Raw genomic sequence first — 51,273 nt, forward strand, 5'->3', positions numbered from 1 at the left:
TGTGTCTTCCGAGCCGATCTGGTCTGGCGCCCTCGCCGCCCGTGCGCCTTTGCCTGCAGCTCTACCGCAACGGTGCACGGGGCGGAGCGGGTCGCACCGCCCCTTACGACGGATCCCCTACTGGCCGTAGCAGATCACGTGGGGGCAGCCAACCGGCATCTCACTGCCGTTTGCCACGTAGTAGGGAAAGAGCGCCGCGACGACGATCGCCTCGAAAAGCGCCACCTTAACCCCGTCGCTGGATCCGGTGGGGGCTGCGACGGATTCGGCCGGCAGGAGAGATCCGGCGGGGGCGGCGGCCGCGACACCGGACCCGGCCGCGACGCCACCGGCCAGCACGGCCGAGGCCACAACAATGGAAGCGAAACGACCCGCCCTGGGACTGCGCATATCTTGATGCTCCGATCGGTTGGTGGTGAACACGGAAGCTTCGGCAGCATCGGATCTCACCGATCACCATGCGCCGCGAGTGACCATACCAACGAAGACCAGACCGAGTGCGGGAACGCAGACTGTTGCCACACAAGACAATTCGTTGAACGCAACGCCCAATGACAAGGCCGCGTCCGGCGAGCACCCCCGGCCCGCGGATTGCGATCGGCCACGCTGAAATCGAGACCCTTCGACGCCAGCCAGTTCTCCCCGACAAAGAGACCTTCCGACTTCCATTTCTGTGTCGGTCCCGGGATCTTCGTCCGGTTCATTTCGATCGCTCCTCCACGTGTTCCAACAACTGCCGCGGCGCGATCGCCGCATTCGACCTTCACCCCCTGGGGGCACAAGCGCCGATCGGCCCAGGGTTGCACTAGGTACCCCCTGGGGGTATGTTCATTCCTCACAAGCCCTACCCCCCATCGGTATGGGATACTTGACTCGAGGAGATTGACATGGAGATCACCAACTACACCGTCACCGGGATGACCTGCGGACACTGCGCCGGATCCGTGCGCCAGGAGGTCGGCAAACTCGACGGGGTCACCGACATCGCCGTCGACGTCCCGAGAGGCCGCCTCACCGTCACCAGTTCCGTGCCCCTCGCGCCAGCCGCCGTAGTCGGCGCGGTCGAAGAGGCCGGATACGCCGCCGGCCCCGCCTAGGAGCGGTCATGAAAACCTCCACCACACTCGTCGCCTACACCGGGGGCCTCGCCGTGATCTTCGCGGCGGCCTTCGGGGTGGGCGCCGTCACCGGGAGCCCGATCGACATGTCGAACGACCACACCGGCCACACCACGACCACCACCGTCGACACGGGCCACACCGACCACCCCGCCGCCGGCCCGGCCACCCCCGCCGGCCTGCAGGCCTCGGAGCAGGGCTACACCCTCTCGGAGATCACCGCCCCGGCCGAGGCGAACCGCCCCGGCACCCTCGACTTCCGGATCCTCGGTCCGACCGGGGATCCCGTCACCGCGTTCGACGACCAGCACGAGAAGAAGCTGCACCTGATCGTGGTCCGCACCGACACCAGCGGATTCCGGCACGTGCACCCGGCGCTCGCCGCCGACGGCACCTGGTCTCTCGACTGGACCTGGGACCGCGCCGGCAGCTACCGGGTGTTCGCCGATTTCCAGCCGACCGACGGACCGGGCCTCACCCTCGGCCGGGGCGTCGACGTCGCGGGCGAGTTCGCTCCCGAGTCCCTGCCCGCCGAGTCACGGGTAGCCGAGGTCGACGGCTACCGGGTCACCCTCGACGGCGACGTCAGCACCGCCGGCGGTCCGCTGACGCTGAGCGTCACGCGCGCCGGCGCACCGGTGACCGACCTGCAGCCCTACCTCGGCGCCTACGGGCACCTGGTCGCGCTGCGTACCGGCGACCTCGCCTACCTGCACGTGCACCCGCACGGCGAGCCGGGCGACGGCGTCACCCCCGCGGGCCCGGACGTCACCTTCCACGCCCAGGCGCCGAGCGCCGGCACCTACCGGCTGTTCCTCGACTTCCAGCACGAGAACGTGGTCCGCACAGCGGAATTCACGGTCACCACCCACGAAGGCCACTGACATGAGCGCCGAGTACCTCGCCCCCACCGCACCCGCGTCCACCGACAGCATCGAACTCGCCATCGGCGGCATGACCTGCGCGTCCTGCGCCGCCCGCATCGAGAAGCGGCTCAACAAGCTCGACGGCGTCACCGCCACGGTGAACTACGCCACCGAGAAGGCCAAGGTCGTGCTCGACGACGCTGCCGGCGCACTGTCCCCCGCCGACCTCGTCGCCGAGGTCGAGAAGGCCGGGTACTCGGCCACCGTGCCCACCCCACCCGCGCAGCAGCAGGACACCTCGGCAGGCGAACCCGAGGACGAGTCGTCCCGGGCGCTGGCCGCGCTGCGAACCCGCCTGATCGTCGCGACCGTGCTCTCGGTCCCGGTGATCGCGATGGCGATGGTGCCGGCGCTGCAGTTCACCAACTGGCAGTGGCTCTCGCTGACGCTGGCCGCGCCGGTCATCGTGTGGGCGGGCCTGCCGTTCCACCGCGCCACCTGGACCAATCTCAAGCACGGCGCCGCCACCATGGACACCCTGATCACGGTCGGCACGTCCGCCGCGTTCCTGTGGTCGCTGTACGCACTGTTCTTCGGCACCGCCGGCACCCCCGGCATGACCCACGCCTTCGAGCTGACCATCGGCCGCTCCGACGGCGCGGCCAACATCTACCTCGAGGTCGCCGCCGGCGTCATCACCTTCGTGCTGGCCGGACGCTACTTCGAGCAGCGATCCAAGCGGCAGGCCGGGGCCGCGCTGCGGGCGCTGCTGGAACTGGGCGCCAAGGAGGTCTCGGTCCTGCGCGACGGCCGTGAGACCCGCATCCCCGCAAGCGAACTCGCGGTCGGCGAGGAGTTCGTCGTCCGCCCGGGCGAGAAGATCGCCACCGACGGCGTCGTCACCTCGGGCCGCTCCGCGGTGGACCTGAGCATGCTCACCGGCGAGTCGGTGCCGGTCGAGGTCGAGGCCGGCGACGCCGTCGTCGGCGCCACCGTCAACGCTGGTGGCCGGCTGGTGGTCCGGGCGACCCGGGTCGGCGCCGACACCCAGCTCGCCCAGATGGCGGCGCTGGTGGAGGACGCGCAGAACGGCAAGGCCGACGTGCAGCGCCTGGCGGACAAGATCGCCGGCGTGTTCGTGCCGATCGCCATCGCGATCGCCGTGGCCGCGCTGGGCTACTGGATCGGCACCGGCAACCCCCTGGAGATGGCGTTCACCGCGGCCGTCGCCGTGCTGATCATCGCCTGCCCCTGCGCCCTCGGGCTGGCGACGCCGACCGCGCTGCTGGTCGGCACCGGGCGCGGCGCGCAGCTGGGCATCCTGATCAAGGGACCCGAGGTGCTCGAGTCGACCCGCCGGGTGGACACCGTGGTGCTGGACAAGACCGGCACCGTCACCACCGGCGCGATGGCGCTGGTCGACGTGGTCACCGCCGCGGGCACCGACCGTGCGGAGGCCCTGCGACTGGCCGGCGCACTCGAGCACGCCTCCGAGCACCCGATCGCCCGGGCCATCGCCCACGCCGCGGCCGAGGCCGGGGAGCTGCCCGCCGTCGAGAGCTTCGAGAACGTCGAGGGCCGCGGCGTCCAGGGCGTCGTCGACGGGCATGCCGTCGTCGCCGGCCGGGAGTCGCTGCTCGAGGACTGGTCGCTGCACCTGCCCGCCGAGCTGCGGGCGGCCAAGTCCGAGGCCGAGAACGCCGGGCAGACCGTGATCGCGGTCGGCTGGGACGGCAGCGCGCGGGCCGTGCTAGTGGTCGCCGACGCCGTCAAACCCACCAGCGCCCAGGCGATCTCGGAACTCAAGGCGCTGGGACTGACGCCGATCCTGCTGACCGGCGACAACGAGGCGGTGGCCCGGACCGTGGCCGCGCAGGTGGGCATCGACGAGGTGGTCGCCGAGGTGATGCCCGCCGACAAGGTGGACGTGATCGCCCGCCTGCAGGCCGAGGGGAAGGTCGTCGCGATGGTCGGCGACGGCGTCAACGACGCTGCCGCCCTGGCGAAGGCCGACCTGGGCCTGGCGATGGGCACCGGCACCGACGTGGCCATCGAGGCCAGCGACATCACGCTGGTCCGCGGCGACCTGCGCTCGGCCGCCGACGCGATCCGGCTCTCCCGCCGGACGCTCGGAACCATCAAGGGCAACCTGTTCTGGGCCTTCGCCTACAACGCGGCGGCGATCCCGCTGGCCGCGGCGGGCCTGCTCAACCCGATGCTCGCCGGCGCCGCGATGGCGTTCTCGAGCGTCTTCGTGGTGAGCAACAGCCTGCGGCTGCGCCGGTTCCGGTAGCGGCGACTGCCCTCGGCAGCCTCGAAGACGACTACGACAACACCCTCACCTAGTCGACGATCGGGCTGTTCAAGACACCGAGGTGGTCTCGTTTCGTGGCCCGGTCGGGATCTCTTCCCTTGCGGCGTAAGAACTTTGCAATGTTCCGAACACCGACGAGTCGAAGCAGGCCGATCGCAAGGTTCCGCACACAGGCCAACCGGACAACCCGGATGGCCTGCGGACCGAAGGTGAAGATGGTGCGGCAGGCACGGCGGGATCCGAAAGGTCATCTGGCGGCAGAACCTTCATGATCACGGTCCTGCCGTACCTACCCCGTTTCCCTTACCTCGACGGTGTATCGTCTCCGCTTTCCTGCAGGTCAGCGGCGCAGCCGAGGATTTACCCCCAATTCCCCCCCATGCCCCTATCGGGGTCTCCAAGCCCCAAAGCCACCATGACGTAGTACCCGATCAAGCCTTCAACAGAACCCATGACGAAGCCCCCTTCAACAGTGGTACCCGACGACGCCTCCCACGCACCTGCCGGGCGCGCCGACCCGGCGCTACGCGGCAGCCTACACAGACGGCGCCGAGCCGAGCCCTGATTCGAATTACTTGCAGCATTCGACTATTCGTCGAACACGAACGAACCGGCAGGAGTGGGCCAGACGTTCGCCAAACGCACAACGCGGCGGCGCTTCTCACGTACCCGTCAGCAACGTCGTCCGACGCTGCGCTGGATCATGGCGACGCCGAGTCGATCCGAATACTGTTGCTTCGCAGAGCTGATCGTCAGACAGGACGGGCGCCCGGGAGATCCCCGGACACCCGTCGTCGTGCGACTGCCGTCAGCCACCGAGGCCGGGTTCAGAGGAATGGACTCACCCCAAACAGTTGGCGCCTGTCCGTACGGGCATGCCCACTTTGCCGAACGACTGATACTGCTGACCCCCACCGGCAAGGGCCAATCACTGGCACCAGCGCCATACGCGATAGATATTCGAATACTGTTGCCGCACTTAAGAATTAGTTGAACGCTACCGGCCCCGGGCGGAACCCCAGCAGGATCACAGCGACGTCGAGAGTCTCGCCGAGACTGGGCTCGGCACCCACCCTCACCCCTGCCCCGGGCAGGGACCCTGGCACCCGGGGGGCATCATCCCGGAGGATTCCACGATGATCCGCAACGAAGACATCGCGATTATGATCCCGTCGGCGATGATCGCTTGGGCGAAATGGATCGGATCCGGGGCGTCCACGACGAGCGAACCCGTTTCGGGGGACGACTCGGTGGATGCGGCGGCGGCAGAGCCAGATCCAGCGGCGAGACCACCGGCCAGCATCCCGGACGCGACAACGAGGGATGCGATACGACGCTTGTTGGGACCGAACATTCAAAGGCTCCAATCATCTGAAGAGCTCGCACATGCAGCGATACCCCTATGGACGCACCGACACCATGCGGCTCACCCGGCGCCGCGCAAACATACATCGCAGGATTGAGACCAGTGCGGGATTTCGAATATGATTGCCACACTCGATAATTGGTTGCACACTACTCTTTGCGAGCGAGTGCCGGAGACAGCTCCCGTGGCGTCGACCGACTCGTGACTTCTAGGCCGTGCCGGCGAGCGTTCGAAGGCCGCGGCACCGAGGACTTCGCCGGTGCGGCAGCATGGTTGACACCGTCGCCGACCATCGCGACGACCTTTCCCTCGGCCTCGACCTGGTCCCGGCGATGGGCACCGGCCCTCGCCGGCGCCGCGATGGCGTTCTCGAGCCTCTTCGCGGTGAGCAACAGCCTGCGGTTGCAGCGGTTCAAGTAGAGGCGACTGCGCTGTCCAGCACCCACACATCCGAATTCTGATGCCCACCTAAGCCTGGCCGGCACCATCCCAAGGCTCATGACTTGCGGTTCCCAGCAAAATGATCGGAACGGCGATCAAGTAACCGAGGAATCGGAGGGGGTTCGCCATGATCTGATCCATTGATCCGGTCGGAACGGCCGCGACGGATTCGGCCGGCAGGAGGGATCCGGCGGGTGCCGCGGACGCGGCGCCCGACCCGGCGGCGAGGCCACCGACCAGCACGGCCGAGGCAACAACCATGGAAGCGAGACGACCTGCCCTGGGACTACGCATATCTCGATCTCCGATCAATTGGTGGTGGACATGAACTCGTCGGCAGCTGGATCTCACCGATCCCGCATTCGACGAGGCCACCGTACCAACGGCGGCCTGGCCGAGCGCAGGAATACGTATACTGTTGCCATACAGGATAATTCGTTGAACACAACGCCATGCGAACAGTCGCACCCAGGGAACGCCCCTCGGCCCACGCATTGCGCTTGACCACGCTGAAGTCGGGATACCCCGGCACCAGCCAGTTCTCACCGTGGCGACGGGTTGACACAGTTCAATGCCGTGACGACCAGACAACCCGGATGGCCTGCGGACCGCAGGGTGAAGATGGTGCGGCAGGCACGGCGGGACCCAAAAGGTCGTCTGGCGTCAGAATCTTCATGATCAACGGTCCCGCCGTACCTACCCCATTCTCTTACCTCAACGGCGTGCCGTCTCCGCTTTGCTGCAGGTCAGCGGCGCAGACAACGAATTTTCCTCAGCCCTGATCTCCCCCATGCCGTCGAGGCCGGCGACATCACCCTGGTCCGCGGCGACCTGCGCTCGGCCGCTGAGCCTCCCGGCGGGCGCTCGGCACCATCAAGGGCAACCCGTTCTGGGCGTTCTCCTACCCCAACCTGTCTCGGCCCCAGGATCCGGGAACCTGAGGTCGTCGTGGACAACCTCCCAACGGAAACCTTGTCCGCGTTGGACTCTCACGCCACGGTGCGCATCCTCGCCTGACCGGGTCTACGTCCGCCGCGGCTGGGCACGGCTGACACCCTCACCAGACCGGACGTCACCCCTGCCCCTCGCAGGTGCCCTGGCAGCCGTCATATATCCCGGTGGATCCCAGGATGACCCACAGAGGAATGTTGATCCCGAAGAAGATGATCTTTTCGGCGACACGGATCGGATTCGGGTCGCTGAAGATGACCTCCACGGAGGACATCGAGTCCTCGGTGGATGCGGCAGCGGCGCCGGAACCGGCGGCAAGGCCCCCGGCCAGCACACCGGAAGCGACGACAAGAGATGCGATACGACGCGTGTTGAGACCAAGCATTCAGAGGCTCCAATCATCTGAAGAGCTCGCACATGCAGCGATACTCCTGCGGACGCGCCGACACCATGGTGTTCGTCCAGCGCCGCGCAAACATACATCCCGGGGTTCCCGCCGGTGCTGGAACTCGCATACTGTTGCCGCCCTTGATGATTCGTTGAACACAACTACCCATCACGGGCGACTACACTTTCGCCAGGCGGACGAATGCCGCGGCGTCGTGGTCTCGCCGCGGACCGACAGGCCGATGCCAGCCGCGACCAGTACCTCGCCAAAGCTGCAGGCCTTGACGTTGGGAATCTCGCAGATCTTGGTGCCCGGGGCTGCGGCGAGACGGCCCGCGACCTCGGCCCGCCCCGGCACCCGGGGACTGCTGTCCCGGTGGATCCCAGGATGATCCACAAGGGATGTTGAACCCGAAGTAGATGATCGCTCGGGCGGCATGGATCGGATCCGGGTCGATGAATACGGAGTCCACGCCGGCCGAACCCGCTCGGGGAACGGCTCGGTGGATGGCGGCGGCCGCCGCCATCCGGCTCTCCCGCCGGACGCTCGGCACCCGGACGCTCGGCACCATCAAGTGAAACCTGTTCTGGGCCTTCGCCTACAACGCGGCGGCGATCCCGCTGGCCGCGGCCGGCCTGCTCAACCCGATGCTGGCCGGCGCCGCGATGGCATGCTCGAGCGTCTTCGCGGTGAGCAACAGCCTGCGGCTGAGCCGGTTCAAGTACAGCGGCTGCGCCGGTCACGGCAGCGGGTCGCAACGACCCGCTCCGGGTCCTATCCGATGCCGTAGCAGACGACGTTGGGGCAGCCTCGAGCGCTCCCGGTCGGGAGTTCCGCCAGGACGCCGAAGATTGCAGCGCCAATGTCGGAGGGAAGAGTGGCGACCGACCCGGTCGGCGGGAGGGATTCGACGGGGGCGGCGGAGGCGGTGCCCGCTCCGGCGGCCAGGCCGCCGGTCAGCGCTGCCGAGACGAGAACCGTGGCCGCGAGACGACGCATCGTGGGACGGGGCATGTACGAACTCCATTCAGAGGCGACAATTGGGTCGCGCATCGGCGGCGTCGTATCGACCGGCGGTGAGCACGCTGCGCGTCACCGTACAGACGAAGGGCCGATCCGGCACAGGAATCCGCATACTGTTGCCACACTTGGCAATTCGTTATATTCAATAGATTCTGAACGGAGCCTGCTTCTCCGATGCCGGTGCCGCGTCATCCGATCGGGTCGAGCGGCTCGACCGCGGCCAGGCGGACGAAGGCCGCGGCGTCGAGGGTCTCGCCGCGGGCGGACGGTGCGATGCCCGCCGCGACCAGTCGGCGCTCGGCCTCCACCGGCGAGCCGGCCCAGCCGGCGAGCGCGGCGCGGAGGGTCTTGCGGCGCTGCGCGAAGGCCGCGTCGACGACGGCGAATACCTTGCGGCGGTTCTCCTCGTCGATCGGCCACGGTGCGGTGGCGTAGCGGTCCACCCGGACCAGTCCGGAGTCCACCTTCGGGACCGGCCAGAACACATGCGGTCCGACGGATCCGGTGCGGCGCACCTCACCGAAGAAGCAGGCCTTGACGCTGGGGATGCCGTAGATCTTGCTGCCCGGGGCGGCGGCGAGGCGGTCCGCGACCTCGGCCTGCACCATCACCAGCGCCGTGCGCAGGCTCGGGAACTCGCAGAAAAGGTGCAGCAGCACCGGCACCGCCACGTTGTACGGCAGGTTCGCGACCAGTGCCGTCGGCGCGGCGGGCAGGTCCGCGGGCATCACCTTCATGGCGTCCGCGCCCACCACGGTGAGCCGGTCCGCGAGTTCCGGGGCCCGCTCGGCCGCCGTCTTCGGGAGCCGGGCGGCGAGCACCGGGTCGATCTCCACCGCGATCACCGAGTCGACCACGTCCATCAGCGCGAGGGTCAGCGAGCCCAGACCGGGGCCCACCTCGAGCACCACGTCGTCGCGGCCGACCCCGGCCGTGTTCACGATGCGGCGCACGGTGTTGGCGTCGTGCACGAAGTTCTGGCCGAGCTGTTTGGTGGGGCGTACCCCGAGTTCGGCGGCGAGCGCGCGCACCTCGACGGGTCCCAGCAGGCCGGCCTGACCACGCGGCGCGTTCACGTCGGGGGTTGTCACAGGGGGTTCACCTCGGCGTTTGTCACAGCAGTGAACCTATCGCCTCGCGTGAGCTGGCGGGAAATCCGGCGGTTCAGCGCACACCGAGTCGGGACGAGCAGGACGGCCAGGCGCCCCAGCCCTGGGTCCGCTGGGTCTTGGTGGCGATGGCGATCTGCTCCTCGCGGGTGGCCAGGTCGGCGCGGGGCGCGTACTTCAGTCCGCCCTGACGCTCCCAGGTGTTCTGGTCGAACTGCACGCCGCCGTAGTAGCCGTTGCCGGTGTTGATGGCCCAGTTGCCCGTCGCCTCGCACTTCGCCAGCGCATCCCAGGTGGACCCGTTGGTGACCTCGGGCACCTCGGTGCCCGGCTTGGCGCCGACCCGGACGACCTTGGCCTGGCCGGGGGTGGTGACAACCTTGCCGACCTCGGTGCGGGAGGTCTCGACGCCGTTGACCAGGGTCACCGCGAAGGTCACGTCGTGCACGCCCGGGGCCCCGGGGTGCTCGACCACGGTGCGGCTCATGTTCATCGTCGGGTCCTCGATCCGCTGCGGCTCCGGCTCGAACGGCAGCGTCTCGGTGCGGTTCTCGGTGCGGGTACGGGTGACCGTCACCTGCATGCCCTCGGTGACCGGGGCGTCGGCGGCGGGTTCGACGGTGTCGGCCGCCCCGAGCGGCGCGCCCTGCGCGTCGAGCAACTCGCCGACGGTGGGGGCCGCCAGCCTCACCTCGGCCGGGGCCGCGCCGCCGTCGACCAGGCGCACCAGCTTCGGGCTGACCACGTCGAGGTTCGCGCCGTCGAGCGGCAGGCGCTGCGACCGCGACGCCGAGACGTGGACGTCGCCGCCCAGCCGCTCCTGCGAGAGCGCCTCGTCGACGGTCAACGCCGTGGTCCACACCGTCCGCGGCTGCCCGTCGACGTTCAGGGTCAGCTCCCGGGCCCGGCGCAGCACCACCGTCTGTCCGTCGGTCACCTTGGCGCCGATGGACGGTGCCACCACGTCCTTGTCGCCGACCGAGTACCCGGCGTCCGCGAGCACCCCGGTCACGTCGCGGGACATGGTGCTCAGCGCGATCGTCTCGCCGTCCACGTCCAGGGTGACCGTCTTGTGCGAGAGCACCGCGAGCCCACCACCCGCCAGCAGCGTCAGCAGCAGTGCGCCGACGACGAGCCGGAGGGCGGGCGAGTTGGACTTGTTGATCCGATCGAGACGCGACACACGAATTCCTGAGGCTGTTCGGTAACTGGATGACAACATCCAGCCTTATTCGGTCACAGTACGGTAACGAGAGAACGACGGTCCGGCAACCAGTTGGCATCCTCGGGCCGCCCGATTACGGACACACGCGCCGTCGTGACCTGTACAAACCGGCCGTCAGGGTTAATCTCGAATCCCTTGTCACACCCCCGCGAACGGCACCTCGGAAAGCTGGTTCGGATGCACACACGTTCACGCCGGAGCCTCACGCGCCTGCCCGCCCTGCTGGGGGTCCTCGCGCTCCTGGCCCTGATGTTCGGCACCGGCGCCGCGGCCGCACAGACCGAGTCCGACAAGACCTACGTCATCGCCACCGACGTCACGTTCGCACCGTTCGAGTTCCAGAACGAGCAGGGCGACTTCGTCGGCATCGACATGGACCTGCTGAAGGCCATCGCCGCGGACCAGGGCTTCAAGTACACGGTCAAGCCGCTCGGGTTCAACGCCGCCGTGCAGGCCCTGCAGTCACGCCAGGTCGACGGTGTCATCGCCGGCATGTCGATCACCGACGAACGCAAGCTCGTCTTCGACTTCTCCGACCCCTACTTCGACTCCGGCGTGCAGATGGCGGTGGCGAAGTCGAACGACGACATCGAGTCCTACGAGGACCTGCGCGGCAAACGGGTCGCGGTCAAGACCGGCACCGAGGGCGCGATGTTCGCCGACTCCATCAAGGGCAAGTACGGCTTCACCACCGTCACCTTCGACGACTCCGCCAGCATGTACGACGACGTCAAGACCGGTAACTCCGTCGCCGTCTTCGACGACTACCCGGTGCTGCTGTACGGCATCGCACAGGGCAACGGGCTCAAGGCGGTGGGTGAGAAGGAGGCCGGCAACTCCTACGGGTTCGCGGTCTCGAAGGGCCAGAACGCCGAGCTGCTGACCAAGTTCAACGCCGGGCTGGCGAACACGCGGGCCAGCGGGCAGTACGACGAGATCCTGGACACCTACCTCGGTGAGGGGGCGCAGCAGGCCCAGGGCGGCAACACCTTCTTCTCCCTGCTCAAGGACAGCTTCCCGCTGCTGATGAAGGGCCTGTGGCTGACGATCGTCCTCACGGTCGTGTCGTTGGCGATCGCGCTGGTGCTCGGCCTTGTCTTCGGCTTCTTCCGGGTCTCGACCAGCCGGATCCTGCGTGGCATCGGCGTCACCTACGTCGACATCTTCCGCGGTACCCCGCTGCTGGTGCAGGCCTTCTTCATCTACTTCGGCATCCCCGCCGCGCTGGACTTCCAGATGCCGGCGATGACCGCAGGCATCATCACGCTGAGCCTCAACGCCGGCGCCTACATCACCGAGATCATCCGCGGCGGCATCCAGTCCGTCGACAAGGGACAGATGGAGGCCGCGCGCAGCCTCGGCATGGGCTACCTGCCCGCGATGCGCAAGGTGGTGCTGCCGCAGGCGGTGCGCACGATGATGCCGTCGTTCGTCAACCAGGCGGTGATCACGCTCAAGGACACCTCGATCCTGTCGGTGATCGGCATCGCCGAGCTCACCCAGACCGGCAAGATCATCATCGCGAGGAACTTCGAGTCCTTCAACATGTGGCTGATCGTGGGCATCTTCTACTTCGTCATCATCATGGCCCTGACCAAGCTGTCCGACCGGCTCGAGAAGAGGATCAACGCGTGAGCGATTCCGTCACCACCGACATCAAGATCCGGGTCACCGGCCTGCGCAAGTCCTTCGGCGACAACGAGGTGCTCAAGGGCATCGACGTCGACATCGAGAGCGGCGAGGTGGTCTGTGTGATCGGGCCGTCCGGCTCCGGCAAGAGCACCTTCCTGCGCTGCCTCAACAAGCTCGAGGACATCACCGGCGGCACGGTGGTGGTGGACGGGTTCGACCTGACCGACCAGAAGGTCGACATCGACAAGGTCCGCCAGCACATCGGCATGGTGTTCCAGCACTTCAACCTGTTCCCGCACATGACCGCGCTGGAGAACGTGATGCTGGCGCCGGTGCAGACCAAGCGGGCCACCAAGGCGGAGGCCCGCGAGACCGGGCAGCGGCTGCTGGCGCAGGTGGGGCTGGCGGAGAAGGCGGACGCCAAGCCGGCCAGCCTGTCCGGCGGCCAGAAGCAGCGGGTCGCGATCGCCCGGGCGCTGGCCATGAGCCCGGACATCATGCTCTTCGACGAGGCCACCAGCGCTCTGGACCCGGAGATGGTCGGCGAGGTGCTGCAGGTGCTGCGCGACCTCGCCGCGCAGGGCATGACCATGGTGGTGGTGACCCACGAGATGGGCTTCGCCCGCGAGGTCGCCGACCGGGTGATCTTCATGGCCGACGGCGTCATCGTCGAGCAGGGCCCGCCGGCCGACCTGTTCGGCAGCCCCCAGCACCCGCGCACCCAGGACTTCCTCGCGAAGGTGCTGTAGGCCGAGCGCGCGCCGCGTCAGCCCCGGACCGCCAGCTCCACCACCACGCCGGTCTGCTTGCGGCAGTCCATGCCGGACACGAAGGTCCCACTGCCGCCGAACCAGCTGGGGCTCTTCGATACCGAGGACCGCACCGCGGTCCCCGGGAGAGGGCACCAAGCGCCGATCTCGTTCTCGCGATAGAGCTCGTCCAGCAGGTACACGCCCAGGACCGAGCCGGTGGTGCTGTCGAATCCATCCGGGACATCCGCGCCGTGCACCGTCCCCCACAGCCGCCCGCGTAGCCCGGTGGGGTCGTCGGACAGGTCGTCAGGCGCGTCTCGCCAGTAGGCGCTTGCGCCACCGGCGCTGAGCTTGCGGCTGATCCGATCCCAGCGAACGGGTCGGTGGAAGACCTCCGGCTCGGTGTCGTCGGCGGTGAAGGCGAGCACCCACGTCGCCTCGCGGCCCACCTCGGGCGGTGGGGCACAGCACTCGATCTCCCACGCCGCGATGTACACGTCGATGGCGTCGACGCCGCGGTCGACGGGAGTCGAATTCGTGAACCCGTGCATTCGTCGCTTACCTTTGCGGCCCAATTTACTCGCCAAGCGTGCAGTTGCCGTCGCTCGCTCTCGGGCGATGCGACCGCAACTGCACGCTCGGCGCCGGGCTAGATGCGGTAGACCCGCCGGGCCGTCGCGGTCGACGCGGCCGCCAGGTCGAACGGGTCCTGGCCGCGGGTCTCCGCGAGCGAACGGACCGTGTACGGCAGGCAGTACGGCTCGTTCGGCGCGCCGCGGAACGGGTGCGGGGTGAGGTACGGCGCGTCGGTCTCGACCAGCAACTGGTCGTCCGGCACCAGCTTCGCGGCCTCGTGCAGCTCGCGGGCGTTGCGGAAGCTGACCGTGCCGGAGAAGCTCAGCACGTACCCGGCCTCCACGCAGGCCAACGCCATCGTCGCGTCGGACGAGAAACAGTGGAAGATCACGGTGTCCGGCGCGCCCTCGTCGAGCAGGACGGCCAGCAGGTCGTGGTCGGCCTCCCGGTTGTGGATCATCAGCGGCTTGCGCAGCCGCTTGGCCAGGTCGATGTGCCAGCGGAACCCCTCGACCTGTTCCTCCACCGTGGCGCAGCCGTCGAGCTTGCCGGGCCAGTAGTAGTCCAGACCGGTCTCCCCCACCGCGACGGTCCGCGGGTCCGCCGCGAGCCGTTCGATCTCCGCCTTCGTCGCGTCGTCGAGCACGTTGGCCCGGGTGGGATGGATCGAGACCGCGGCGTACACGCGCGGGTCCCAGTGCGCGGCGTCCACCGCGAACCGGGCCGCCGCCAGGTCGTCGGCGACGGTGACGACCTGGCCGACGCCGACCTTCTCGGCCCGGTCCACGATCGCCGCGACGGAGGCCGCGTCGACGGCGCCGCAGGCGTCGAGGTGGGTATGCGAGTCGATCAACGGCGCGAGCGGGGTGGGCAGATCCGGCGCCGGACGGTCTTTGCTCATGCGGCCATTGTCGTACGGCGGTGCGGTTGCCACGACACCCAGGCAGATCGCTGCGCCCGGTGGCCGCGAAGACCTCCCTGACCGGGACCGTGATCTGTCACGATGCAGAGGTCACTTCGTGACGACGGACAGCCGCACCGCGACGGGACCCGAGAGCGAGACCCACGTGAAGAAGAGAACACTCGTCGGAAGAGTCATCGCAGTGACCGGCGGCGCCCGCGGCATCGGGCGCGAGATCGCCGCCCAACTCGCCGAGTCCGGCGCGAAGGTGGCCATCGGCGACAAGGACGGCGACGCCGCCCGCGCCACCGCCGGCGAGCTGACCGGCACCACACTCGGCCTCGACCTCGATGTCGCGGACCGGGGCTCGTTCGCCGCCTTCCTCACCGAGGTCGAGGAACAGTGGGGTCCGCTCGACGTACTCGTCAACAACGCCGGGGTGATGTGGGTCGGCCCGTTCGACGAGGAGCCCGAGACGGCCCGGCGCCGCCAGTTCGACGTCAACGTGCACGGCGTCGTCAACGGCGTCACGCTCGCCGCGCCCGGTATGCGCGCCCGCGGCGCCGGCCACATCGTCACCGTCGCGTCGGCGGCCTCGAAGCTGGCGCCGCCCGGCGAGTCCAGCTACGCGGCGACCAAGCACGCGGTGTTCGGGTACCTGAGCGGCGTACGCGCGGAACTGTCCGGCAGCCGGGTCGAACTCTCGGTGGTGATGCCCACCGTGGTGAACACCGAACTCGCCGTCGGCACGGCCACCGGCGCCGCCGCGATGCTCGAGCCCGCCGACGTGGCCCGGGCGGTGGTCAAGGTGATCGAACGCCCGCGCTTCGAGGTGACGGTGCCCGGCTACCTCGGCCCCCTGGTCCGCGCGGTGAACGTGCTGCCTCGACCGGTCCGCGACCTGATCACCCGTTCGATGGTGCCGGACCAGGTAAGGGCCGTGCGGGGCTCGTCCGCCCGGACCGGCTACGAACGGCGCGTCCTCGGCTCCGACCCGACGCCCCGCAGCTGAGTGCGGACAGGTCTGCTCGTCACGTTTGCGCGCGGCGCAGTTAGAGTAGGCCCACCATGACTTCGCCCGCCTCCGCTTCCCGGCCCCCGTTCTACGTCACGACCGCCATCGCGTACCCGAACGGTGTCCCGCACGTCGGTCACGCCTACGAGTACATCTCCTCCGATGCGATCGCGCGGTTCAAGCGACTCGACGGGTTCGACGTGTTCTTCATGACCGGCACCGACGAGCACGGCCTGAAGATGCAGCAGACGGCGGCGAAGGAAGGCATCGACGTCCGCGACCTTGCCGCCCGGAACTCCGACCAGTTCGAGGCGCTGGACAAGGTCCTCGAGGTCTCGTTCGACCGCTTCATCCGGACCACCGACGCCGATCACGAGGCTGCCTGCCAGGTGCTCTGGCAGAAGATGGTCGAGTCCGGCGACATCTACCTCGACACCTACTCGGGCTGGTACTCGGTGCGCGACGAGGCGTTCCACTCCGAGGAGGAGACCACGCTGCTCGACGACGGCAGCCGCATCGCCACCGAGACCGGAACGCCGGTCGAGTGGACCGAGGAGTCGAACTACACGTTCCGGCTCTCGAAGTACCAGGACCGGCTCGTGGCGCTCTACGAGGAGAACCCGGACTTCATCGCGCCGTCCACCCGGCGCAACGAGATCGTCAGCTTCGTCAAGGGCGGCCTCAAGGACCTGTCGATCTCGCGGACCACCTTCGACTGGGGCATCCCGGTCCCCGGCGACCCGGGCCACGTCATGTACGTCTGGGTGGACGCGCTGGCGAACTACCTGACCGGCGCCGGCTACCCGGACGTCGACTCGGAGTCCTTCCGCAAGTTCTGGCCCGCCGACCTGCACATCATCGGCAAGGACATCTCCCGCTTCCACACCGTCTACTGGCCGGCCTTCCTGATGTCGGCCGGGCTGGAGCTGCCCAAGCGCGTCTTCGTGCACGGGTTCCTCTACAACAAGGGCGAGAAGATGTCGAAGTCGGTCGGCAACGTCGTCGACCCGCTCGAGATGGTCGAGCAGTACGGCCTCGACGCACTGCGGTTCTTCCTGCTGCGGGAGATCTCCTACGGCCAGGACGGCAGCTACAGCCACGAGGCGATCGTCACCCGGATGAACGCCGACCTGTCCAACGAGCTCGGCAACCTGGCGCAGCGCTCGCTGACCATGGTCGCCAAGAACTGCGACGCCCAGGTGCCCACCCCCGGCGAGCTGTCCGAGGACGACCGGGCGCTGCTCGCGAAGGCCGACGCGTTGCTCGAGACGGTGCGCGCCGACTTCGACAAGCAGGCGCTGCACCAGGCGCTCGAGGCGATCTGGCACGTGCTGGGCGAGACCAACCGGTACTTCTCGCAGCAGGAGCCGTGGGTGCTGCGCAAGACGGACCCGGCGCGGATGGCCACCGTCCTGTACACGACCCTCGAGGTGGTGCGCATCGTCGGCATCCTGGTGCAGCCGGTGATGCCGGGTTCCGCCGCGAAGATCCTGGACCTGCTGGGACAGGCGTCCGAGGCCCGCGACTTCGCGGCCATCGGCACCCGGATCGTGGCCGGGCACCCGCTGCCCGCGCCGTCGCCGGTGTTCCCGCGGTACGTGGAGCCCGACGCCGGCTGACGCTCGGCGTGACGTTGCGGGTGACGACGCTGTGAACGACGACGACGCACCGGGCGCCGAGGCACTGGCCCTCGTCGCGGCGGTGGCGGCGGCCTACGAACGCGGTTGGCAGCCCGCCGACCTGCTGCACGTGACCCGCCGCGGCGACGAGTCGCCGCCGGAACTCGCGGCGGCCGCCATGCTGTCCGAGGCGCGGCGCTCCCGCGCCGCGGAGCGGGCCCCGTCGGACTGGACCGGTCAGCTCGACGCCGTCGCCGAGCAGTACCCGGCGCAGGCCCGGCTCGTCGGGCAAGTGCCCGCCGGCGACCCGACCGGCCGGCACCTCGCCGCAGCCCTCACCGCAGGCCGGTCCGGCTTCTTCGGCTACCAGTTCGCCGAACTCGCCGCCGAGTGGAACCGGCTGCCGCCGTGGACGTTCCTCACCGACCCGCCGTCGCAGTGGCCGGCCGAAGGCACGACCCCGACTGCACAGTCACCGGGCGAAGACGCGGACGCGCCGGCCGCCGCGGCCGACCCCAAGATGCTGAACCGGATCCGGGGTCTGCTCACCAAGGCCGAGCGCACCGAGTTCACGCAGGAGGCCGAGACCTTCACGGCCAAGGCGCAGGAGCTGATGACGCGGTACGCGATCGACGCCGCCCTACTGCGCACTCGCGCCCACACCGGCCCGGCGAACGTCCGCAGTCGCCGCGTGCACCTCGACAATCCGTACGTCACGGAGAAGGTGCACCTGCTGACCGCGATCGGCGAGGCCAACCGGGTCCGCACCGTGTGGTTCGGCGACCTCTCCATCGCCGTCGCCGTCGGCACCCCGGCCGACCTGCAGCAGGTGAACCTGCTGTTCACCTCCCTGCTGGTGCAGGCCAACCGCACCCTGCAGTCGACCGCCGCGCAGGGTCGCAGCGGCGCGCGCACCACGGCGTTCCGCAAGGCGTTCCTGGCCGGGTTCGCCAGTCGGGTCGGGCAACGACTGCGTGAGGCCGATGCCCGGGCCACCGAGGCCGCGGCCGCCGACGAGTCCATGCCGGTGAGCGACCTGCTGCCGATCCTCGCGACCACGTCGGCGGCGGTGGAGGCGGAGTTCAACCGGCTGTTCCCCGGCACCCGGCGGTCCCGGGCCCGTTCGGTGGACGCGGGCGGATGGCACGCCGGCCGGGCCGCCGCGGACGACGCGTCCCTGACGCCGGGCGCCGGCCGGATCAATCGGAAGTAGCCCTGCCGACCTGCGACGACCGGACTTGTCGGTGCTCTGGTGCACACTGCCGACATGACGAATCATCGAACGGACATTCGAGACCCTTGGGGTAGCGCGTACCCGGCCGACGTCGAGGACGACTGGGGTCCGGACGACTGGAACGACGACGACCGGCCGGCCCGGGACGGCCACGCCACCCGTCGCGAGGGCCCGCCGACCGCTCTCGACGCCCCGGCCGCGCTGGTCGCGGCATACGAGCGTGGCTGGCAGCCCGCGGACGTCCTGCACGTCACGAAGCGGTCGCTCGAGCCCGCCTTCGCCGACCCGGCCGCCGCACTGATCCTGCGCGAGTCGCACTGCAGCGACGCGTGGTCTCGCGCACCACGGCAGTGGCTCGACCAGCTGCGTGCGATCGCGGATGCGCACCCCGGCGCGGACACCGATCCCACCGCCGACCGGGACCCCGGGATCGACCCGTCACACGGATGGCCGCTGGCCCGGTTCTGGCAGACGCTGGGCCCCTGGACCGCCCTGTGCCCGCCGCCCTCGGCCTGGCCCCGGCAGCGCACGGACCCCGCCCCGGAACGGGACACCGACCCGGCGGTCGCGGACACGAAGGTACTGAACAAGATTCGCGGGCTTCTCGCGAAGGCGGAGAGCACGGAGTTCACCGAGGAGGCCGAGACCCTCACCGCCAAGGCCCAGGAACTGATGACGCGGTACGCGATCGACTCGGCACTGCTCGAGGCGGCCACACCCGGATCATCGATCACGGTGCACAGCAAGCGAATTCACCTCGACAACCCGTACGTCAAGCAGAAGGCGCTGCTGCTGACGGCGATCGGTGAGGCGAACCAGGTGCAGACCGTGTTCAACCTGCGGCTGGCCATCGCCACCACGATCGGGTCGCCGGTGGACCTGGCACAGGTGGAGATGCTGTTCACCTCGCTGCTCGTCCAGGCCACCCGCGCGATGCACACCGCGGGCGAGAAGGGCTCTCGGTCCGTGTCTTTCCGCAAGGCGTTCCTCTTCGGCTTCGCCGTGCGGATCGGCCAACGACTGACGGAGGCAGGCAAGGCCGCCACCGCACAGGCCGTGTCCGAGTCGCAGGTGCGGTTCGCCGACCTGCTCCCGATCCTCGCCGATCGGGCCGATGCGGTGCACGCCGAGGTGACGCGCCTCTTCGGACCTGTGAAGACCATGCGGAACTCGGCGGTCGACCCGCGAGGGCTGCGTGCGGGACGGTCTGCCGCGGACGCGGCGAACCTCGGCGACGGCGGACGGGCGATCGCCGGTTGACGACCCACCGCCAGGCCCGGGTCACGCCGACCGTGGACGGCGCCCTGCCTGCGCGATTCGGGCGGGCGGGCGCCCCCGTGACAGGCTGGACGGATGCGGATCGACAGGCTGGGCGAGGGCGGCAACCCGGCCGAGGTGCTACGCACCCTCGCCGCCCTGGCCGCCGACCGCGGCACACCGCCGCCCGCCGCCCTGATCGGCGACTGGTTCGGCCGCCGGGCCGTGCTGGCGCCGACCGTGGACACGGTGCGGGTGGACCCGAGCCGGGCCTTCGATGCCCCCGGGTACCGGGCGGAGGCGGCGGACGCTGCCGGTCGGACGCCCATCGGCGGCGGCTGGATCGGCTACCGCGCCTACCCGGACCTGCCGACCTCGGGAGCCGTACCGGCACTGCCCGAGTCGGCGGGCGGCTGGACGGACAGCGTCCTGTGCCAGGACACCGACGGCTGCTGGTGGTACGAGTCCCTCACCGACAGTCCGTGCCCCGCGGAGTGGGCGGCGGCGGCGACCGCGCCGTGGGCGACCCGCCGGCCGTGGCGGCTCGACTGGACCGCGCCCGACCGCGACGCCCACCGGTACGGCGTCGAGGAGTGCCTCGAGGCCATCCGCGCCGGCGAGGTCTACCAGGCCTGCGTGTGCACCCAGTTCCGCGGGCGCGCGCACGGCGAACCGCTGGACTTCTTCGCCGACGCCGTCGAGTCCACGCGGCCCGCCCGCGCCGTCTTCGTGCAGGGCGGTTGGGGCGCGATCGCGTCCCTCTCCCCCGAGTTGTACCTGGCCCGTCACGGCGACCGGGTCACCTCCAGCCCGATCAAGGGGACGTTGCCCATCGCGGCGGACCCCGACCGACTCCGCGCCTCCGTCAAGGACGTCGCCGAGAACGTGATGATCGTCGACCTGGTCCGCAACGACCTCGGCCACCTCGCTGTCCCCGGTTCGGTGACAGTGACCGACCTGCTCGGTGTGTATCCCGCACCGGGCGTGTGGCATCTGGTGTCCACGGTCGAGGCGACGGTGCCTCCCGACACCGGCACGGGCGAGCTCCTCGACGCCACCTTCCCGCCGGCCTCCGTCACCGGTTGTCCCAAACACCGCGCCCGGCAACTGCTCTCGCAGTGGGAGCCGGATGCGCGCGGAATCTACTGCGGCACTGTCGGGTTCGCGTCGCCACTGGCCGGCGTCGAGCTGAACGTGGCCATCCGCACCGTCGAGTTCGATCCGGACGGCGGCGCCGTCCTCGGCGTCGGCGGCGGCATCACCGTCGACTCCGACCCCGACGCCGAGTGGCAGGAGTGCCTGGACAAGGCGTCGAGCATCCTCGCCCTCGGTTAACTCTCCCCGCCCTCGGCCTCACAGGTTCCCCGCGTCGGCACGGAAAGCTCGAAACTCGCCGCCCGGTCCGGCGACAGTTCCTCGGTCGCCGCGCAGATCCGGGCGATGATCGCCGCCGCGTCCAACCCCCAGGCACGCAGCACACCGTCCCCGCCCGCGGCGACGACGGTGTGGGCCCCCGGCAGGAAGCCGACCTGCCATCGGCCGGTGCCGGTGGTGGCGATCGGGCCGCCGACCTCCCGGGCCCGTCCGGCGTCGGAGACGTCCCACAGTCGCACCGTGCCGTCGTCGCTGCCGCTCACCAGTCGCCGCCCGTCGGGACTGAACGACACCGAGTAGACGGTGCCGCTGTGCCCGAGCAGCGCCGGCTGGCGGGCCGAGAGCGATCCGTCCGCCGCCCGGTCCCACACCACCACCGCCTGATCGTCGTCACCGGTCGCCATCCTGGTGCCGTCCGGGCTGAACGAGATCGCATTGATCCCGCCCTCCCCGGCATGGGACACGACGTGCGACTCGGGACGAGCGGGGTCCCGCACGTCCCACGAGTGCACCCCGCCGTCGGCGTCGGTAGCCACCAGGGTGTTGCCGTCCGGGCTGAAGGCCGCGGCCCGGACGAGATTGCTCGGGCCGTCCAAGGGCTCCCCCCACGGCACCGGGTGCCCGGGGTCGGCCAGGTTCCACAGCCGCACGCTGAAGTCGTCGTCACCCAGCGCCAGTGTGGTGCCGTCCGGGCTGAACGCCATCTCCCAGGTGAATCGTGTCTGCGTCACGATCGGCGCGCCCAGCGCGGTCGGGTGCGCCGGATCGCGCACGTCCCACAACTGGACATGTCCGCCGGTGGTGGGCGTCGTCGCCATCATCTTTCCGTCGGGCGAGAGTGCCGCCACGTGCGCGCCGCCGAGGGGCCGCGGCATCGGGGTCGCGCTCGCCGCGGCCAACCGCCCGTCGTTGCCGACCCGCCACAGCCGGATCACCGAGTCGTACCCGCCCGTGGCCATGAGCGAACCGTCCCGGCTCGTCGACGGCAGCGACAGCGCGGACTCGGAGACGGGCAGGTTCGTCCGCGGCAGGGCCCACACCCGCACCATCGAGTCCTGCCCACCGGTGACCACCGTCTCGCCGTCCGGCGAGAGGGCCATCGCGGGCACCCCGCCCCCGTTCCCGGTCAACGCCGGCCGCAGCGGCCGCAGGGTCCGGCGTTCCGGGTCCACGGACCACCGCTTCACCGTGCCGTCCCAGGAGGCGCTGGTGAGAGTCGCACCGTCCGCCGCGAAGGCGATCGTCCAGATCCCGCCGGTGTGTGCCTGCACCGGCGCCCCGACCTCTCGGACCGCGGCCACCTCCGTGGCGTCGAAGACCCGGAGGAATCCGTCGTCGCTGCTTGCTGCGAGGGTCCGTCCGTCGGGCGCGAAGGCCACCGAGTGCACCACGTCGCCGAACCCGGTGAGCACCGACGGCAGCGGCACGGGCCGGGTCGGGACCGCGATGTCCCACAACCGGACGCTGCGGTCGTCGCTGGCCGTCGCCAGCACCGCCGAGTCGGGCCGGAACGAGACCGTCCGGACCGCGCCGCCGTGTGCCGCGAGCACCGTGGCCGCGAACTGGCCCGACCACGGATCCGAGGTGTCGAACAGCGTCACGGTGCCGTTGTCGTTCGGCGCGGCCAACGTCCGCCCGTCCGGGCTGAACCGGACGTTGTGCACCGTTCGGGCACCTGTCGGGGCCGCCTCGAGCAGCGGCCTGGGCGCGCCCCGGTCGGTGACGTCCCAGATGAACACGGTGCCGTCGCCGCTGCCGGCCGCCAGGATCCGGCCGTCCGGACTGAACGACACCGATGCCATGTACTGGTCAGAGCCGGTCAGTGGCTCGCCGACCGGCCTCGGATCGGACCGATCGCCCAGGTCCCACAGCCGGACCGTGCGGTCGTCGCTGGCCGACGCCATCGTCTTGCCGTCGGGTGAGAGGGCCACTCCGTAGACCGGGCCCCGGTGCCCGCTCAGCGGCCGGCCGATCGGGGTCGACTCGGATGCGATCAGGCTCGAGTACGCCGCGTCGCTGCTCGGGTCCATCTGCCACGCGGCCAGTGACAACTGGGCGGCGGTCGTGGGGTCGGACTCACGCAGCGAATCCGACAGCGCGACGACCTGGCGGAACTGCGCGGCGCTGCGCTCCGATTCCGCGCGACTCTTCGCCGTCCATGCCGTCACACCCGCCACCAGTGCGAGGACAGCTGACAGTGCCAGGGCCGCCATGACGCCGCGTTGAATCCAGGTGTTGCGCTGCACCTGCTGAGTCGACGCCGCCAGGAACTCCGCTGCCGTCGGGTCCAGCGGAGCGGCCACCGGACCCGACGGGTTCTGCTCGGCGACCATGTCCAGCCGGCCACGCTGGTAGAGCAGGCTGTGGTTGCGGTCCGCGTCGGCCCAGCGCGCGGCGTCCGCCTCGATCTGCTGGCGCAGCGCCGAGTAGGACCGGTCCTCCTGGATCCAGTTCTTCAGCCGCGGCCAGGCATCGATCACCGCGTCGTGGATGAGTTCGACACTCTCGGTGTCGGCGACCAGTACCCGGGCTGCGATGAACTGGTCGACCACCCGCTGCGCGGCCTCGGTGTCCTCCCCGCCGAACGCCAGCAACTGTGGCAGGGTCCGCCGGATCTTCACGTCGGTGCCGGCGTCGGTGACGTACACCAGGTGCACCATCATCGACCGCGCCAGCACCTGCCCCCGCGGGTCCAGCGCCTCCCAGGTGCGTTCGGCGGTCGCCGCGACGGATCCGCGCACGCCACCGGTCGCCCGGTAGCTCGACATCGTGAGCGTGCCGCCACGCCTGCGCTCCCACATGGTGTCGAGCAGGTGCGAGAGCAACGGCAGGACGGTGTTGCTGCCTTCCTCGGAGGTCAGCGCACCGAGATCGTGCAGGATCAACTCCACCAGCCCGGCCTCGAGCTTGAGCCCGATCAGCCGGGCGGGACGGGTGATCACGTCCACCATGTCCGAACGGGTCAGCGGCGCGACCGTCTTGCTGTGCCGTTCGAGGGCGTGGGCCAGCACCGGGTAGGCGAGCGCCGGCTCGTAGAAGTCCGAGCGCATGGTCGCCACGACCGAGGGCGCCGAATCGGGGGTCTCGTCGTCGGACAGCGTCGAGGCCGCGTAGTCGAGGACCAGGAGGAATCGTGCCCGCTCGTCGGGGTCGCCGCACTGGGTGAACAGCTCCTCGGTCTGGTCGACGACGACGAGCAACGTCGCGGCACCGAGCCGGCCGGCCGCGCCGCGCAGGGCACGTCGCACCGACTCCGGGTCGGGGCTGTCGACGACGTCCGTCAGCTCCGGGATCGCGTCGCACAGCGCCTGCAGCGGCGCCTGTCCCGGGGTGACCACGACCGGCACGCAGGCACTGTCGCCCGCGCCCGGCGCCACCCGGGCCAGTTCCGGGACGAGTCCCGCCTGCACCAGCGACGACTTCCCGACGCCGGACGCGCCGGTGACGATCACGATGCCGTGCCCCTGCGCGGAGACCACCGCGTCGACCAGCCCCCGCAGGCTCTCCACCCGGCCGAAGAACAGTCGGGCGTCCTCTGCCCGGTACGGCTCGAGACCGCGGTACGGCCGCACCCCGGTGACCGGTACGGCAACGACCGGTGCCGTCGCCTCGCTGCGCGCCCGGGGGGCGCTCACGTCGCGGGCGTTCTTCCACCAGGCCTGCCACTGCTGGGTGGAGTAGAGGCCGGGCGCAGGCGGCTGTCCGTGCACCGCGGAGGCGGCCCGGATCAGGACGACGAGAACGGGTCGCACCGATTCGAAGGTGGCGGGCACCCGCTTGCCCGACCGCCAGTCGCTGATCCGCTGTACCGAGATCTGCTTGTCGACGCCGATCGCACGGCCGACCGCCGAGGCCTCGGACACCACCTTCTTGAGGGCTGGCCCACCCGCCGTCGCGAACAGCAGCCGCAGCTGGTCGGCAAAGAATCGACGGGCCTGCTCCGACTGGTCCTGCTCACCCTGGTCGTCCTGGACGTGCGGATTCCGCTCATCAGTCGCGCCGTCGTCGTCAACCATCGTTCATCCCTCTCCACCACAGGGCGAAATTCCGCTGCGGAAAAGTTCCTCACCCGTTGCGAACTGGGACGATACCTGGAATCTCAGAGTCAACATTGCTCGGCTCCCCTCGCCCGTCCAGTGTTGTCCTCGGCGCACGGGGGGCCCGGCGCCAACCACGTGGCACCGGCGGGGACTGACAATTTCGAGGGGTAGTTCCCGCCGGATCCGCGACCCGCGACGAGAAATGGGACACCGAGAACCTTGACCAGAATCGCGACCCAGATCGCCTCTCGAGTTCCGCCTACGCTGTCCGCCTTCCTGGTGATCGCGGCAGCCGTCGGACTGATCCTCCTGATGTCCCCCGGGTTCTGATCCCACGGACCTGCACCCGGCGCGGCGGCCTCAGTCCTTGCGCGCGGCTAGCACCGTCTCGTAGAGCTCCCGCTTGGACACCCCCGCGGTGGCGACCATCGCGCACGCGTCCTTGAGCCGCTCGCCCGCGGCCACCAGCCGCTCCACCTCGTCGACGAGGTCCGCCGGCTCGGCGGCCACCGCCGTCGCTCCCTCGAGCACCACGGTGATCTCTCCGCGAACCCCGTCGGCCGCCCACTCGGCGAGCTCGGCCAGGGTGCCGCGTCGCACCTCCTCGTAGGTCTTCGTCAGCTCCCGGCACACCGCCGCGCGGCGCTCCCCGCCCAACACCGCGGCCGCGTCGGCCAGGCAGTCCGCGATTCGGTGCGGCGCCTCGAAGAACACGCACGCACGCGGCTCGGTCCGCAGCGCCTCGAACCACGTCCGGCGCTGCCCCTGCTTGCGCGGCGGGAAGCCGTCGAAGCAGAACCGCTCGACCGGCAGCCCAGACAACGCCAGCGCCGTGGTGACCGCGGACGGGCCCGGCAGGCAGGTGACGGGCAGGTCCCGCGCGACACACGCCGCGACCAGCCGGTACCCGGGGTCGCTCACCGACGGCATCCCGGCGTCGGTCACCAGCAGCACCGTCCGGCCCTCCGCGACGTCGGCGACCAGCGCGGGCAGTCGCGTGGTCTCGACCTGGTCGTAGAAGCTGACCACCTTGCCGGTGATGGTGACGCCGAGCGCGGACGCGAGGTGCTTGGTGCGCCGGGTGTCCTCCGCCGCGACCACGTCCGCGGTCGCGAGCGCGACTTTCAGTCGTTCCGAGGCGTCGCGGACGTCCCCCATCGGCGTCGCGGCAAGGACCAGGGAACCATTCATGCACGACAGCCTACGATCGTCGGGTGACCCTGTTGACCGACGAGCGCCCGACGCCCCACGTCGACCCCCGCGGTCACCTCTCCCCGGCGCCCCTGGCGCCCGAACCCAAGACCGGCCCGACCGACCGCTTCCGCGGCTGGGTTGTCACCGTGTTCCTCACCCTCGTGGCCGCGATCACCCGGTTCACCATGCTCGGCTACCCCACCGACGCGGGCACCCCGGTGTTCGACGAGAAGCACTACGCGCCGCAGGGCTGGCAGGTGCTCACCAACGGCTGGATCGAGAACAACCCGGGTTACGGACTCGTGGTGCACCCGCCGGTCGGCAAGCAACTGATCGCCGTCGGCGAGGCGCTGTTCGGGTACAACGGCTGGGGTTGGCGCTTCTCCGCCGCGGTCGCGGGCACCCTGCTGGTGCTGCTGGTGATCCGGATCGTGCGACGGATGGCGCGGTCGACACTGGTCGGGGCGATCGCGGGGCTGCTTCTGATCGCGGACGGGGTCACCTTCGTCTCGTCCCGGATCGGGATGCTCGACATCTTCATGGCCCTGTTCGTGGTCGCCGCGTTCGGCTGCCTGATCGTCGACCGCGACGAGGTGCGGGCCCGGATGGCTCGCGTCTACGCGGAGGGCCGGATCGGGGTCACCGACTACGGCCCCCGGCTGGGGGTGCGCTGGTGGCGGTTCGGCGCCGGCGTGATGCTGGGCCTCGCCTGCGGGACCAAGTGGTCGGGCCTGTACTTCATCGCGTTCTTCGGCCTGATGAGCGTGGCCTTCGACGTCGCCGCCCGCCGCCGCTACGGGGTGCGCCGGCCGTGGCTCGGCGCGGGCCTGCGCGACGTCGGACCCGCGCTGTACGCGCTGGTGGTCGTCCCCGTCCTGGTCTACCTGGCCACCTACTGGGCGTGGTTCGCCTCGGAGACCGGCGTCGACCGGCACGCCGTCGGAAACCAGCTCGGCTTCGACGGCAGCTTCTCGTTCGTCCCCGCCGCGCTGCGCTCGCTCTGGTACTACAGCGGCAACGTGCTCGAGTTCCACGGCGGTCTGACCAACTCGGCGGGCAACCACCATCCGTGGGAGTCCAAGCCGTGGACGTGGCCGATGGGTCTGCGGCCGATGCTCTACTACTTCGCCGAGGGCGACGAGGTGTCCGGCTGCGGCGCCGCGAGCTGCGTCAAGGCCGTGATGCTGATCGGCACGCCGGCGATGTGGTGGCTGGCGCTGCCGATGCTCGGCTGGGCGTTGTGGCGCACCGTCGTGGGCCGCGACTGGCGCTACGCCGCGGTGCTCACCGGGTACGCCGCCGGGCTGCTGCCCTGGTTCGTCACGATGGACCGGCAGATGTACTTCTTCTACGCCGTCGCGCTGGCACCGTTCCTGGCCATGGGCCTGGCCCTGGTGTGCGGGGAGGTGATCGGCCGCGCCCGAGCGAGCTACGAGCGCCGCCGCACCGGCCTGCTCGCGGTCGCGTTGTACCTGGGCCTGGTCATCGCGAACTTCGCCTGGCTGTGGCCGATCCTGACGGCCGTCCCGATCACCCCGGAGATGTGGCAGCAGCAGCTGTGGCTGCCGAGCTGGCGGTGACAGTCACCCCTCGTCGACCCTCACCGGGCCCTGCCGCACCTGAATTCGTTTCCTGATCCGGAAGCCACATCCAGCACATCACTCGCCGGCGCGCGCGGCCTCGTGCAAACAGATGAGATCGGCCATACTCGGATGGAACCGCTGGACGCCGTATGCCAACCGATGCCGGGGTGGTCGATGATCTCAGTCGACGATTTTTCCCGCCTCGTGTCCGCGATCTACGCATCGGCCGTCACGCCGGAGCAATGGGATCCGACCCTTGTCGAGCTTGTCCGCGCCTTTGACGGCGCCGGCGCCGGCTTGCTGACTTCGGCACCGGCGACCCGACAATCCGACGTCATGGTGCGTCAGGTCGGCGCCGACCCGTCCGCAAGAACGACCTACAACGAGTACTACGGTCGGCTCGACTATGTGGCGACAGCCGTGGAAAACGCTCCGGTCGGCCGAATTCACACCGGGACCGAACTGATCCTCCCCAACGTGCACACCGAGTTCTACGCGGACTGGTGCCGCCCCAACCACTTCCAGGACGGACTGTTCGTCCGACTGGCCGGTGGCACCCCGAGCGCATGGCTGGGGGTCGCCGCGCCTCGTGGCCCGGAACCCTTCGGAACCACCGACCGGCTGACGCTGATGAGGCAGCTGGTCCCGCACCTGAAACAGGCAATCCACACGCGGATGGAACTCGCGACCCTCGCGCAGCGCGAACATGAACTGGCCAGAGCAATCGACCAGTTCCAGCACGGCATCGTGGTCATCGGACCGGACTACCGAATTCTGCACCTCAACACAGCGGCCGAGACGATCCTCGTTTCCTGCGACGGCCTCCAACTCCGCCCCCATGGATCCATCGCGGCGACCCTCTCTCGGGCAGATCGAGAACTCCGCCGCCTCGTGTGCCTCGCGCTGGACACCCAAGAGGACCGTGTCCCCGAAGGCGGCTCATTTGCCTGCCCCCGCCCGTCCGGGCGACGCGGATACGCGGTTCACGTGGTTCCGCTCAGCCCCGACACCGACGGACTGAGCCATTCGACAGTGACCGCCCTCGTCCTGATCGTCGACCCAGAGCGTGAACCTGAACCGGACACCGCCGTCCTGCGCCGCCTGTACTCCCTCACCGACACCGAGGCGGAGGTCGCCATGCGGGTGGCTCGGGGCGAAGGACTGAAACCGGTTGCCGACGAACTCTCCGTGTCGATGACGACGATTCGGACTCACCTCCAGCACGTCTTCGACAAGACCGACACACACCGTCAGGCCGAACTCGTCCGCGTCCTGCTCGCCATCGGTCCCTCGTTTCACGATGCCTCCCAGGACTGAGGCTGCTGATCGCCTCGAGAACCTGCTAGTGACCGACTCGCTTGGCCCGTGTGCGGGGCCGCGGCAGTCGTCGCCGCTCCCGCTTCGCCTCGAGGATCATCGGGTCGTGGCACAGGTCGCGGTAGAGCGAGACGCACAGCCCGATCATCACCAGCACGAACGGTGCGGCCGCGATGATGGTCATCGTCTGCAGCCCGTTCAACGCGTCCTCGCCGCCGGTCCACAGCAGCAGCGCCGCGACGCCACCGGTCAGCAGACCCCAGAACACCACAACCCAGCGACTCGGCTGCAGGGTGCCGCGCTGCGAGAGCGAGCCCATCACCATCGACGCGGCATCCGCGCCGGAGACGAAGAAGATGGCGACCAGGATCATCACCAGGACCGTCGAGACCCCCGCCAACGGCAGGTTGTCCAGCATCCCGAACAGTTGGGACTCGGAACTGCCCCGCTCCGCGAGCGGGATGCCGTCGCGTTGCTCGCCGATGGCGGCGCCGCCGAACACCGAGAACCACAGCAGGCTGACCACGCTGGGCACCAGGATCACGCCGACCACGAACTCACGGATGGTGCGGCCGCGGCTGATGCGGGCCAGGAACATCCCGACGAACGGGGTCCAGGAGATCCACCAGGCCCAGTAGAAGATCGTCCACGAGGACAGCCACTCGGCGGTCTCCGGGTTGCTGGACGCCGCGGTCCGCGCGGACATCTCGGCGATCTGGCCGGCGTAGGCGCCGAGGGTGTTCGGGATCAGGTTGAGGATCAGGACGGTCGGCCCCAGCACGAACACGAACACCGCCAGCACCAGCGCCAGCACCATGTTGATGTTGGAGAGCCACTGGATGCCCTTCGACACCCCGGAGACGGCCGAGGCGACGAAGGCGAGCGTGAGCACGGCGACGATCGAGACGAGCAGCAGCGTGCCCGCCTCCTCGAGCCAGCCGGTGACCTCGAAGCCGGACCCGATCTGCAGGGCGCCCAGTCCGAGGGAGGCCGCGGTGCCGAACATCGTCGCGAAGATGGCGAGGATGTCGATGACCTTGCCGATCGGCCCCTCCGCGCGGCGGCCGAGCAGGGCGATGAACGCCGAGCTGAACAACTGCTTGCGCCCGCGACGGTAGGTGCCGTAGGCCAACGCGAGGCCGACCACCGCGTACGTCGACCACGGGTGCAGGCTCCAGTGGAACATGGTGGTCGCCATCGCGGTGCCGACCCCACCGTCGGTGCCCGGCGGCGGGGTAACGAAGTGCGCCAGCGGTTCTGCCACGCCGAAGAACATGAGGCCGATGCCCATGCCGGCGCTGAACATCATCGCGATCCAGCTGACGGTCTTGAACTCCGGCTTCTCGCCGTCCTTGCCGAGCGGAATCCGGCCGAACGGGCTGACCGCCAACCAGAGCGCGAACAGGACGAAGCCGGTCGCGGCGAGGATGAACAGCCAGCCGAGGTTGGTGACGAGCCAGTCGAGCGTCGAACTGGTGACCCGGTCCAGGCTGTCGGGACCGACGATGCCCCAGATCAGGATGGCCGCGACGATGACCGCGGTGACCCCGAACACCACGAAATCCGTGCGGACGGCGCCACCGGCAGACCCCGCTCCACCGGTACCGGCGGCTTCCGCGCGTTCGGTGGGGTCGGAATCTTGATCGGACAAATCGGTATTCGCCGCCATGCAGACTCACGTTGCTTGTCCGCACAGGCAATTGCAAGCCGACGCGGCCGGGGAATTGCCGGCCGGCCGCGCCGGTTTACGGCGTTACACTGCGGATTTGGAGCCGAATCGACCGCCCAAGAGCGCATCGATGCTGAGCCGGCCCGCACCGATCGCGGCGATCAGCAACGAGGAGACGCCGAGCGCCAGGACGAGTTCGTACCCGCCCTCGGAGACGAAGATGCCCTTGTCGATGTGCACGATGAAGAAGGCCCCGACCATGTCGAGGAACAGCAGGATCCCGGCGATCGGAGTGGCGATCCCGGCGATCAACGCGAAACCGCCGACCAGTTCTACGGTCGCCGCGACGATCGCGGACACGTCCGGCAGCGGCGCACCCATGGCGTCGAATGCGGCCTGGGTCTTCGCAATTCCGTTGGTGAAGAACTTCTGCCAGCCGTGGGCGACGAAGATGACGCCGATGCCGACGCGGGCGACGAGCAGGGCGAGGTCCTTGAAAGCGCTGGATTTCATCTACAGGTCCTTTGCTGTGCGCACGGAAGGTCGGGAACGAGACCACCCTGACACAGGATGGTTGAAGCGTCAACCTTCCCGCGGGCGTGTCGGAAGCCGCCCTCACCGAGCGAGAACGCGCGCCGGACGCCGCCGGAAGTACCCGATCCAGGACGCCAGCACCACCGCCACCACCAGGAGCCGGACCAGGGTCACGGCGTCCACCGGGTAGAGCACCCCGGTGAGGTAGTGCGAGATGAACCCCGTCGACGGCAACTCCGGCTGGCCCGACATCCGCCGGGCCCAGTTCTCCAGGTCGGTCAGCGGGCATTCGTAACCCACCAGCACCGACCCCACGCCCCACGCCACCACCGCGACATGGAGGGCGATCGTCCGACGCCAGCGCCAGGCCAGGAACCCGCCGACCACCAGGTATCCGATGAAGGCGAGGTGGGCCGCGACGGTCGCCGCCTCGACCACCCGGTAGACCATCGCCACCCCTTCGCCCCAGCCCACACAGTGTCCCAGCCCCCACGGTCGAGCGTAGTCCGGCGGCGCTTACGCGCCGCGGATCGCGGCGGCCACCAGTTCCCCGGCGACGTCGTCGCCCAGGCCCAGGTCGCGGATGGCGGCGACGTACGCGGTGGCCGCCCGCTGGGCCGCAGTCAGCGTCGGGTCGCCCGAGGACGCAACGAAGGAACCGGCTCGACCGCGGGTCTCGATCGCGCCGACCGCCTCGAGTTCCTTGTAGGACTTGGCGACGGTGTTCGGCGCCAGCCCCAACTCCTCTGCCAACGCACGCACCGTCGGCAGCTTGGTGCCGGCGATCAGTTCACCTCGGCGGATCAGAGCGAGCACCCTCAGCTTCACCTGCTCGTAGGGCGGCGTCGCGGAGTCCGGGTCGATGACGATGCGCATGCGGCGAGGCTAGCCGGGCAAGCCCCGATCCAGCTCGCCGAACGCCGAGATTCACTCGGCGAAGGCCTGCTCGAGCCCGTCGAACCAGGCGGCGTCCTCGACCAGGGCCCGGCTTCTCCAACCGTCCGGCGTGCGCACCAACTCGTGGTTGTACCAACCGCCGCAGAAGAACTGCCTGCCCGGCTTGACGACCATCGGGTTGAAGAACATCGCCCGCACCCGGGCGCCGTCGGCGGTGAACTCGACGTCGATGTTCGAGACGAAGTGCTGGGTCCGGGTGAACAGGTCGAGCATGGTCGTCAACTGCGCCACCACCTCCTCCACGCCGCCGCTCGGACCGCCGGTCTCGGAGTAGTCGATGGCCGCGTCCGGGGTGAACACCGTCCGGTAGAGCGCCCAGTCCTTGGTGTCGACGGCGTGCGCGTAGCGGGTGAGCAGGTCCGCGATCTCGATCCGGTCGGAGAGGGTCTGCAAGTCCATGCAGGCAATGAAAGCGCACCACCCTCCCCGACCGCCGGAAAACCGTGAGGAACTACGCCGTGCTGGTCACCGGACGTTCGCCGACCGACGGGATGCCACCGTCCTCGGATGCGCTGCGCGGCACGGTGAATGTCGCGATCACGCAGAGTATTGCGACGGCGAAACACGCCAGCGTGTACCAGAGGTTGCCGATCGGATCGCCGTTGTCGGTGACACCGTCGACCGCCCCGAAGAAGTCCGGCAGCGCGGTCGCCCACAGCAGGCCCATCACCGCGAGGTACACGACGGCGTACACCCGGACGAAGTTGTTCGAGTACGGCGGGACGTCAGCGGCGGTGCGCCGCAACCGCGACCACTGGCGGGCCAGGAGCGGGATCGCGACGACCGTGATGGCGACCAGTTCGGCCGCGTACAGGAACCCGCGGACGGTGTCGCTGCCCATTCCGAAGACGGTCGCCGGGAGCGGGAGCACGAACACCCCGATCGAGGCGGTGAGACCGATCACCACGGTGCGCCACACCAGTGCGAGCCCGGAGAAGCGCCGGCCCGCATCGACGTGCCGGCCGACGAAGAACTGGACGCACAGAGCCAACGACATCGGCCACAGCGCCGCGAACACCACGACGCTCGGCAGCGGAACCGAATCGAAGAAGGGCAGGTTGACCTTGTTGTCGAGCGTCCACTCCCACCAGCGCAGCTGCGGCCCGAGCTGGTCGAAGATCTCGTAGAACGCGTGGTGGACGAAGCCGACGCACACCGCGCCGAGGAACACCCCGTAGCGCCGGAACACACCGAGCATGCGGACGATCTCGAACGCCAGCGTCGCCATCAGCGGATAGATGGCGATGATGTAGAGCGGGAGTCGGCCCCACAGGAAGTCCACGGTGAACACGTTGTGCGCGAACATCGTGCCCAGGTATTCCTCGGTGCCGAATGTGGCCGGGAAGTAGATCGGCGGCTCGATTACGAACAGGAACGCGGTGGCACCGAACCACAGCACCAGGTTCGTGGGATCACCGTGCCGGCGAAGCCGCAGGATCGCGTACACGAGCGCGAGCACCGACCCGAGCACGATCATCCACTCGAGCACCGGCAGCGTCCAGTTCTCCAGCGCGGCCGGATTGCGCACCTCGAAGAGCCCACCGGCCTCCTCGCACGAGAAGCCCAGCCGGGTCGCGAGATCCGAGAAGGTGGGCGAACAGTGGTCCGACATCAGTTCGCCCCCGCGGGGACCGGCTCGGCCTCAGGCTTCTGCGAGTCCGCGGTGTACCAGCGGGTGCAGTCGTAGCCCGCGTCGTAACGGGTGAACCACTCGCCGGCGAGGACGGGCAGTTTCTCGTGTTCGGGCTTGTGCCCGGGCATCTGGCTGCGGATGGCGCCCCCGAGGGCGGTCAACTGCTGACCGATCGGCAGGCCGTCGAACGCTCGCGGCATCGGCCCCTTGGTCAGGTACGGCGCGAAGGCGGTGAGCACCTTCTGCTTGGCCCGGTGCCGGGCGAACATCGACATCGAGTCGACCTTCCGCTCGGACAGCGGAACGTGCTGGTTGAAGCCGGCACACGCAATCCGGATCGACTTCATCACGTGCGCGAAGATCGACGCGGCCATCCGCATCCGGTAGAGCTCGTTGCCGACGACGGAGTTGTAGATGATCAACGCCGAACTGCGGTGCTCGACCTCCTCGACGAAGTGCCAGAGGAACAGGGACGCGACCCGGTCGTCGCCGGGCCGGAACAGGGTGGCCTCGTTGTCGAGCATCAGCTTGAACACCGGAGTGAACGTGGCCTCCAGGTCGGCGGTGTACGCCAGCCGGTAGTTGATCGAGGTCCGCTCGGTGAGGAGGTCGAACTCGCCGGTCACGGCGTCGAGGGTGTTCTGCAGGCCGGGGTACCGCCGGATCAGCGCGTTCACGTGCTGGCGGTGTGCGGTGGAGTGGTGGCCCTCCTGGCGCATGAACGCGACTGCCTCCGCCGCGACCTCCGGATCGGTGATCAGCGGCTTCGCCTGCAGGATCAGCTTGACGATCATCTTCTCGAAGCCGATCGCGAGGAACGAGACCGCGTTGGACATGCTCGACCAGGCCGGGTTCTCCGGGTTCCAGAGGAAGGGGACGTCTTCGCCCTCGAACCCGAAGTCCATCTTCCGGGGTTTCAGTTCCGTCATGCGCGATTCCTCGATTCGTCGATGCGTGCGAGCCCTGCCAGGGCAGGTGGAGGCCACCTTCGACGCGATCATACAAATATGCGCGACTGCGTATGATGACTTTCGCTGAATCCACCGCGCCTCACGCCGCCCGCCGTCGCAGCCCTGGTACCGTCCGCCCGTGGCACGCAGACGTGGATGGGGTGGGCAACCGCCGGTCGATGACGACGAGGCGTCGCGCCGAATCGTCTCCACTGCAGTCGATCTGATCGGCAGAACGGGTTCGGCAATCAGCATTGCCGACGTCGCGGAGTCACTCGGTGTCATCCGCCAGACGGTGTATCGGTACTTCCCCAGCGCGGATGTCCTGATGAAGGCGGCGGCGATCGCATCGGTCGACGACTTTCTCGATCGGCTGGCGCGGCAGGTACGTGGCATCGAGGATCCCGCCGAAGCAATGACCGAGGGCGTGGTCTACACACTGGCCGAGGTCCGTCGAACCCCCCATCTGGGCATCCTGCTCACGGGCACGTACCCGAACGTCCACCCCGACGGCATCACGTCCCCAGAGGCACGTGCCTTCGGAATGACGATGATCAGACGCTTCGACGTCGACTGGGAACGCCACGGGTACGACGACGACGCGCTTGGCGAACTCGTCGAGTACGTCCTGCGGACGATGCAGTCGTTCTTTGTCTCCCCGGGCAACCCGCCGCGAAGTGACGACGAGCTGCGAGGCTACCTGCGGCGCTGGATGGGGACGGCGATCATGGCCCAGACGCGGCGATCGGCAAGCAACTAGGCCTGCAGCGTTTCGGAGCCGGCGCACCGCCGGGCCGCGAGCGCCGCGGTGACCCGGACCAGGTCCCGGGGCGAGCTCACATCCAGCCCGGTCAGCGTCGCCAGCTTGCGCAGCCGGTAGGCGACTGTGTTCGGGTGCACGTGCAACGCAGTCGCTGCGGCGGCACGGTCGTAGCCGGCGTCGACGTAGGCCTCGAGCGTGCGGAGTACCGACTCGTGGGAACCCAGCGGGGACAACAGATCCGCCAGCACTGCGTGCGCCGCACTCGGCCTGCTCAGCTGGTACTCGACCGGCACGTCCTGGAGACGGAACAGGCCCGTCCGGTGCCCGTGACGGCGCGCCACCTCGAGCACCTCCCTGGCCTCGACCAGCGCACCGGGGATCCTCGTGGGTGCGGCCGCGGAGACCGCGGTGACGACGGCGGCACCGATCACACGTTCCAGGTCCAGCAGGTTCCGGCGCAACGCGACGTACTGCGGGCTGTCGGACCAATTGCCCTCGGTCGGTTCGGAATCGACGATCGGGATGAGCACCGTTCCGCCGCTGCTGGTCACCGCACACAGCGCTTTGTCGCGGCCGACGTTGTCGAGTTCGCGCTGGAGCCGTCGGACCTTGCGCCGCTCGGCGACCGCGGTGTCCACCCCCGCGGCCGCCTCGTCCGGGTGCGGGTCGACGTGCAGCGCGACCACCCAGTAGAGCCGAGCGAGTGTGAGACCGACCCGGTCGGCGGCCCCCGCCGGGTCGGCGCCCGAGGACAACGCCATCAGGAGGGCCCGGCGGGCGCCGTCGTCCTCACTCGGCGGTGCATGGTCCGACCCGTACCCCGCCACCACCGCGGACGTCGCGGCGAGCAGGTAGGTGTGCAGCAACTGCCCCGCTCGCGCGAGTGCCGGACCGTCGCCGCCACCGGCCAGCCCCGCGATCGACGCCCACCACTGCTGAACGCCGAGGTGGTACGCGTGCAGGATCTCGGCCAGGGGCACCAGCTCCTCTGCCCGGTGCCCGGCCGAGACCCGCAGGTCCGCCACTTCCGAGGGCGTCGGCTCCCGCGCCGTCCTGAGCATGGCGATGAACAGCTCGAGGTTCCGCCGGACGATCGCGGTGACGTCGTTGCGGATCGCCTCCTCCGGCAGTGACCGGTAGAAGGGGACGTCAGTCCGGACCACTCTGACGGTCTCGGCAACCAGCGAGTGAGTCCGCTGCGCCAACTGGTCCGCCAGCGACCGACCGCCGATCGAAATGGGACCCTCTCGGTCCGCTTTGCTCACAGACACAAAAACCCCCCGAATGTTGGTCGCAATCTACAACTACCACCTGCAGTTTCCCGATCAATATGTAATCCACGCCACTCTCTGCTGCACAAACGGTGCACCCGAAACGGAGCGGCTCACGAGAGAAGGAGCCTCGGTGACTCAGATGATCAGCCGTGCCACCAGGTCGGGGGCAACTGCCGCCGCCACCCTGTGCCTGCTGGCGGCCGCGGGCAACGCCGGCGCCGCCCCCCTCGATGCCGGCCGGATCGACTACGTGGCGATCGGCGATTCCGCCGCGGCCGGCCCGCTGCTTCCCGACCAGGACATGAGCGCGCCCGGATGCCTGCGGTCGCACCTGAACTACCCCGCCGTGGTGGCCGCGGAGCTGGGCGCCACGCTCACCGACGTCAGTTGCTCGTCGGCGAGGACCGCCAACATCACGAACACCCCGCAGCGCACCTTCTCCGGCACCGCGACACCGCAACTCGACGCATTGAACCGGGACACCGACCTCGTCACCGTCACCATCGGCGCCAACGACTTCAACCTCTTCACCACCGCCCTCAGCTGCGCCAACCCGCTGCCACAACCGACCGGGTCGTCCTGCCGCGACAAGTTCAACGCCGGCGGACGCAACCAGCAGCGGGACCAGATCGCGGGTTGGGCACCGACCTGGGGGGCGATGCTCGACCAGGTCCGCGAGCGGGCGCCGTACGCGGAGATCGCGGTGGTGGGTTACGGCACCTACCTGCGACCGGGCGGATGCCCCGCACAGCAACCGATCTGGTCGCAGGACGCCGACTACCTGCAGAGCGTGATGACCGACGCCAACGCCGCGATGGAAGCGGAGGCCACCCGACGTGGCATCCGCTTCGTCGACATCACCCAGGCCACCTCGGGCCACGACATCTGCGCAGCCCCCGGGCAGGCGGCCTACACCGGCCTCGTCCCGACCGAACCTGCCGTGCCGCTGCACCCGACGGTGTTCGGAATGCAGGCGATCGGTGCACAGGTAGCCGAGCAACTGCGCTGACGCGCCGCTCCTGAACCAGAGCTTGTTCTCGCACGGCACTGCCTGCGACAGAACAGGTTTCCGACCCGCTCCCACCGAATCTGCGAGGCCCCATGTCCGTGCACGAATCCGCCGCGCCCCCGTCGGCGCTGCCCGCGTCACCACCGTCGACAACCACGACCAATGTCGTCAGCGGAGCGCTGGTCGCGCTCTTCCTGGCCAACCTGGTGAACTTCTTCGACCGCTCGATCCCCTCCGTGGTCGCCGAACCCATCAAGGCCGAGTTCTCCCTCAGCGATCTGCAACTCGGCCTCGTCATGTCGGCCTTCACCCTGGTCTACGCGATCGCGGGCCTACCGCTCGGCAGGCTCGCGGACACCGGCAACAGGCCGAAGATCATCGGCGTGGGCCTACTGATGTGGAGCGGGTTGACCGCGGCGACCGGCGCGGCGGGCAGTTACCTGCTCTTCATCCTGGCCCGGCTCGGCGTGGGCATCGGCGAGGCGAGCTTCACCCCGGCCGCGAACTCGATGATCGGCGACATGTACCCGGCGGAGCGGCGATCTCGCGCACTCGGCATCTTCATGCTCGGGCTGCCGCTCGGCCTCATGCTGGCGTTCTTCACCGTCGGCAAGATCACCGAGGCCTTCGGCTCCTGGCGGGCGCCGTTCTTCGTCGCGGCCGTGCCCGGCGTGGCGCTCGCCGTCGTCCTGTACCGGATGCGGGACCCCGAGCGCGGGGCCGCCGAACACACCTCCGCCACCGGCGCGGCTCCCACCGGCGCCGCCCCGGTCTCGCGACCGATCCGCCGGCTGCTGTCGATCCCGACGCTCCGCTGGCTGATCCTCGCGGGGCTGACCTTCAACTTCGCCGCGTACGCCGTGAACTCGTTCGTGGTGCCGCTGCTCATGCGCCAGTACGAGTTGAAGTTGACGCCCGCCGCCGCGGTCACCGGAATCATCGTCGGGTTGACCGGCCTCGTCGGACTGGTGGCGGGCGCCCGACTGGCGGACCGCGCGTCGACCAGGTCGCCGAATGCCCGTCTCAGGATCGGGGTCTTCAGTTGCGCCGCGGCCGCTCCGTTGACCGCCCTCGCCCTGATGCAGAACGGGGGGAGCGTCGTCGCCTTCACCGCCTTCTTCGCCGCCGGCTGGTTGTTGGCGTACGCCTTCTACATCAGCGTCTATCCCACGATCCACGACGTGGTGGTCCCGCCGCTGCGCGCCACCGCGACCGCCTTGTTCTTTGCGGCGATGTACCTGCTCGGCGGCTTCTCGGGACCGGTCGTGGTGGGCGCCATCTCCGACTGGTTCGCCGAGCGCGCGCTCGACTCGGCGGGTACCGGAACGCTGGCCCAGTACGCGGGTGAGGGACTGAACTCGGCCATGTACCTGGTGCCGATCATGTTGGCGCTCACCGCCGTCTTCATCTTCCTGGCCACCCGGACGGTCGCAGCGGACGCGACCCGCATGCGCCGGACGCTGGAGGGCCGCTGAGGTCGCCGGCAGCCGGTCGAGCGGGCCGGGGGCACAATGGCTGACATGGCGACATCCGACACGAACACGCACGCGACGATCTACCACAACCAGCGCTGCAGCACCTCGCGCACGGTGCTCAAGCTGATCGAGGACGCGGGCATCGAACCGACCATCGTGAAGTATCTCGACACGCCACCCTCGCGCGACGGCCTGCGCAAGCTGCTCGACGACGCCGGGCTCAAGCCCAGCGAGGCGATCCGACGCAAGGAGTCCGTCTACACCGAACTCGGGTTGGCGCAGGCGAGCGAGGACGAGCTGCTCGATGCCATGGTCGAGAACCCGATCCTGATCGAGCGCCCGATCGTGGTCACCGACAAGGGCACGGTGCTCGCCCGGCCGGCCGACAAGGTGTCCACCATCCTGTAGTCACCTCGATCGTCACGGCACGGCCCCGTCGACGCCAGTCGTCGGGGCCGTGCCTCGTTCAGATCAGGACTCGGACGATCCCGCCGAACCGGAACCACCCGAACCGGACTCCCCCGAAGCGGAGCCCAGGTCGAGCGATCCCGATTGGCGACCGGAGTCACAGCATCGTGGCCGTAGCGGCGGGCTCGCCTGCCGCCGAAGGTGCCTGACGCTCAGAGCAGATCGCGTGAGACCGGGCACGACATGCAGCGGGGTCCGCCGCGACCGGAGCCGAGTTCGGACCCCGAGATCCGCAGCACCTCGATGCCCGACGCCTCGAGCCGGGCGTTGGTCTCGACGTTGCGCTCGTAGGCGACCACCACTCCGGGCGAGAGCGCGAGGGTGTTGTTCCCGTCGTCCCACTGCTCGCGTTCGGCGGTCACGTGGTCGAGCCCGGTGTCAATCACCCGCAACTTGCCGATGTCCATCGCCTCGGCCGCCGCTTCCAGGAAGGGTTCGGCGCCGCGGATGCTCACGCCGCCGTCCTCGCGTCGGATGGTGAAGGCGGTCAGGGTGTGCTGGATCGCGGGGTACATCACCACCGCATCGACGTCGACCATCGTGCACACGGTGTCCAGGTGCATCGACGCCCTGCGTTGCTCGATCGGCACCACCAGCACCGTGTGCGCGAGTCCGTCCTCGAACACGCTGCGCGCCAACGCCTCCGCTCCCGCCGGGGTGGTTCTCTCGCCCACCCCGACGGCGATCACCCCCGGCGAGAGCAGCAGCACGTCGCCGCCCTCGACCGGCGCGGTGTGCGACTCGTAGGCCCGCCGCACCCCGAGGAAGCGTGGATGGTGCGCGTAGATCAGGTCGGTGAGCGAGGCCTCCCGGGCGCGTGCCGGCAGGGCGAGAGCCGTGATCGCCACCCGGTCGCCGATCCAGAACGACGAGTCCCGGGTGAAGAGCAGGTTCGGCAGCGGTTCGATCACGAAGTCGCCACCGTGGTGCATCCGCCGCACCAGGGACGACCCGGCCGGCCCGATCGGCAGTTCGTCGAATGTCATCCCCGCGGTCAGGAGGTTGGCCAGAGCGGCGGGCGCGACGGTGCGCAGGTACGACGCCAGTTCCTGAGCCAGCGAGTGCCCGAGCCGACGGGGGTCGACCGCGGCCGAGATGCCCTGCATGCGGGCCGCACCGCTCGCGGTCAACGCCTCGGTCAGCAGGTCCGAGAGCAGCAGCACCTCGACGCCCCGCGAACGCAGCAACGCGGCGAAGGCATCGTGCTCGTCCTGGGCCCGGTCCACCCACGGCAGTCCGTCGAAGAGCAGTTGGTCGTTGTTGCGCGGGGTCAACCGCTTGAGCTCGTCGCCGGGACGGTGCAGCAGCACCGTCCGCAGGGTGCCCACCTCGGAGTTGGCCCCCAACACCGTGCCGCGCTCGCTGGTCATGGCTCGACGGTAGTGCGCCTCGGCCGCCGCCGCGAGGGTTACGTCGGCCGGATCCGTCGCCCGCTAGACGATCAGCCCGCGCTCCCGGGCGGCCGCCACGGCTGCGGTCCGGCTGTCCACCCCGAGCTTCGAGAACGCGTGCACGAGGTGTGATTTCACGGTGGCCTCCGTGACGAAGAGTTCCTTGGCGATGGCCCGGTTCGACAGGCCCTGCGCCACCAGCTGCACGATCTGACTCTCCCGAGCACTCAGGTCCACTCGCGGTGACCGAATCTGCCGGTACAGCCGTTGCGCCACATCGGGATTGAGCACCGTCTCACCTCGGGACGCCGCCCACACCGCGTCCACCAGCACCTGCGGGTCGCTGTCCTTGAGCAGGTAGCCGGCGGCCCCGGCCTCCACCGCCCGCAGAATGTCACTGTCGGTGTCGTAGGTGGTCAGCACCACCACCCGCGGCGGGGACGGGCGGGCTGCGATCGCCTCGGTGGCCTGTGCACCGTCCATGCCTGCGCCGAGCCTCAGGTCCATCAGCACCACATCGGGACGCTCGGTGGCGACCAGTTCGAGCGCCTCCTCCCCCGACGACGCCTCGGCGACCACGTCCAGCCCGTCGTGCGAGGCGAGCAGCGCCCGCAGTCCCGCCCGGACCACCGGATGGTCGTCGACCAGCAGGATCCGCAAACTGTCCGTCACTACTCGGCACCTGCCATCGGAAGCGTTGCGGCCAAGGCCGTTCCGTCGCCGGGCGCCGCCTCGACCACGAGCGAGCCCCCGAACGAGGCGAGCCGCTCGCGCATCGACCGCAGGCCGAACGACGCCGCTGCGAACTCGCCGTCGGAGTCGAAACCGATGCCGTCGTCGACCACGTCCAGGCGCACCTCGTCCGGTGTGAAGCTCAGCGTGAGCCGCACCTGCCGGGCCCGCGAGTGCAATCGCACGTTGGCCAGCGCGCTCTGCGCGACCCGGAGCAGTGCGACGTCGTAGTCCATCGGCAGCGGGACCGCCTCACCGTCCACCACCAGCTCGCCCACGATCCCGGTGTGCTCGCACAACTGGGCGAGCAGGCGCCGCAGCGCCGACTCGAGCGAGGCCTCCTCGAGCACCGACGGGGTGAGCGCCGCGACCACGCGGCGCGCCTCGCCGAGGTTCTCCTGCGCCGTCTCCGCGATCTGCGCGAGGATCGGCGCCGGCTCGGCGCTGCGTGCACCGGCCCTGGCCAACAACACGATGGACGAGAATCCCTGTGCGAGTGTGTCGTGGATGTCGCGGGCCAGCCGGGCCCGCTCGTCGACGGCACCGGCCTCCCGTTGCAGCGCGGCGAGTTCGTCCTGGGCGTCGAGCAGCTCGGTGTGCGAGCGGGCGAGCTCGTCGAAGAGTCTGCGACGCTGCCGGACGTCGCGGAGCAACTGCTGGTAGATGACCGCCATCCCGGCGGCCGCGGTCGCGCCGAAGATCGGCCCCAGGAACGTCGCGACGACGTTGGTGCCGCCGTGCCAGAGCGACCCGCCGATCGCGACCGCGGTGATCGCCACCGTCGCGGCCACCGCGACCCGCGTCGAGAGGACGTGGAAGCACAGGAAGTACAGCGGGAACGCCACCCACACGAAGTTGACGCTCAGCGCCGCGAGACCGAGCCAACCCAGCACCAGCACGCCGAACCAGAACGGGCCGTACCAGTCGACGCCGGTGGCGGACGCGGACCGCCGGGCGAACCAGACTCCCAGCAGGTACCAGCCGAGCACGACGGCGGAGAGCAGCACCGTCGGCACCGGTCGGGTGTCGTCGATGAGGCACCGCACTGCGCCGACCCCGAGCAGCACCACGAACAGCGTGTGTGCCCCGAGCGACATGACACGCAGGACGGGTGCGGGGCCACTGTCGGGCTGGAGGTCCGAATGCTGCATTGCATCCACGCTAACACCGCCCCAGCACCCCGACCGGCCCTGACCGGCCCTGACGGCCGATCTCCAACTTTCGATTGACTCGCTCACCCCACCCTTTGCGCGATGCCCCCGAAGGGGGTGCCGCGGCACGCTGGAAGCATGTTCCTGAGTATTCGTGACCTCGTGTTCGCCAAGGGCCGGTTCGCGCTGATGAGCGTGGTGCTGTTCCTGATTTCACTGATGGTGGTGATGCTCTCCGGACTCACCGCGGGCCTGGGCAACCAGTCGATCGCGGCGATCAAGAACCTCGGCGCGAACCAGTTCGCCTTCGGCGCGCCCGCGGAGGGGCAGTCGCTCTCCTTCAGCGACTCCCAGGTCACCGAGCGGCAGCAGCAGGCACTCGCCGCCACGCCGGGCGTGGACTCCGCCGCCCTGATCGGAATCGCGCCCACCCGGATCACCGTCGACGGCCGCGACGTCAGCGCCAGCGCGTTCGGCGTGGACGGCAGCTCGTTCGCCGCGCCCGTCCCGCTGTCGGCCGGCCACATCGCCGTCGACCGCACCCTCGCCGAGGAGAACGACTGGAGCGAGGGGCGCACGGTCGAGATGGGCGGTCGCCAGTTCACCGTCACGGCCCTCGTCGACGACTCGCTCTACAGCCACCAGCCGGTGGTGTGGGTGGAGCGGTCCGACTGGCTGGCGTTGCCCACCGCCGGCGGCAGCGAGGGCACCGTCGTCGCGATGCGCACGAGCAGCGGATTCGACGCCGCCTCCGCAGCGACCGCGACCGACACGTCGATCACCGATCAGTCGGGCGCCCTCAACGCGATCGGCTCCTACACCTCCGAGCGCAGTTCGCTGCTGTTGATGCAGGTCATGCTGCTGATCGTCAGCGCCCTCGTGGTCGGCGCCTTCTTCACCATCTGGACGATCCAACGCGGCCAGGACCTGGCGGTCCTCAAGGCCGTCGGCGCGTCCACCGGCTACCTGCTCCGAGACGCCCTCGGCCAGTCGCTGATCGTTCTCACGCTCGGCGCCGGGCTCGGTTCGCTGGCCGCGGTGGGCCTCGGCTCGATCGCGTCGCAGGCAGTCCCGTTCACGCTCACCGTGTCCGGCACCCTGCTGCCGTTCTTCGCGCTGATCGGCCTCGGCATGCTCGGCGCCGCCGCCGCGCTGACCCGGATCGTCTCCGTCGACCCGCTGACCGCGCTGAACTCCGCCCGGTAATCGCCGCCCACTACGAGAATTGAAGGAACAACGATGAGCATCACCCTCACCGACGCCCTCCTCACCTATCCCGACGGCGACACCCGGCTGTGCGCGCTCGACCACGTGAACTTCGCCGTGGACCGCAGCAAGCTCGTCGCGGTCACCGGGCCGTCGGGATCCGGCAAGTCCAGCCTGCTCGCAGTCGCCGGCCTGCTGATCACTCCCGAGTCCGGCACCGTCCACATCGGCGGCGTCGACGTCACCGGACTGAGCCGGTCCGAGCGGACGACGGTGCGGCGCGAACAGCTCGGTTTCGTCTTCCAGCAGTCCAACCTGCTCGCGTCGCTGACCGCGACCGAACAGCTGCAGCTGATCACCCATCTCGGCGGGGGCCGGGTTCGCAGCGTGCGAAGCCGGGCCCGGGACCTGCTGGCCTCGCTCGGGCTGGAGAAGGAGCTCGACCGTCGGCCGCACCAGCTCTCCGGCGGCCAGCGCCAGCGAGTCGCGATCGCCCGGAGCCTGATGAACGACCCGTCAGTGCTGTTGGTGGACGAACCGACATCCGCGCTCGACGAGGATCGCAGCCGCGAGATCGTCGCCCTGCTGGCGAACCTGAGCCGCGAACGCGACGTCGCGGTGGTGATGGTCACCCACGACCTCGGCCAGCTGGATCTCGTCGATGACGTCTACGAGATGCACAGCGGGAGGCTGACCCGGGCACAAGTCACCGCCTGACAGCACGACGACGGCGCCCCGCCCCGGTACTTGGACCGGGACGGGGCGCCGTTTGTCTGGTGAACTGTTACGAGGAGCCGAACAGCCCGCCGAGCGAGCCTCCGCCGCCACCGGGGACCGGGTCGGCGGTGACGCTGACCGTCCCGGTCACATCCGAACCGAGGTAGCCCGGCGCACCGGTGTACACCGCGTGAATCTCCCGGTTGCCCTCCTCGAGGAAGGTGTAGGTCTGGGTGGCGCGGCCGTCGGCGAGGCCGATCGCGTTGCCGAGCGGCTCGACGCCACTGAAGAACCGCACCGTGCCGCCGACCGGCTTCGGGGACACGTCAGCGGACAGGAAGACCACCCGCCCCTTCTGCGCGATCGCCGGCACCGCCAGCGTCAGCGTGGTGGCGACGTCCGTGGCGCCCGGCTCGGTCATCCGCATCACCTGGGGTGCCGAGGTCGACGCAAGGTATCCGGGGGCACCGGAGAACACCGCGGTCACCGACTTGTCACCGGGCACCGTGAAGGTCTGGATCAGGCTGGCCTTGCCGTCGGCACCGACCGGGACGGTGGCCAGCTCAGTGGTACCGACCTTGAACGTGACGGTTCCGGCGCCCGGGAACGGCGAGACCTGCGCGTCGAAGATCACCTCGGAGCCGGTCTGCGCAGCTGCCGGCACACTCACCGTCGTGACCGTGCTCTGGTTGCCCGGCTCGATTGTGACGGTCTGCGCGGCCGAGGACGACTCGGCCGCGAACGGGGTCGCGGGGAAGGTCGCGGTGATCTGATGCTCGCCCGCCTGCGTGGCGGCCGGGGTCCAGTTGTAGGAGGCCTTGCCCGCCGCGTCGAGCGCGACAGAGCCGATCTCGGTGGTGGCCGAGTAGAACTTGACGAGGTCGCCTTCGCGGCCGCCGAGCACCTGGACGTTCATCTTGGTCGCGATACCGGCCCTACCCGGGGCAACGGGGCTGAGCACGGTGGTGGTGACGTTCTTGGGCACGTTGATCGACGGGCCCGCCTTGTCCAAGGAACCGGTGGCGGTACCGGATCCGTACTTGATCCCGGTGGTCTGTACCGCCTCACGCGGGCAGTTCGCACCGACCAGGTACTGGAAGGAGAAGGTCGGCGACGTGGCCGCGTCCCAGCTGCCGGCCACCCGGGTCAGCCCGGGGCCGATGCTTGCGACCGGAACCGGCAACCCGGCGACCCTCACGGAGTCGGTCTTGTAGGTCATGCAGGTCGGGCGGTAGTCCTCGAGCCAGTCGACGATGCCGGTGCCGGTGACCGTGGTCGTCACGGTCACCGTCTCGCCCTCGAGCGGCGTGGTGTTGCTCACCGTCCGGGCGAACCCGAAGCCGCCGTCCGAAAGGTTGATCGTTTCCGGCGCCGCACCCGCCAGGCCCGTCCCCCCTGTCACCACGAACCCCGCGGCGACGGCGAACGCGCCTACCGTCGCCATCCCGCGACGCACATTCTTGCCCGACATGAACTTCCTCCCCGTAATGGAGGGCACCCCACAACAGACGGGAGGCCCAACGTTGTCGTCGAATCCCGACGCACGCTCGCACGGCGCGGCCGAGCGCACTCCGCAGCCGAAGGATCCGCAACTGAGGCGACCCGCAACTGCCTGGAAGTGCATCGAATCGAGCAGTAGTAGACCACGGTGATCCCCGACACGACCGGGGTTTCGACGAACTAGATGGACGCTTGTGTTACAGCACAAAAGAAGGGCCGGATGCCCCGTGGCCCCGTCCGAGTCAATGATCTAGTCGAGGAATTTGCTGAACTGGTCGTTGGCCTTCTGCATCACGAACTCGTAGGGCGGGGCGAATTTGCGGGCCCACCAGTAGCCGAAGCGGACGTCGTTGGACGTGTAGACAAGATAGCGACGCTTCTTGATACCCCGCACAATGCAGTCCGCCACCTTCTCCGGCGAGACGGCGCGCTTCTCGAACCGGTGCAACAGCTTCTGCGCGCGCGGGTCCTCGCGGTCCACGCCGGCGATCTGCACGGTGCCGACCAACGGTGTCTTCACCCCGCCCGGGACGACCAGGCTGACGCCGATGTGGTGCCGCTTGAGGTCGAAGCGCAGCACCTCCGAGACCCCGCGCAGCCCGAACTTGCTGGCACTGTAGGCGGCGTGCCAGGGCAGGGCGAGCAGACCCGCAGCGGACGAGACGTTCACCAGGTGACCGCCCCTGCCGGCCCGGACCATCGGCGGCACGAAGGTCTCGATGACGTGGATCGGCCCCATCAGGTTGACATCGACCATCGACTTCCAGTGCCGATGTTCGAGGTTCTCCACGGTGCCCCAGGCCGAGATGCCGGCCACGTTCATCACCACGTCCATGCTGCCGTGGGCGGCGTGGATGTCCTCGCCCCAGGCGGCGACGACCTCGTAGTCGGACACGTCGAGATCCCGCGACTCGACAACCCGCCCACCCGCTCGGGTGACCAGCGCGACGGTCTCCGCGAGTCCCTCGGCGTTGATGTCGGTGAGGTACAGGTCGGCGCCCTCGCGCGCCGAGGCCAGAGCGGTGGCGCGGCCGATCCCGCTGCCCGCACCGGTGATCAGGCACTTCTTGCCCTGCATGTCCTTCACCCTTGAATCCCCTGCCCGTCGCGCTGATCGGTCAAGCGGAGTCTACGCACGCGGGCCGGGGTGGTCCTCGATTCACACGACCGGGGTTCGCGGCACCTCGAGAGGAGGGCCGGTCCACCGAATCAACCCGGATCGGCTTGGGCACACCGGCTTACAGCCGGGTCGACATCTCGTCCTGGTACTCGTGGATCGTCTTCTCGATGGTCTTGGCCGCCTCGGCATCGTCGCGGCTGCGGGCATCGTCGGCACGTGCGCGCAACTTGCGAATCGCCGTGCGCAATTCGGTGTCACTCATCCTGTGCTCCATATCACACAGTGTGCCCGACTTCCCAGCTCGAGGCCAGGGATCGACACACCGCAGCGCCCTGCCCCGGTCGCGAGACCGAGACGGGGCGCTGCGGAAATCGTGCCGAGCCGGCGGTCTCCTAGGAGGAACCGAACAGGGCGCCGAGCGAGCCGGTGCCGCCGCCGGTGCCCGGGTCCACCGGGGTTTCGCCGGTCACGGTGACGGTCACGACGGCGGAGCTGGAGCCGACGTAACCGTTCGTGCCGCCGTACACGGCCTTGAGGGTGCTGGTGCCCGCCACCGCGAAGGTGTGCGTGAGCGAGACCTTGCCGTCGGCACCGACGGTCACGGCGTCGCCGACGGCGGTGTCACCGTCGAAGAACTGCACGGTGCCGCCGGTCGGAGCCGGCGCGACCTTCGCCTCGTACGTCACTGCGACGCCCGTCGACGCCGTGACCGGACCGGTCAGGGTGGTCGCGGTCTGGACGTCCGTCGGTGCCGGGGCGGACACCGTCACGATGTGTGCCGCCGAGGTGGACGCGATGAATCCGGTCGCACCGGAGAACACCGCGGTGATCTCGTGCGCACCGGAGGTCGCGAACGACGCGCTGGTGGCCGCCTTGCCGTCGGCGCCGACGGTCACCGGGTTGCCGATGTTGGTCGTACCGTCCTTGAACTGCACCGTGCCGCCGGTCGGCGTCGGGGAAACCTTGGCAGACAGGGCAACCGGGGTCCCGGTCTGGGCGGTTGCGGCACCGGAGACGGTCGTGGTGGTAGCGAGGTCGGCCGGAGCCGCCGGGGAGACCGTCACGGAGTGGGCACCGGAGGTGGAGGTCAGGAACTCACCCGCACCCGAGTACACCGCCGTGACGCTGCGCGCACCCGCGGCGAACTGCTGCGTGATGCTGCCCTTGCCCGCGGCATCGAGAGAGACCGGAGCACCGAGATCGGCGGCGCCGTCCTTGAACTGCACCGTGCCACCGACCGGAGCCGGCGACACCTGCACGTCGAAGGTGACGTCCGTGCCCTCGACCGCCGTCGCCGGACCGGACACGACCGTGGTGGTCGCGACGTCAGCCGGAGAGACAGCAACAGTGTGGGCAGCCGAGGTGGAAGTCAGGAACTCACCCGCACCCGAGTACACCGCCGTGACGCTGCGTGCACCCGACGCGAACTGCTGCGTGATCGAACCCTTGCCGTCCGCACCGAGCGTGACCGGGCCACCGAGGTTCGTGGCGCCGTCCTTGAACTGCACCGTGCCACCGCTGGGAGCCGGCGACACCTGCACGTTCAACGTCACATCCGCGCCCGCAACCGCCGTCGCCGGACCGGTCACCGCAGTCGTCGTGACGACGTCCGCCGGGGTGACCGGCACGTTCTGCGCCGCCGAGACCGACTCGTTGGCCTTCGCCGTACCCAGGAACTTCGCCGTCAGGCTGTGACCACCGGCGGCGGCAGGCGTCCACGCGAACGCCGCCTTGCCCGCCGCCAGCGGGCCCTGGCCGAGCTTCGTCGTGCCGTCGAAGAACTCGACGACGTTGCCGTCGACGCCGCCGGTGACCGTCGCACTCAACGGAACCGACTGCCCCACCCTCACACCCGCCGGCACCGCGGCCAACACCGTCGTGGTGACGTTCTTGCTCACCGTCACGGTCGTGCCCTTGTTCGGGTAGCTACCCGAACCCAGCGACCCGGAGTAGTCCGTCCACGTGTTCATCGCGACGTCACGATCACAGTTCGCGCCGACCTTGTACGAGAACTCGAACGTCCGCGACTTCGGCTCGATGTTCGGGTACACCGACCAATCGCCCGTGACCCTCACGAAGTCCGCGCCCTGGCTCTCGAGCCCACGCGGAGAGCCGTCGACCTTCGCCGAGCCGTCCACGTACGTCATGCACGCGGGATGGAAGTCCTTGACCGCCTGGACGTACTCAACGACGGTGAGAGCCTTCCGCATGAACTTCATCGAGGTCGTGACGATCTCGCCCTCGACCGGCGTCGTGTTGCTGACGGTCCGGGTGAAGTTGCTGTTGCCGTCGGCCCAGGACACCGAACTCGGCGCCGCACCAGCCATGCCGACACCGGCGGTGACCGCGAACCCGGCGGCGATGGCCACTGCGCTGAGGCCACCGATCACCCGGCGCGTGTTTTCGTGAGTCATACATTCCTCTCGACGACAGTCCAAGACGACCGTCCAACTTTTTGGATTCGGGCCCAGGGTAACGCAACCGGCCGCTCGTCACAGGAAGATCACGGGATGAAAACTGGGCCGTGGCCATTTGTTTAACCCAACGCCGCCGGCTTCCATTTCTTGCACCGGCAAGACAGGTCCTGAACTGGCGCTATGCATGCACGCACACCCTGACCGCAGTGACCGCTACGCGCGGTTACATCTGTTGCCAGCCGGTAATTGACTGGTTCACCTCGCTAATCTGGCACCACAGCCGGACATTTCCGTCACGGCCAATCCCTTGCCATGAATACGGGTGCGGCCCCTGCCGGACTTCCGGCAGGGGCCACACTCACGTCACTCCGTCAGGAGCGCCGACAACTCAGGAAGAACCGAACAGGCTCCCCAGCGAGCCGCCGGCACTGCTGGTCCCGCCGTCGACGGGCTCGTCGACGGTGACGGTGGCGACCTCGGCCGTCGAGGTCAGGTAGCCGGGAGCACCGCTGTAGATCGCGGTGATCTCATGCGCGCCGGTGGTCGCGAAGGGATGCGAGCGAGTCGCCTTACCGTTCATCAACGCGACCGGAGCACCGATCGGCGTGGTGCCGTCCATGAACTGGACGGTGCCGCCGGCCGGATCCGGGGAGACAGTCGCGACCAGGTTCACCGCTGCACCCTTCGTCGCCGTGGCGGGCACGGTGAGCACCGTGGTGGTGGCCACGTCGGTCTCGGCAGGAGCCGACACCGTGACGGTGTGCGCATCCGAGGTCGAGGTGATGAAGCCGGCAGCACCCGAGTACACCGCGGTGATGCTCTGCGCACCCGCGGTCGCGAACTGCTGCGTGATCGAACCCTTGCCCTCGGAATCGAGGGTCACCGGGCCACCGATGTTGTTGGCGCCGTTCTTGAACTGCACCGTGCCACCCGACGGAGCCGGCGAAACCTGCACGTTCAGAACCACATCCGCGCCCTCGACCGCAGTCGCCGGACCCGTCACCGACGTCGT

The 51,273-nt window shown here is 69.3% G+C and carries 44 protein-coding genes and 1 pseudogene; 20 read left to right on the forward strand and 25 right to left on the reverse strand.

Annotation, left to right across the window (positions count from 1 at the left end; genetic code table 11):
• Nucleotides 1-117: 117 nt before the first annotated feature.
• Nucleotides 118-423 carry a hypothetical protein gene (locus tag RT2_RS22410; protein WP_139191283.1) on the reverse strand — a complete coding sequence of 102 codons (306 nt, stop codon included), beginning with the start codon at nt 421-423 and terminating at the stop codon, nt 118-120.
• A gap of 464 nt (nt 424-887) precedes the next feature.
• Between RT2_RS22410 and RT2_RS22415 the strand changes: the two genes are divergently transcribed.
• The 4 genes from RT2_RS22415 to RT2_RS25655 all read left to right on the forward strand — a co-directional run bounded on the left by RT2_RS22415 (nt 888) and on the right by RT2_RS25655 (nt 6,084).
• Nucleotides 888-1,097 (forward strand): heavy-metal-associated domain-containing protein, encoded by a 210-nt coding sequence (locus RT2_RS22415; protein ID WP_072847024.1) that lies wholly within the window; start codon nt 888-890, stop codon nt 1,095-1,097.
• A gap of 8 nt (nt 1,098-1,105) precedes the next feature.
• Nucleotides 1,106-2,002: a DUF8832 domain-containing protein gene (locus RT2_RS22420; RefSeq protein ID WP_072847025.1), complete on the forward strand. Its 897-nt coding sequence runs from the start codon at nt 1,106-1,108 to the stop codon at nt 2,000-2,002.
• 1 nt (nt 2,003) lies between these two features.
• Nucleotides 2,004-4,277, forward strand: coding sequence for a heavy metal translocating P-type ATPase (locus tag RT2_RS22425; protein ID WP_072847026.1), 2,274 nt, complete (start codon nt 2,004-2,006; stop codon nt 4,275-4,277).
• 1,588 nt (nt 4,278-5,865) lie between these two features.
• Complete coding sequence (locus tag RT2_RS25655) at nt 5,866-6,084, forward strand: hypothetical protein (protein ID WP_139191285.1); 219 nt, start codon at nt 5,866-5,868, stop codon at nt 6,082-6,084.
• A gap of 1,093 nt (nt 6,085-7,177) precedes the next feature.
• On the opposite strand, the gene RT2_RS22430 is transcribed toward RT2_RS25655, so the two are convergent.
• Nucleotides 7,178-7,441 (reverse strand): hypothetical protein, encoded by a 264-nt coding sequence (locus tag RT2_RS22430; RefSeq protein ID WP_139191287.1) that lies wholly within the window; start codon nt 7,439-7,441, stop codon nt 7,178-7,180.
• A gap of 509 nt (nt 7,442-7,950) precedes the next feature.
• Between RT2_RS22430 and RT2_RS25215 the strand changes: the two are divergent.
• Nucleotides 7,951-8,166: pseudogene (locus RT2_RS25215) on the forward strand (hypothetical protein); the annotation flags it as partial.
• A gap of 52 nt (nt 8,167-8,218) precedes the next feature.
• On the opposite strand, the gene RT2_RS26050 reads toward RT2_RS25215, so the two are convergent.
• The 3 genes from RT2_RS26050 to RT2_RS22445 form a co-directional block, all read right to left on the reverse strand.
• Nucleotides 8,219-8,458 carry a hypothetical protein gene (locus RT2_RS26050; RefSeq protein ID WP_169888495.1) on the reverse strand — a complete coding sequence of 80 codons (240 nt, stop codon included), beginning with the start codon at nt 8,456-8,458 and terminating at the stop codon, nt 8,219-8,221.
• Nucleotides 8,459-8,655: 197 nt separating this feature from the next.
• Nucleotides 8,656-9,558: a 16S rRNA (adenine(1518)-N(6)/adenine(1519)-N(6))-dimethyltransferase RsmA gene (gene rsmA / locus RT2_RS22440; RefSeq protein WP_072847029.1), complete on the reverse strand. Its 903-nt coding sequence runs from the start codon at nt 9,556-9,558 to the stop codon at nt 8,656-8,658.
• Nucleotides 9,559-9,631: 73 nt separating this feature from the next.
• Nucleotides 9,632-10,759: a resuscitation-promoting factor gene (locus RT2_RS22445; RefSeq protein ID WP_072847030.1), complete on the reverse strand. Its 1,128-nt coding sequence runs from the start codon at nt 10,757-10,759 to the stop codon at nt 9,632-9,634.
• 219 nt (nt 10,760-10,978) lie between these two features.
• Here RT2_RS22445 and RT2_RS22450 point away from each other — a divergent pair, with 219 nt between their 5' ends.
• Together RT2_RS22450 and RT2_RS22455 are read left to right on the forward strand one after the other, a co-directional pair.
• Complete coding sequence (locus RT2_RS22450; protein WP_083577556.1) at nt 10,979-12,436, forward strand: amino acid ABC transporter substrate-binding protein/permease; 1,458 nt, start codon at nt 10,979-10,981, stop codon at nt 12,434-12,436.
• Entirely contained in the window at nt 12,433-13,182 is a 750-nt protein-coding gene (locus RT2_RS22455) for an amino acid ABC transporter ATP-binding protein (RefSeq protein WP_072847031.1), read from the forward strand. Before RT2_RS22450 ends, RT2_RS22455 begins: the two co-directional genes overlap by 4 nt.
• Nucleotides 13,183-13,199: 17 nt before the next feature.
• On the opposite strand, the gene RT2_RS22460 is transcribed toward RT2_RS22455, so the two are convergent.
• Together RT2_RS22460 and RT2_RS22465 are read right to left on the reverse strand one after the other, a co-directional pair.
• Nucleotides 13,200-13,736: a DUF6578 domain-containing protein gene (locus RT2_RS22460; RefSeq protein WP_072847032.1), complete on the reverse strand. Its 537-nt coding sequence runs from the start codon at nt 13,734-13,736 to the stop codon at nt 13,200-13,202.
• Nucleotides 13,737-13,834: 98 nt separating this feature from the next.
• Nucleotides 13,835-14,662, reverse strand: a complete 828-nt coding sequence (locus RT2_RS22465; protein ID WP_072847033.1) for a TatD family hydrolase — start codon at nt 14,660-14,662, stop codon at nt 13,835-13,837.
• 166 nt (nt 14,663-14,828) lie between these two features.
• Between RT2_RS22465 and RT2_RS22470 the strand changes: the two genes are divergently transcribed.
• The 5 genes from RT2_RS22470 to RT2_RS22490 all read left to right on the forward strand — a co-directional run bounded on the left by RT2_RS22470 (nt 14,829) and on the right by RT2_RS22490 (nt 21,122).
• Complete coding sequence (locus tag RT2_RS22470) at nt 14,829-15,674, forward strand: SDR family oxidoreductase (protein ID WP_072847058.1); 846 nt, start codon at nt 14,829-14,831, stop codon at nt 15,672-15,674.
• A gap of 56 nt (nt 15,675-15,730) precedes the next feature.
• Nucleotides 15,731-17,296: a methionine--tRNA ligase gene (metG, locus tag RT2_RS22475; RefSeq protein ID WP_072847034.1), complete on the forward strand. Its 1,566-nt coding sequence runs from the start codon at nt 15,731-15,733 to the stop codon at nt 17,294-17,296.
• Nucleotides 17,297-17,327: 31 nt separating this feature from the next.
• On the forward strand, nt 17,328-18,509 hold the full coding sequence (locus tag RT2_RS22480) for a DUF2786 domain-containing protein (protein ID WP_072847035.1): 1,182 nt from the start codon (nt 17,328-17,330) through the stop codon (nt 18,507-18,509).
• A 54-nt stretch (nt 18,510-18,563) separates the two neighbouring features.
• Nucleotides 18,564-19,790 carry a DUF2786 domain-containing protein gene (locus RT2_RS22485; protein ID WP_072847059.1) on the forward strand — a complete coding sequence of 409 codons (1,227 nt, stop codon included), beginning with the start codon at nt 18,564-18,566 and terminating at the stop codon, nt 19,788-19,790.
• A 93-nt stretch (nt 19,791-19,883) separates the two neighbouring features.
• Nucleotides 19,884-21,122, forward strand: a complete 1,239-nt coding sequence (locus tag RT2_RS22490; protein ID WP_072847036.1) for an aminodeoxychorismate synthase component I — start codon at nt 19,884-19,886, stop codon at nt 21,120-21,122.
• Here RT2_RS22490 and RT2_RS22495 read toward each other — a convergent pair.
• The gene (locus RT2_RS22495; protein WP_083577558.1) at nt 21,119-25,177 is read right to left on the reverse strand and encodes an nSTAND1 domain-containing NTPase; all 4,059 of its coding nucleotides are present in this window, start codon (nt 25,175-25,177) and stop codon (nt 21,119-21,121) included. The genes RT2_RS22490 and RT2_RS22495 overlap by 4 nt on opposite strands.
• Nucleotides 25,178-25,561: 384 nt before the next feature.
• The gene (rsmI, locus tag RT2_RS22500) at nt 25,562-26,392 is read right to left on the reverse strand and encodes a 16S rRNA (cytidine(1402)-2'-O)-methyltransferase (RefSeq protein ID WP_072847037.1); all 831 of its coding nucleotides are present in this window, start codon (nt 26,390-26,392) and stop codon (nt 25,562-25,564) included.
• Between the two features lie 23 nt (nt 26,393-26,415).
• Here rsmI and RT2_RS22505 point away from each other — a divergent pair, with 23 nt between their 5' ends.
• Both RT2_RS22505 and RT2_RS22510 read left to right on the forward strand, forming a co-directional pair.
• Nucleotides 26,416-27,975 (forward strand): dolichyl-phosphate-mannose--protein mannosyltransferase, encoded by a 1,560-nt coding sequence (locus tag RT2_RS22505; protein WP_072847038.1) that lies wholly within the window; start codon nt 26,416-26,418, stop codon nt 27,973-27,975.
• Nucleotides 27,976-28,152: 177 nt separating this feature from the next.
• Complete coding sequence (locus RT2_RS22510) at nt 28,153-29,295, forward strand: helix-turn-helix transcriptional regulator (RefSeq protein WP_072847061.1); 1,143 nt, start codon at nt 28,153-28,155, stop codon at nt 29,293-29,295.
• A gap of 25 nt (nt 29,296-29,320) precedes the next feature.
• On the opposite strand, the gene RT2_RS22515 is transcribed toward RT2_RS22510, so the two are convergent.
• The 7 genes from RT2_RS22515 to RT2_RS22545 all read right to left on the reverse strand — a co-directional run bounded on the left by RT2_RS22515 (nt 29,321) and on the right by RT2_RS22545 (nt 35,017).
• Nucleotides 29,321-30,964, reverse strand: a complete 1,644-nt coding sequence (locus tag RT2_RS22515; RefSeq protein ID WP_072847039.1) for a BCCT family transporter — start codon at nt 30,962-30,964, stop codon at nt 29,321-29,323.
• An 84-nt stretch (nt 30,965-31,048) separates the two neighbouring features.
• Nucleotides 31,049-31,477: a DoxX family protein gene (locus RT2_RS22520; protein ID WP_072847040.1), complete on the reverse strand. Its 429-nt coding sequence runs from the start codon at nt 31,475-31,477 to the stop codon at nt 31,049-31,051.
• Nucleotides 31,478-31,579: 102 nt separating this feature from the next.
• Nucleotides 31,580-31,948: a DUF2784 domain-containing protein gene (locus RT2_RS22525; RefSeq protein ID WP_072847062.1), complete on the reverse strand. Its 369-nt coding sequence runs from the start codon at nt 31,946-31,948 to the stop codon at nt 31,580-31,582.
• Between the two features lie 66 nt (nt 31,949-32,014).
• Nucleotides 32,015-32,374 carry a GntR family transcriptional regulator gene (locus RT2_RS22530; protein WP_072847041.1) on the reverse strand — a complete coding sequence of 120 codons (360 nt, stop codon included), beginning with the start codon at nt 32,372-32,374 and terminating at the stop codon, nt 32,015-32,017.
• 51 nt (nt 32,375-32,425) lie between these two features.
• Nucleotides 32,426-32,854, reverse strand: a complete 429-nt coding sequence (locus RT2_RS22535; RefSeq protein WP_072847042.1) for a nuclear transport factor 2 family protein — start codon at nt 32,852-32,854, stop codon at nt 32,426-32,428.
• 52 nt (nt 32,855-32,906) lie between these two features.
• Complete coding sequence (locus RT2_RS22540; RefSeq protein WP_072847043.1) at nt 32,907-34,067, reverse strand: hypothetical protein; 1,161 nt, start codon at nt 34,065-34,067, stop codon at nt 32,907-32,909.
• Entirely contained in the window at nt 34,067-35,017 is a 951-nt protein-coding gene (locus tag RT2_RS22545; protein WP_072847044.1) for a metal-dependent hydrolase, read from the reverse strand. The genes RT2_RS22540 and RT2_RS22545 overlap by 1 nt, the downstream gene beginning before the upstream one ends.
• A 160-nt stretch (nt 35,018-35,177) precedes the next feature.
• Between RT2_RS22545 and RT2_RS22550 the strand changes: the two genes are divergently transcribed.
• Entirely contained in the window at nt 35,178-35,798 is a 621-nt protein-coding gene (locus RT2_RS22550) for a TetR/AcrR family transcriptional regulator (protein ID WP_072847045.1), read from the forward strand.
• On the opposite strand, the gene RT2_RS22555 is transcribed toward RT2_RS22550, so the two are convergent.
• On the reverse strand, nt 35,795-37,072 hold the full coding sequence (locus RT2_RS22555) for a PucR family transcriptional regulator (RefSeq protein WP_072847046.1): 1,278 nt from the start codon (nt 37,070-37,072) through the stop codon (nt 35,795-35,797). The two genes, RT2_RS22550 and RT2_RS22555, sit on opposite strands and share 4 nt — an antisense overlap.
• A gap of 142 nt (nt 37,073-37,214) precedes the next feature.
• On the opposite strand from RT2_RS22555, the gene RT2_RS22560 reads away from it, so the two are divergent.
• The 3 genes from RT2_RS22560 (at nt 37,215) to arsC (ending at nt 39,967) form a co-directional block, all read left to right on the forward strand.
• Nucleotides 37,215-38,084, forward strand: coding sequence for an SGNH/GDSL hydrolase family protein (locus RT2_RS22560; RefSeq protein ID WP_072847047.1), 870 nt, complete (start codon nt 37,215-37,217; stop codon nt 38,082-38,084).
• Nucleotides 38,085-38,176: 92 nt separating this feature from the next.
• A complete protein-coding gene (locus RT2_RS22565; RefSeq protein ID WP_072847048.1) occupies nt 38,177-39,559 on the forward strand; it encodes a spinster family MFS transporter in 1,383 nt (460 codons plus the stop codon).
• A 36-nt stretch (nt 39,560-39,595) separates the two neighbouring features.
• Entirely contained in the window at nt 39,596-39,967 is a 372-nt protein-coding gene (gene arsC / locus RT2_RS22570; protein WP_072847049.1) for an arsenate reductase (glutaredoxin), read from the forward strand.
• Between the two features lie 212 nt (nt 39,968-40,179).
• Here arsC and arcA read toward each other — a convergent pair whose 3' ends face one another.
• From arcA to RT2_RS22585, 3 genes are all read right to left on the reverse strand, one after another.
• A complete protein-coding gene (gene arcA, locus RT2_RS22575) occupies nt 40,180-41,397 on the reverse strand; it encodes an arginine deiminase (RefSeq protein WP_072847050.1) in 1,218 nt (405 codons plus the stop codon).
• Nucleotides 41,398-41,460: 63 nt separating this feature from the next.
• Nucleotides 41,461-42,090 carry a response regulator gene (locus RT2_RS22580; RefSeq protein WP_281244454.1) on the reverse strand — a complete coding sequence of 210 codons (630 nt, stop codon included), beginning with the start codon at nt 42,088-42,090 and terminating at the stop codon, nt 41,461-41,463.
• Nucleotides 42,090-43,301, reverse strand: a complete 1,212-nt coding sequence (locus RT2_RS22585) for a sensor histidine kinase (protein WP_072847051.1) — start codon at nt 43,299-43,301, stop codon at nt 42,090-42,092. Before RT2_RS22585 ends, RT2_RS22580 begins: the two co-directional genes overlap by 1 nt.
• 138 nt (nt 43,302-43,439) lie before the next feature.
• Between RT2_RS22585 and RT2_RS22590 the strand changes: the two genes are divergently transcribed.
• Nucleotides 43,440-44,507, forward strand: coding sequence for an ABC transporter permease (locus RT2_RS22590; protein WP_072847052.1), 1,068 nt, complete (start codon nt 43,440-43,442; stop codon nt 44,505-44,507).
• Nucleotides 44,508-44,540: 33 nt separating this feature from the next.
• A complete protein-coding gene (locus tag RT2_RS22595) occupies nt 44,541-45,224 on the forward strand; it encodes an ABC transporter ATP-binding protein (RefSeq protein WP_072847053.1) in 684 nt (227 codons plus the stop codon).
• Nucleotides 45,225-45,291: 67 nt separating this feature from the next.
• On the opposite strand, the gene RT2_RS22600 is transcribed toward RT2_RS22595, so the two are convergent.
• From RT2_RS22600 to RT2_RS22615, 5 genes are all read right to left on the reverse strand, one after another.
• Nucleotides 45,292-46,695: an Ig-like domain-containing protein gene (locus tag RT2_RS22600; RefSeq protein ID WP_169888500.1), complete on the reverse strand. Its 1,404-nt coding sequence runs from the start codon at nt 46,693-46,695 to the stop codon at nt 45,292-45,294.
• Between the two features lie 279 nt (nt 46,696-46,974).
• Nucleotides 46,975-47,802, reverse strand: coding sequence for an SDR family oxidoreductase (locus tag RT2_RS22605; RefSeq protein ID WP_072847064.1), 828 nt, complete (start codon nt 47,800-47,802; stop codon nt 46,975-46,977).
• Between the two features lie 160 nt (nt 47,803-47,962).
• On the reverse strand, nt 47,963-48,106 hold the full coding sequence (locus tag RT2_RS26055; RefSeq protein ID WP_169888497.1) for a hypothetical protein: 144 nt from the start codon (nt 48,104-48,106) through the stop codon (nt 47,963-47,965).
• A gap of 130 nt (nt 48,107-48,236) precedes the next feature.
• A complete protein-coding gene (locus RT2_RS22610) occupies nt 48,237-50,258 on the reverse strand; it encodes an Ig-like domain-containing protein (RefSeq protein ID WP_072847055.1) in 2,022 nt (673 codons plus the stop codon).
• Between the two features lie 391 nt (nt 50,259-50,649).
• On the reverse strand, nt 50,650-51,273 hold a 624-nt coding region (locus tag RT2_RS22615), incomplete at its 5' end, for an Ig-like domain-containing protein (RefSeq protein WP_139280381.1).

This window comes from Rhodococcus tukisamuensis NBRC 100609 (assembly GCF_001894985.1).
In the GTDB taxonomy this organism is placed as follows: Bacteria; Actinomycetota; Actinomycetes; order Mycobacteriales; family Mycobacteriaceae; genus Rhodococcus_G; species Rhodococcus_G tukisamuensis.

What these genes read in the sequence shown, in the direction of transcription:
- RT2_RS22415 (WP_072847024.1), top strand. Translation starts at nt 888, where the DNA reads ATGGAGATCACCAACTACACCGTCACCGGGATGACCTGCGGACACTGC.
- RT2_RS22420 (WP_072847025.1), top strand. Translation starts at nt 1,106, where the DNA reads ATGAAAACCTCCACCACACTCGTCGCCTACACCGGGGGCCTCGCCGTG.
- RT2_RS22425 (WP_072847026.1), top strand. Translation starts at nt 2,004, where the DNA reads ATGAGCGCCGAGTACCTCGCCCCCACCGCACCCGCGTCCACCGACAGC.
- RT2_RS22430 (WP_139191287.1), bottom strand. Translation starts at nt 7,441, where the DNA reads ATGCTTGGTCTCAACACGCGTCGTATCGCATCTCTTGTCGTCGCTTCC.
- RT2_RS26050 (WP_169888495.1), bottom strand. Translation starts at nt 8,458, where the DNA reads ATGCCCCGTCCCACGATGCGTCGTCTCGCGGCCACGGTTCTCGTCTCG.
- RT2_RS22450 (WP_083577556.1), top strand. Translation starts at nt 10,979, where the DNA reads ATGCACACACGTTCACGCCGGAGCCTCACGCGCCTGCCCGCCCTGCTG.
- RT2_RS22460 (WP_072847032.1), bottom strand. Translation starts at nt 13,736, where the DNA reads ATGCACGGGTTCACGAATTCGACTCCCGTCGACCGCGGCGTCGACGCC.
- RT2_RS22465 (WP_072847033.1), bottom strand. Translation starts at nt 14,662, where the DNA reads ATGAGCAAAGACCGTCCGGCGCCGGATCTGCCCACCCCGCTCGCGCCG.
- metG (WP_072847034.1), top strand. Translation starts at nt 15,731, where the DNA reads ATGACTTCGCCCGCCTCCGCTTCCCGGCCCCCGTTCTACGTCACGACC.
- RT2_RS22485 (WP_072847059.1), top strand. Translation starts at nt 18,564, where the DNA reads ATGACGAATCATCGAACGGACATTCGAGACCCTTGGGGTAGCGCGTAC.
- RT2_RS22490 (WP_072847036.1), top strand. Translation starts at nt 19,884, where the DNA reads ATGCGGATCGACAGGCTGGGCGAGGGCGGCAACCCGGCCGAGGTGCTA.
- RT2_RS22495 (WP_083577558.1), bottom strand. Translation starts at nt 25,177, where the DNA reads ATGGTTGACGACGACGGCGCGACTGATGAGCGGAATCCGCACGTCCAG.
- rsmI (WP_072847037.1), bottom strand. Translation starts at nt 26,392, where the DNA reads ATGAATGGTTCCCTGGTCCTTGCCGCGACGCCGATGGGGGACGTCCGC.
- RT2_RS22510 (WP_072847061.1), top strand. Translation starts at nt 28,153, where the DNA reads ATGATCTCAGTCGACGATTTTTCCCGCCTCGTGTCCGCGATCTACGCA.
- RT2_RS22515 (WP_072847039.1), bottom strand. Translation starts at nt 30,964, where the DNA reads ATGGCGGCGAATACCGATTTGTCCGATCAAGATTCCGACCCCACCGAA.
- RT2_RS22520 (WP_072847040.1), bottom strand. Translation starts at nt 31,477, where the DNA reads ATGAAATCCAGCGCTTTCAAGGACCTCGCCCTGCTCGTCGCCCGCGTC.
- RT2_RS22525 (WP_072847062.1), bottom strand. Translation starts at nt 31,948, where the DNA reads ATGGTCTACCGGGTGGTCGAGGCGGCGACCGTCGCGGCCCACCTCGCC.
- RT2_RS22530 (WP_072847041.1), bottom strand. Translation starts at nt 32,374, where the DNA reads ATGCGCATCGTCATCGACCCGGACTCCGCGACGCCGCCCTACGAGCAG.
- RT2_RS22535 (WP_072847042.1), bottom strand. Translation starts at nt 32,854, where the DNA reads ATGGACTTGCAGACCCTCTCCGACCGGATCGAGATCGCGGACCTGCTC.
- RT2_RS22540 (WP_072847043.1), bottom strand. Translation starts at nt 34,067, where the DNA reads ATGTCGGACCACTGTTCGCCCACCTTCTCGGATCTCGCGACCCGGCTG.
- RT2_RS22545 (WP_072847044.1), bottom strand. Translation starts at nt 35,017, where the DNA reads ATGACGGAACTGAAACCCCGGAAGATGGACTTCGGGTTCGAGGGCGAA.
- RT2_RS22560 (WP_072847047.1), top strand. Translation starts at nt 37,215, where the DNA reads ATGATCAGCCGTGCCACCAGGTCGGGGGCAACTGCCGCCGCCACCCTG.
- RT2_RS22565 (WP_072847048.1), top strand. Translation starts at nt 38,177, where the DNA reads ATGTCCGTGCACGAATCCGCCGCGCCCCCGTCGGCGCTGCCCGCGTCA.
- arsC (WP_072847049.1), top strand. Translation starts at nt 39,596, where the DNA reads ATGGCTGACATGGCGACATCCGACACGAACACGCACGCGACGATCTAC.
- arcA (WP_072847050.1), bottom strand. Translation starts at nt 41,397, where the DNA reads ATGACCAGCGAGCGCGGCACGGTGTTGGGGGCCAACTCCGAGGTGGGC.
- RT2_RS22585 (WP_072847051.1), bottom strand. Translation starts at nt 43,301, where the DNA reads ATGCAGCATTCGGACCTCCAGCCCGACAGTGGCCCCGCACCCGTCCTG.
- RT2_RS22590 (WP_072847052.1), top strand. Translation starts at nt 43,440, where the DNA reads ATGTTCCTGAGTATTCGTGACCTCGTGTTCGCCAAGGGCCGGTTCGCG.
- RT2_RS22595 (WP_072847053.1), top strand. Translation starts at nt 44,541, where the DNA reads ATGAGCATCACCCTCACCGACGCCCTCCTCACCTATCCCGACGGCGAC.
- RT2_RS22600 (WP_169888500.1), bottom strand. Translation starts at nt 46,695, where the DNA reads ATGTCGGGCAAGAATGTGCGTCGCGGGATGGCGACGGTAGGCGCGTTC.
- RT2_RS22605 (WP_072847064.1), bottom strand. Translation starts at nt 47,802, where the DNA reads ATGCAGGGCAAGAAGTGCCTGATCACCGGTGCGGGCAGCGGGATCGGC.
- RT2_RS26055 (WP_169888497.1), bottom strand. Translation starts at nt 48,106, where the DNA reads ATGAGTGACACCGAATTGCGCACGGCGATTCGCAAGTTGCGCGCACGT.
- RT2_RS22610 (WP_072847055.1), bottom strand. Translation starts at nt 50,258, where the DNA reads ATGACTCACGAAAACACGCGCCGGGTGATCGGTGGCCTCAGCGCAGTG.